Annotated in this window: 31 protein-coding genes and 1 pseudogene; 13 read left to right on the top strand and 19 right to left on the bottom strand. The window is 41.4% G+C overall.

All coding sequences use genetic code 11. The features are described 5' to 3' along the window. Positions 1–46: 46 nt before the first annotated feature. From BXY_RS15210 to BXY_RS15170, 9 genes and pseudogenes are all read right to left on the bottom strand, one after another. On the bottom strand, positions 47–3,196 hold the full coding sequence (locus tag BXY_RS15210) for a glycosyl hydrolase (protein ID WP_015532366.1): 3,150 nt from the start codon (positions 3,194–3,196) through the stop codon (positions 47–49). Between the two features lie 797 nt (positions 3,197–3,993). Further along, the gene (locus BXY_RS15205; RefSeq protein ID WP_134993581.1) at positions 3,994–6,669 is read right to left on the bottom strand and encodes a family 78 glycoside hydrolase catalytic domain; all 2,676 of its coding nucleotides are present in this window, start codon (positions 6,667–6,669) and stop codon (positions 3,994–3,996) included. Positions 6,670–6,678: 9 nt separating this feature from the next. Continuing rightward, positions 6,679–8,085: an SGNH/GDSL hydrolase family protein gene (locus BXY_RS15200; protein WP_134993582.1), complete on the bottom strand. Its 1,407-nt coding sequence runs from the start codon at positions 8,083–8,085 to the stop codon at positions 6,679–6,681. A 45-nt stretch (positions 8,086–8,130) separates the two neighbouring features. Continuing rightward, positions 8,131–11,221: pseudogene (locus BXY_RS15195) on the bottom strand (discoidin domain-containing protein). Positions 11,222–11,268: 47 nt separating this feature from the next. Then, positions 11,269–13,608, bottom strand: a complete 2,340-nt coding sequence (locus BXY_RS15190) for a GH92 family glycosyl hydrolase (protein WP_178286547.1) — start codon at positions 13,606–13,608, stop codon at positions 11,269–11,271. A 15-nt stretch (positions 13,609–13,623) separates the two neighbouring features. Further along, positions 13,624–16,191 (bottom strand): glycoside hydrolase family 38 N-terminal domain-containing protein, encoded by a 2,568-nt coding sequence (locus BXY_RS15185; RefSeq protein ID WP_015532361.1) that lies wholly within the window; start codon positions 16,189–16,191, stop codon positions 13,624–13,626. A gap of 16 nt (positions 16,192–16,207) precedes the next feature. Next, complete coding sequence (locus tag BXY_RS15180; RefSeq protein WP_015532360.1) at positions 16,208–16,435, bottom strand: hypothetical protein; 228 nt, start codon at positions 16,433–16,435, stop codon at positions 16,208–16,210. Positions 16,436–16,512: 77 nt separating this feature from the next. Beyond that, the gene (locus tag BXY_RS15175; RefSeq protein WP_015532359.1) at positions 16,513–17,037 is read right to left on the bottom strand and encodes an RNA polymerase sigma-70 factor; all 525 of its coding nucleotides are present in this window, start codon (positions 17,035–17,037) and stop codon (positions 16,513–16,515) included. Positions 17,038–17,229: 192 nt separating this feature from the next. Beyond that, a complete protein-coding gene (locus BXY_RS15170; protein WP_008020697.1) occupies positions 17,230–18,834 on the bottom strand; it encodes a DUF6377 domain-containing protein in 1,605 nt (534 codons plus the stop codon). A gap of 260 nt (positions 18,835–19,094) precedes the next feature. Here BXY_RS15170 and BXY_RS15165 point away from each other — a divergent pair, with 260 nt between their 5' ends. The 11 genes from BXY_RS15165 to BXY_RS15115 all read left to right on the top strand — a co-directional run bounded on the left by BXY_RS15165 (position 19,095) and on the right by BXY_RS15115 (position 29,791). Beyond that, positions 19,095–19,472, top strand: coding sequence for a hypothetical protein (locus tag BXY_RS15165; protein ID WP_015532358.1), 378 nt, complete (start codon positions 19,095–19,097; stop codon positions 19,470–19,472). 118 nt (positions 19,473–19,590) lie between these two features. Beyond that, positions 19,591–19,941, top strand: a complete 351-nt coding sequence (locus BXY_RS15160; RefSeq protein ID WP_004312114.1) for an NADH-quinone oxidoreductase subunit A — start codon at positions 19,591–19,593, stop codon at positions 19,939–19,941. Further along, the gene (locus BXY_RS15155) at positions 19,932–20,519 is read left to right on the top strand and encodes an NADH-quinone oxidoreductase subunit B (RefSeq protein ID WP_015532357.1); all 588 of its coding nucleotides are present in this window, start codon (positions 19,932–19,934) and stop codon (positions 20,517–20,519) included. Before BXY_RS15160 ends, BXY_RS15155 begins: the two co-directional genes overlap by 10 nt. A 97-nt stretch (positions 20,520–20,616) precedes the next feature. Then, positions 20,617–22,209, top strand: a complete 1,593-nt coding sequence (locus BXY_RS15150; RefSeq protein WP_004312112.1) for an NADH-quinone oxidoreductase subunit D — start codon at positions 20,617–20,619, stop codon at positions 22,207–22,209. Positions 22,210–22,229: 20 nt separating this feature from the next. Then, entirely contained in the window at positions 22,230–23,306 is a 1,077-nt protein-coding gene (nuoH, locus tag BXY_RS15145) for an NADH-quinone oxidoreductase subunit NuoH (protein WP_195436640.1), read from the top strand. Positions 23,307–23,318: 12 nt separating this feature from the next. Next, entirely contained in the window at positions 23,319–23,807 is a 489-nt protein-coding gene (locus BXY_RS15140) for a 4Fe-4S binding protein (protein ID WP_004305338.1), read from the top strand. 2 nt (positions 23,808–23,809) lie between these two features. Continuing rightward, positions 23,810–24,322 (top strand): NADH-quinone oxidoreductase subunit J family protein, encoded by a 513-nt coding sequence (locus tag BXY_RS15135; protein WP_004312110.1) that lies wholly within the window; start codon positions 23,810–23,812, stop codon positions 24,320–24,322. A 37-nt stretch (positions 24,323–24,359) separates the two neighbouring features. Beyond that, positions 24,360–24,668 (top strand): NADH-quinone oxidoreductase subunit NuoK, encoded by a 309-nt coding sequence (gene nuoK, locus BXY_RS15130; RefSeq protein ID WP_004312109.1) that lies wholly within the window; start codon positions 24,360–24,362, stop codon positions 24,666–24,668. A 191-nt stretch (positions 24,669–24,859) separates the two neighbouring features. Next, positions 24,860–26,791 (top strand): NADH-quinone oxidoreductase subunit L, encoded by a 1,932-nt coding sequence (nuoL, locus tag BXY_RS15125; protein ID WP_004312108.1) that lies wholly within the window; start codon positions 24,860–24,862, stop codon positions 26,789–26,791. 38 nt (positions 26,792–26,829) lie between these two features. After that, positions 26,830–28,314 (top strand): complex I subunit 4 family protein, encoded by a 1,485-nt coding sequence (locus BXY_RS15120; RefSeq protein WP_004312107.1) that lies wholly within the window; start codon positions 26,830–26,832, stop codon positions 28,312–28,314. Between the two features lie 37 nt (positions 28,315–28,351). Next, on the top strand, positions 28,352–29,791 hold the full coding sequence (locus BXY_RS15115; protein WP_004312106.1) for an NADH-quinone oxidoreductase subunit N: 1,440 nt from the start codon (positions 28,352–28,354) through the stop codon (positions 29,789–29,791). A gap of 140 nt (positions 29,792–29,931) precedes the next feature. Here BXY_RS15115 and BXY_RS15110 read toward each other — a convergent pair whose 3' ends face one another. From BXY_RS15110 to BXY_RS15100, 3 genes are all read right to left on the bottom strand, one after another. Beyond that, positions 29,932–32,742, bottom strand: a complete 2,811-nt coding sequence (locus tag BXY_RS15110; RefSeq protein ID WP_115485040.1) for a sensor histidine kinase — start codon at positions 32,740–32,742, stop codon at positions 29,932–29,934. A 191-nt stretch (positions 32,743–32,933) separates the two neighbouring features. Next, complete coding sequence (locus tag BXY_RS15105; protein WP_008642107.1) at positions 32,934–34,142, bottom strand: hypothetical protein; 1,209 nt, start codon at positions 34,140–34,142, stop codon at positions 32,934–32,936. A gap of 43 nt (positions 34,143–34,185) precedes the next feature. Further along, a complete protein-coding gene (locus BXY_RS15100; RefSeq protein WP_008642105.1) occupies positions 34,186–36,900 on the bottom strand; it encodes a TonB-dependent receptor in 2,715 nt (904 codons plus the stop codon). Between the two features lie 456 nt (positions 36,901–37,356). Between BXY_RS15100 and BXY_RS15095 the strand changes: the two genes are divergently transcribed. Next, complete coding sequence (locus BXY_RS15095; protein ID WP_008642103.1) at positions 37,357–38,922, top strand: ATP-binding protein; 1,566 nt, start codon at positions 37,357–37,359, stop codon at positions 38,920–38,922. Positions 38,923–38,948: 26 nt separating this feature from the next. Here BXY_RS15095 and BXY_RS15090 read toward each other — a convergent pair whose 3' ends face one another. From BXY_RS15090 to BXY_RS15075, 4 genes are read right to left on the bottom strand one after another with little or no spacing between them, the layout of a single operon-like run. Continuing rightward, positions 38,949–39,845 (bottom strand): AraC family transcriptional regulator, encoded by an 897-nt coding sequence (locus BXY_RS15090; protein ID WP_008642101.1) that lies wholly within the window; start codon positions 39,843–39,845, stop codon positions 38,949–38,951. 34 nt (positions 39,846–39,879) lie between these two features. Beyond that, positions 39,880–41,220 (bottom strand): mechanosensitive ion channel family protein, encoded by a 1,341-nt coding sequence (locus BXY_RS15085; RefSeq protein WP_004315638.1) that lies wholly within the window; start codon positions 41,218–41,220, stop codon positions 39,880–39,882. Between the two features lie 37 nt (positions 41,221–41,257). Then, the gene (locus BXY_RS15080; RefSeq protein WP_008642097.1) at positions 41,258–42,286 is read right to left on the bottom strand and encodes a DUF4435 domain-containing protein; all 1,029 of its coding nucleotides are present in this window, start codon (positions 42,284–42,286) and stop codon (positions 41,258–41,260) included. Positions 42,287–42,308: 22 nt separating this feature from the next. Continuing rightward, the gene (locus BXY_RS15075; protein WP_004315636.1) at positions 42,309–43,172 is read right to left on the bottom strand and encodes an AAA family ATPase; all 864 of its coding nucleotides are present in this window, start codon (positions 43,170–43,172) and stop codon (positions 42,309–42,311) included. 122 nt (positions 43,173–43,294) lie between these two features. On the opposite strand from BXY_RS15075, the gene BXY_RS15070 reads away from it, so the two are divergent. Beyond that, a complete protein-coding gene (locus tag BXY_RS15070) occupies positions 43,295–44,212 on the top strand; it encodes a DMT family transporter (RefSeq protein WP_004315635.1) in 918 nt (305 codons plus the stop codon). Between the two features lie 90 nt (positions 44,213–44,302). Here the strand turns inward: BXY_RS15070 and meaB are convergent, their stop codons facing one another. The 3 genes from meaB to BXY_RS15055 form a co-directional block, all read right to left on the bottom strand. Then, a complete protein-coding gene (gene meaB / locus BXY_RS15065; protein ID WP_004305376.1) occupies positions 44,303–45,394 on the bottom strand; it encodes a methylmalonyl Co-A mutase-associated GTPase MeaB in 1,092 nt (363 codons plus the stop codon). A gap of 11 nt (positions 45,395–45,405) precedes the next feature. Beyond that, positions 45,406–46,473 (bottom strand): DUF1573 domain-containing protein, encoded by a 1,068-nt coding sequence (locus BXY_RS15060; RefSeq protein WP_008642094.1) that lies wholly within the window; start codon positions 46,471–46,473, stop codon positions 45,406–45,408. Positions 46,474–46,698: 225 nt separating this feature from the next. Beyond that, a complete protein-coding gene (locus BXY_RS15055) occupies positions 46,699–52,443 on the bottom strand; it encodes an alpha-2-macroglobulin family protein (protein WP_015532351.1) in 5,745 nt (1,914 codons plus the stop codon). Between the last annotated feature and the right edge of the window lie 249 nt (positions 52,444–52,692).

Raw genomic sequence — 52,692 nt, 5'->3', positions numbered from 1 at the left:
TACATATATCTGCCATAACAATACTCTTTTCCTATTTAACATTATTTTAGTTTACCAATTCATAATCAACGACCTGAATTTCTACAGGTCCAAGTAGGCCTGAAGATTGTAACGGAGAATTTGCTTTCCACGAATTAATAGTTGTCCATGTCGGACGTTGGTCTTCCAAAAGAGACTGGTCGCCAATTAGACGATTTTGCCAATTATTGACAACTGTTATCTCCAGTTTATTCTCACCCTCCTTTAAAAAGTCTGTCACATTCAAACTATATGGATAAGTCCATACACCTCCTACATAGTGTCCATTCAAAGTTACTTTAGCCATTACCATCACACTGCCCAATTCAAGATACAAATTCTTCTGCGGAAGTTCTTTTAATACAAATTCTGTTTCATATACAGCTTTTCCTGAGAAATACTTAATTTTATTATCATTTACATTTGTCCAATCCTTCAAATGAGACCAAATTACCGCTGCCTCCGGTCCACGTTTACCTGCCTCAAATGTGATCTTCCAAGGGGTATCTATCTTATAAACTGTTGTTTTCTGTGGAAAATTATCTTTCTTTCTTGTTACTTTATTATTCTTGCGAAAAACAATAAAAGCACTTTCATTTCCTTCCAACTCAATCGGTAAAGATGTATAACCTTCTTTACTCTTAAAATCCGGTAAATAGCGAATCTCCCCTGTAACAGGATTCCAATGTTCTGGAGAGAAATCCTGAGATACACGAAATTCTCCGTTGAAAATCACTTTCTCATTATGCTGATTGGACACAAAATAAATTTCCGCATCCGGTAGAGTTCGATGTATAAACAGAACTGGCATATCCTTTTCACACATAAAATCAGGACATATATTCAGTGTATCCAACACATCTTGTAAAACAAGTCCCCGTTGGAACACTCTCCCTTTTCCATAATAATCGTTAGCAAACAATTCTGTACCAGTATGTGAAATCTCCTTATCTGCCTCAGGATAATCAGATAGGCTCGGAGAATATTCAGGAGCATCACCATAAACAGCCAAACCATTGCGTACCAATTCGCTAATCTTTCTCAAAACTTCAGGACGCATTGATTTTTGATTTGGCAATACCAATAAACGATACCTCATTCCATCCGGCAAGGTTAAATAACCATCCTTAACGACAGCTCTCGTTAAAAGAACCTCGGCATTAATAAAGTCAAAAGAATATCCCTTTGGTAATTGAGGGTCTATTGAACCTGTCATTTTGGGAGCATCCTCACCGATAAAATAGGCAACATCCGCCACATAAGTACCTTGCTGCAAAAGGAAATTTGATCTCCGCAGATAGTCTGTAAATAAATCCATCTGACTAAACCAAGTATTTTTCCGATTGAAGTCACTTCCAAACCAAGCACTCATACCAGGATTGCGATCCTCATACGGTTGATGAATATACAGATGAAGCAGTGAAGCATTGATACCTTCTGTAAAGAAACGATCTATCCGCGCTTTCATATTAGCCGGATAATTCGTGAAATTAGGTCCTCCACTGGTACAAGACTCCGCCCAAATACGCTTTTTACCGTAAATATGTCCACAAGAGGAAGCACAACGATTCTCAATTAGTCCCAAATCACCAAAGTTCCAAAATTCACCACTAATCTCATCAGATTGACCGCCATATTGCAAGAATTCTCCCGGAAATCCCCAATGCCCATAATTTTCCAACCAAGTTGTGAGTCCATGTTGATGGCAAATATACCTCAAACCACCTACATAATCATATGAAACAGCATCAGCAATCAAACGACGTAAATCCCAAAGAAAACGCGAAGATATATCCTCATTACCTACCACTTTTCCATATAGAGTTGGTAAATAAGGTAACGGATCGTACCCATAAACCTTCTTAAAACGTTCCAGCATATCATCTGCCCAATTTTGGCTACCCGTTTCATAGCTGTCTTGCACTACTATTTTCAGGCTCTTCCGATCAGCTTCGGGGATACGACGGAGGATTTCACCCATATAAGCATCAAAATGTGCACTAACATGCTTTCTACTCATCTTGTCTACTTCAAGCCCAGTAGCTTCAGGTGTGGCAGGTGTATTTGTCACACCTGTCGTTTTCATTTCCAAACAAGAAATAATCCAATCTCCTTCAGGCACATTCCAAGTCAACATTCCGTCTGACGACAGAAAGGCTGTTAAATCTGTCACCTTATCTTCCAGTATCACAAACCCCTCCGAATCATTATACCAATCTTGGTTAGGCCACATATATGAATTCCATTTTGGATCAGGACGCTGATACATTTTTGCCAAAGATTGTTCAGGATACCGTTCTACCACTTTTGCGGAAGAAAGAGAAACAATGGCCTCAATGTCTCCATAAGAATTAATCGGTTTATCCAACAACAAACGAAAATCTGCAGATTGCGTTGCAGGAAGAGAAATAACAACCGGAGCATTTGTAAAAAAGCCAACAGAACGCATTCCATTGGTGCGATCTATCTCAAATTTCCTGATCGTTTTATAAGTATCATCTACTTTAGCTTGCAATTCCGCTTTGGTCCATACATAATTGTTTGTTGTAAAAGTAAAACTACGAATAGGTTGTGGTTCATCAAGATGCATTTCAAAAACTACGGGTTCATATCCTTTCTGTTGCAGTTTCCATTCTTTTTTAAACACATCACTTTGTGTAGGATAAGCTATAACACGGACCAATTGCATCGAATCCGAATATTCAGGTATCGTATATGAAAGTGTTTGCGAACCTTTCACCATCGTATCGGTAGCTGCCAGATAACGCATACTCTGTTCCGGCTTCACCCACGGTCCTCCCGACTGACTCCACCCAGGACTATTAAACATTCCTATTTCCATATCCAGTTCTGTAGCAGTTTTCAGTGCTACATGTACAACCTCCCACCATTCAGGCGTAAATATTTTCACATCTCCATAAGCATTTCCTCCTATATCAATATTTCCTATGTAAACACGAGTAATCCCTGCCTTTTTCATAGCATACAGATCTTTAACCACTCCCTCTTTTGAGATATTATCTGAAATCCAATACCAATAACATCCCACTCGGATACTATCGGGAATTTCCCGAAAGCCTTTTTCAATAGTTACTATGGAAGGTACATTTTTTACATTCGAGCACGCTGATAAAAAGCAAATCAAAACACACGTAATCATTACTAAAACATTTTTCATGATATCATATTTTTCATTAAACTAGAGAAATATTATGGAAATACAAACACCAATCCTAACTTTTTACCTATATCTATTGAACTTTATACTATGAACGCTTGAAATTTTGGAAACCACTAAAATAGATATTTAAAAAGAATCGTATAAAAATCATAATTAAGCCGATAACAATGCAGGGTGGGGGTTGAGTATATCAATAAAGAAATTCAACTTAGGGGGGCTGGAACGTATTTGGTTCTTAATCAAATTCCGTGCTACTTATTTATGTTCAATAACCTTATTCATGGCTATTCCGGGGTACTTTAAGATGCATATAGCTTGGATAATTTATTTGCTATTTCTAATATGCCGATATCCCTTTATCCATCAACCTTTCAATGAGCTTTACTAGCACGGAATTTGAAGAAGAACCGAATCGTCTTCAGAGGCTGGGATTTCTTCTTATTCATTTCCCGGATTAGAAGATTATCTTTGGACAAATTTATAGTTAAAGTATAAATCTGTCCATTACAATAATATAAAGCTGATTAATAGAAAGATAGAAACTAAATTTCGTCATCTGATTTAACTTTATCCAGTGATAACAATTACTTTTATATATCCATATCTTTCAGAAAAGAGTGCCACCATCAATATCCAACCACAAATACACTTTCTTTTTACTATATACAAAGAAATGGTTGCTTTTATTTGATTATAATAAACCACAGGTATAGAATAATCAAATAAAAACAACCATCCAACAAATCTAAGCTTAATCCTTATAACGATATGCTTTCTAAATGGGAGTGATGTATCTACTTCAAATTAAATAGAAATTCATAATGCCCTGCTTCTACATCAACAGTCTGCTTTTTAATACTCACTTTCTTCTTATTCATCTTACATGAGACAGCATTATTGGGGATGCAAATTGTAGCTGTTGTTCCGGCAGGAACTGTCAATTGAAGGTTCAGCTGGTTATCATCTTCCAACTTCCAATTAACAGCAATTGTGCCATAAGGTGATTCTTTCGTTACTTTTGCCCAGGTCACACCATTCGGAATTTGAGGATCGACATAGAAGTGACGATATCCAGGTTCAGCCTCGTCAAGACGTATTCCTCCTACAGCCTGATAAAACCAAGTACCAATTCCATTGTAACAATTGTGCACACGACTTCGTTCTCCGCTCCAATATTCCCAAGTCGCTGTCGCACCACGATCAATCATATACAGATAACCGGGATAATCACGTTTCTTCATCATTTGATAGAAGAAATCCACTTGTTTATTCCGAACAGCCCATTCAGTCAAAATAGGTACTCCAACCAAACCAACAGCAATATGTCCTTTATGCTTTTCTTCGGTCATCATAACGACATTCTCTTTCACTTTATTATACAAAGAATCAGGTACAACACCTACCAACATAGGATAGCACATATCCAATTGTGAGCCGGTAGAATAGATTCCTTCATCCGCACGGTAGAACGTCTGATGAATCAACTTGTTAAGTTTTTCTTTACGAATAGCAAACTCTTCCGCCTCTTCTTTGTTTCCTAATGTTAAGGCTGTCTTATACATGGTGCTCAAGCATTCGCTGATAAAACAGTTACTTACCAAATCCACTGAAGCCTGATTACCTGCATCTACTCCCATGGGTGCCAGCCAATCGCCCAAATACCAGTCACGGTATTTGGTATCGGGCCAACGTTTCAGCAAACCATCTACTGTATATTTATCAACATACTTAAACCACTCTTTCATTTGAGAATAATATTTCTCAATCAAGCGGGGATCATTATAGTTGACATACGTTCTCCAGGGAGCCTGTACAAAGAATCCGCACCAATACGGACCGCCGCCACCGGCACCCGGATTAGGACCAACATGCGGCAAACTTCCTCCTTCACGCATGGAGTCTCCCCATGTTTGTATCCAGTTTTCAAATGTTGGAGCTACATCGTACATCGTTTGCAAAGACATCGTCGACGAGTTTCCATCACCACCATACCCTGCACGTTCCAAATGTGGACAATCTACCATATATCCACTAAAAGTCAAACATTTCATAGTATACTGAATCATATTATGGATATCATTCAAGTCAGCATCCGAACATTCAAAAGTAGCAGTCTGTTTGTAATCTCCATAAATTTGCAGAGATTTCATAGCACCTGTTTCCGGTTCTTGAGGAAGATTGGAGATGCGCACGTATCGGAAAGCGTGATGATTGAATTTATTTCTGAAGTACTCTCCTTGCTTACCACCAGATATATAGATATCACTTTCACCTTGCTTGTCAAATTCACCGTCTTTCGTCAAATTATCACTATACTCCATGATAACCTCATGCCCTGCCGGCAATATAGGCATTTGCATCTCAAACCATCCGGTCTGAACCTTTCCCATATCTACCAGCCATGTATCATCATCTATTTTTTTTACAGAAACAGCCTGCAAGGTCTGATGTATCTTGTTTACCTCACACATTTGAGGAGAAGCAAAATGATCAGGAACATTCACTTTCACAACAGGAGTCCATTTCATTTTGTCTAAAGCCTGTGTTGAGAGATCTCGCGGAAGAATCCTTCCATCTAGCCTCTCACCTCCAAACTGCAAAGCACGCCAAGTACCTGTATCCGAATAACCACTTTCACGTCCGTTCCATGATTCGTCTGTCTTCGTTACCACTTCCCATTTACCGTTTCTCAACACATCCAGTTCTGCCTTTACCAACGGACCTTCATAAGCAGCTCCGAAAGTAGTCGTTTTATACCAACCTTGTCCCAGCCAGATAAGCAGATCATTTTCTCCTTCTCTTAGATAAGGAGTTACATCATAAGTAACAATCAGTGAACGTTTAGATAAATGTGATACAGCAGGTGTAAGGACATCTTTCCCTACCTTTTTCCCATTGACATAAATTTCGTGATACCCCAACGTATTTACATGCAGGAAAGAAGTCTCCCCTTGAGTCAGCTTCACTTTTTTTCGAAGAATAGGAGCACAAATCTTATCACCCTCAATAGAAGCCCCTATATAATCTCCTTGCATCTGTGATTTATTCAAGATACCAACTCCAAAACGAGCAACTGGACTCCATGATGAAACTTGTTTTTTAGCATCCCAAACACGTACCCGCCAATAGCACAAAGAACGGGAAGTTAAAGCCTTACCCTGATAAGGAACCATAACAGAAACATTGGATTTCAATTTCCCGGTATTCCATAAATCAGCCCTATCCTGCGTCAACAGAATACTATCCGAAGCTACCTGTATCTCATAATAAGTCTGCCCGCCTTTCCAGCCGTTTCCCTTCAACTTCCAACTGAAGTGAGGGGTCACATTATCAATTCCTAGAGGATTAATAAGATTTTCACATTTCAACTCTGACAAATAAAAAGCAGTTGTTTTCTGACTTCCATACACTATCACAGACAGCCAACAGAAACAACAAACTAAACATAATAACCGTTTCATACTATTCATTTTCTATTATTACTCAATTCTTGTCAGCCTCACTTTATGAGTGACAGGTTTATTGATTTTATAAATTGTTTCAACAATAGTCTTCATATAATTGCTCCAAACCTCCCGTATTTCGGGATTCATCGCTTTTATATACCAGTCGTAGCTCATCCTAAGGAAACCATCTTTAGGTAAATATTCCTTCAGTTTATCGATAGCCTTTTGATCATCTGCAAACAGTAATCCTTCCTTTTTCAAGAATGAATATTCGGTCCACAAGTATTCTCTGAAGCGTTTCTCCACTTCAAACCGTTCTTCATTCAGATACATGATTTTCGCAGCTTGTTGATATTGGGGAGTATTCGGGTAATCTGCCAAATTCACTCCATTCGCCAACTTTTCGGATGAGAGATTGTCAATAAACTGATTGTCTATAGTTAACCGATACATTCCTTTCTCTAAGTTTGTTACCTGAAAACGTTCCTGATTAAACTCTTCCATAAATGGAACCAACTGCATTGCATCGCGTTGTGACCTTTTATTTCCCCAGCCACTTCTAGAAATTGAATCCAGCGGATAAGGAAGAGCATACGCCAGATAATCAAAAGTCAGATCAGCTCCGTTCTTTTTCAGTTTTGAAATCTTACAGTTCTTATGAGTTATTACAGATGAATGATATGCATCAATAGATACTGATGACACTTCATCCCCAGCCAGTCCCTGTGCTTTCAGAAACAAATAGGCCATAACCATCTGTCCGTCATTATCCGGATGAATTCTATCTATCCTGCAGAATGTAAATGTAGAATCTGCCTCCTGCTCTTTTCTGCTTATCTCACGCATCGGTTGGTTAAAATCAACAAAACCCCAGCCATTCTTTTTAGCCGATGTACGTTGGGCATCTATGATTTTTAAAATGGCGTTGTTCTTATTATGCAATATAAAATTATTAAACCGGGAAGTCTCATCATAAGGAGAACCACCAATCAAAACTTTCTTTATTTTATTTTTAGCCAGTAAGCGTTCTTCTATTTCCCGATAGCTTTCCAATGACTTTGCAATCCGTTGTTCCAACAGTTCTTTTGCATCGTCTTTCATGTAAATATCATAACCGGTATCATTCATACCGAAAGTTAGAGTCACATAAGTTGGTTTCCTGTTGAAAACATCATAGTCCAAACGATCCTTCATATCCCACGCACTCTCTCCACCAATTCCGGCATTCATGATAGTAATCGGTTTATCCGGGAAACGAGTCATGTAATACAACCAGATAAATGAATGATAATGTCCGCCGTGAGTAATGCTGTTTCCTACAAATACGACACGTTCCCCTTCTTCAAACCGGGGTATTGTTGTTTGTGCCTGTAAGTAATCGCAATTTATATAAACTAAAGATAACAACAAAAGTATCCTCATTTTTAGTCTATTAGCCATTTTCTTTATTCTTTTAATCAAACCATAAAGATAACCGTACAACAATCAATCTGCTATATCCAGCTTATTCTTCTCTGCTTTCCCATACTGTTTCACCAATACACTTACGCCTCCTTTCAACAGTTCGGGAGTCGCCTCCATAGTGATAACCTTTTCTTCGCCCGGCATCAACGTCACATAATTATCGGACATAATAATTGGAAGTATTCGTTTTTGCGTAGCCTTATTAACAAGCCTCACCCGATTAGCAAAAGCCACAGTCTCGGAATTGTTCTTTACAGCTATATTCATCTTTCCGTCAGACATCGATTTATCCACCAATCGGCAAGACAAAGCAACTTCCGGAAGTGTGTTCAGCAATGTATAGTCAAGATCTCTCACGCCATTCCGCCAATAGAAGTTTTCAGAGATTAGATTACCTTTGGCATCTGTCAGTTCCAACTTGATAAAATGAAGCGGAGTCAGTTCTTCTATCTCTTTTGGTTTCTCACCGTAGATTTCGAATTCGAACAATGAATATCCAAACTGTGTGGCACGGCTGATGCCTGCCAATTTCACATAACGTGCTGTAACAGGTTTCAATTCAATCTGTTCAGTACCACCTCTTCCATCTTTGTTGGCATAAACGGTTTTCCATTCTTGCGCATCATTCGATACTTGCAGTTCGTATTTCTTAGCACAAGCTGCCTCCCATTTCAAAATAACCTTTTCTATCTTTTCTTCTTTACCAAGATCAATGTATATCCATTGAGGATCACTGTATGCACTTTCCCAACGACTTCCGGCTCCTCCGTCAGTAACCATTGAAGCACTTTTAGAGGCACCTGTTGAAGAAGAAGCTACAGCCTTCTTTCCATAAGCCAGATTGAAAGGGTTAAAGTTCAAAGAAAATGCTTCTGCAATGTTGCTGGCTGCCACATCGACCTGTTTTGTCTGTCCGTATGCAGGCACTTCTTTTCCATTCAAGTTGTAAATTGCAGCTTTAGCTATTGCACCTTTCAAGTCCTTTGCTGTAGTATTTATTACTTTTATATTGTTATTGGAAGCATTCCATTGGATATGTAAAGGTTCACAAGCCTTTTTTGCTCCCCAATAAGCACCTGTAGGATCATAATAATAGTCATAAGTCTGCCATACAAACGAGGGATAAGCCGGATGACTCATCCAGATCAGAAGTCCGGCTGCATCATTCCACATCTTATCGTTCCAAGCCTCATACATACCTTTCATCACTTCGAGATTCAGCATTTGCGCTTTCTCGCAGAACTCTTCCAGTCCGGATGACTCTCCGTACTGTGTGTTCACTGAATTCTTATAATTAACCGGGTTGGCATTAGACGCTTCCTTACCGAAGAAATGTTTGTTCCATACATTATCATCATCATTCTTCAACTGCTCATCGGTAGGCAGAGGCCACCAGTCTTTTTCCGGAATAAACTCTTTGATACTTTCAAATGTCGGGAAAGTGGCTGTTCCTATTTCTGTACGCATACCGTAACCGTGATCAATGCCATAAGGATAAGCCGGTGTATTAAATGCCAGATTACTGCCTGAAGTTTCAAAATGGTGTCTTGGAGGTTGATTTCCCCACCAACCACTTCCGGACAATCCATCCTGATTGGAGCAAGACTTATACATACGGTCATTATTGTCCTCCTTCGCAATCATTTCACGCAGGTAATTATCCAAATCAGGTGCCGGATGCGTTTCATTTGCTCCACACCAAATAGCAATGGAAGGATGGTTTCTAAGGCGTCTGACTTTATCAAGAGCATTCGCTTTAAATGCTTCCGGTTGCGCCACGTCATTGTATGCTACATATAACCAGAAATCATTCCATACCATAATTCCATATTTATCACAATAATCATAAAACTCATCATCAGTAACACAACCGGTCCATAGACGGATCATATTGTAGTTCATTTCCTTATGAAGTCTGATTTTCGTTTCATACTCTTTACCCTGGCAGCGAAGCAGATATTCGCTCATTCCCCAGTTTCCACCTTTTCAGATAGATCTTCTGTCCGTTGATAAAGAATGTAAGAACAGGATATCCCACTACATTATCGACCATTTTATACTCATACTTCTTGATACCGAATGTCATTTCTTTTACATCCGACACTTTTCCATCTACAGAACAAGTCAGCTTACAAGTATAGAGATTGGGATCACCATAACCATTCGGCCACCAAAGTTTCGGATGGTCAACAACCAATTGAGCTACGTCATCTTTGTTAATAGATAGTCTGGCTGTTGTTCCTCCTTCTACCCGAATGTCTTTAGAGAAAGAAATATTCCCCGGCTGAATCACTCCGGATACAACGACTTCTTTTGGGGAAGAAGAAGCATTTCTAATATCTGTTGAGACAGAAAGCTCTGCTTTCTGCAAGGTCGGTAACTCTGAACGCACCCAAGGATCTTCCATCACTACATCTCCCGTTACCACAAGATAAGCATTGCCTGTGATACCAGCCAGACGTCCCGGTACGTATGGCATCCAGTCCCAACCGGCACCAGCCAGATAACTGGGGCTACATGCAACTCCATACGGGTCTTTAGCCTTACGCGTCTTTTTCTGATCGGCATCGGTAATCAGAACAGCTATCACATTCTTACCAGACTTCTTTACCAGATTGGTCACATCAAACTTCGAACGTAACATGTGACCGCTTACATCTTTAGTAGATGTTTTTGTTCCTGATATCTTCTCGCCATTAAAATAGAAATCGGCAAAGCGGTTCGTATTGTCGAAGTGAAGCCATACCCGCTTCCCCTCCGAATAAGAAGACGGGAGTTCGAATTCCGTACGATACCAGAAAGGACGGTTATAAAACGTTTCGTCTACTTTATAAATATTATCGGCATAATTAGGATCAGGAACGATTCCTGCTTCAACATAAGCAGTAAAAACAGTTCCGGGTACAACCCCTTTTACATAATCGGACATTTTAAATTCCGGAGTAGAAATCTGCTCTCCGGTTATGTTCTCTAAATCTGCCTGGGGTTTCACTTCCCAGATAACCCGAGGATTAGAGCTATTCAAAGACATTCTAGTACTCTGCTCGGCGCAGCCTGTCTGAATAAGAACAAATATGACCAATACAATGAAAAGTCCAAGTCTATTTATCATACTATCAAAACTTTAAAGTAACAATTAGTTAAAAAAGATATTATTAATCAGACTCCCCACTCAACATTCGGTTTATCGCCCATAAACAGTTCTAATGTACCTCCAGCTGCAATGTCCGCAAAGTCAAGATAACATTTATTGTATTCCCGACCGTTCAACAAAGCCTTTTGTATATAGACGTTATTTATACTATTATTATGAGCTATCACCGTGAATTTCTTCCCGGTATAATAATTGGGATCAAGACTGAACTCTATTTTATCAAATACCGGACTTGTAATCTCCATACGTGTATTACCCGGACAAGAAGGATGAATACCGGAAGCAGCCAACACATACCATGCCGACATTTGACCGACGTCTTCATTACCAACAATACCTTCTACTTTATTAGCATACGCTTTTTCACAAATATAACGTGTCCACTTCTGGGTATGCCAAGGTACAGCAAGCTGATTAAAGAGGAAAGGAGCAAAATGCACCGGTTCGTTAGCATGATTGTAGTATTCATTCCACAACATATTGGAAGGAGTCTTACTGAAAAAATAAATCAGATCTTCAATTACTTTCTCTTTACCGCCCATCAATTCCACCATTCCCGAAACATCATGAGGCACGAACCAACCTTGTTGATAAGAATTTGCTTCTATACAGCCATACCATTCTTTAAGACGTGCATTCTCTGGCCATGCTACCCATGAGCCATCTGCTTTACGAGGACGGAACCAACCTTTCTCTTGATCAAAAATATGATGATATGCCTGGCCTTTTTCGTAAAAAAGTCTAGCATCCTCGCCTTTTCCCATGGCCTGTGCCATTTGAGATACACACCAGTCTGTGTAAGCATATTCCAAAGTTGTCGAAATACTTAATGGTTCCGGTATATAACCTAATGAATCATTACCAAAATGCCGTGAAGTATTAACGGCATACCGATAAGCTTTCTCTGCATCATACGTACGAATTCCCTTTACATAAGCATCCGCCAAAACAGACAAGGCGGGATTTCCCAACATACAACCGGAATAGGAATTTAGAAATTCCCAACGTTCGTAATATTCACGTCCGCTCTGCTCTGCCATTGAAATCAATGAATTCAATTCATCGCTCACCAGACATGGGTTAATTATAGTCTGCAAAGGAAACTGGCTGCGAAATACATCCCATCCACTAAAAATAGTACGCTTTGTAAAAGCACTGTCCGTTGTATGTATTTTATAATCACCTCCTACATAACGACCATCCACATCAGTATAAATACGAGGATCAATCATTGTATGATACATAGCAGTATAAAAAATAGTTTTTTCATCTTCCGTACCACCAGATATCCGAATACGACTAAGTTCTTTATTCCACAAATCCGTAGCTTCCTTCTTTACCTGCTCTAAATCTTTAGAAGCTATTTCCTGTTTGAAATTATTAGCAGCTCCTTCCATATCAACGAAAGAGATACCCACTTTCATCTCTACAGTCTCCCCTTCTTTTGTAGGAAACTCTGTAAAAAAGCCCAAATGCTTACCTTCCAATTCTTTCTTATCTTTGATGACCGGAGCTTGTGAAACACGAGTCAAATAAGGAATACTAACCACTTCATCACGTTTCCGAACCCAACTTTCAGGAATATCCGCACTCCAGAAACCATAATCTGCCAAAGGTTTACTGAATTGAGCATAATAATAGACAGTATAATCGGCTTTTCCTTCACCATTCCCCCATCCACCACCATCAGGTGTACACTTCATCCAACCTTGAATGGTATGTTCATCTACAACCTTAATATATTGGGAAGTAGATGTTCCTCCCACTCTACGCGCTAAATCAATCTGAATACGAGACCGCTTATTAGAAGGATAAGTAAAACGTAAAATTCCACAATGCGGCGTTGCGCTACTTTCCACTTTTATACGGTAATCAGTCAACTCAACCGAATAATATCCTGCCTTGGCTGTCTCAGTCACTTTGTTATAAACTGAACGATATCCCTTTATACTATCATTATTTTCTTTCCCTGCTACTTTATATAATTCACCTGTTGTAGGCATTACCAAGAAATTTCCTAAATCGCCGAACCAGCCCACACCACTCATCTGTGTAAAGGCAAAGCCTTCAATCGTATTATGTTCATCACTATATCCAGAACCATTATCTCCTCCTGTGATGGTATTTGGACTAACTTGTACCATACCATAAGGAGTGGTAGCTCCCGGAAAAGTTTTACCTAATCCATGATATACACCCGCAGCCCCTACACTGGTACTGGCGCCAATAAACGGATTTACATAATCAGTCGGGATCAAATCTTCCGATACTGTACTGGTGGACGAACATCCCGTCATCCAGCATAAAAAGCAAACAAATAAAAGATTAGCAGTCGCTTTATACATAACAATATAATAAATTTAAATCAAACTCAGAACGAAAGTTCTAACACCGAAACGAGGCATCGAGATCATCATATCCGATTTTCCCGCACATGTTTTTATATTCTTTTTTTCGACACATTTTCCATTTAAATCCACCTCTTCCACACCGGACAATGGCATGTCAAAAGTAACCTTCTGTAATTTCTCGTTCCCTTCCGAATTAAACAGGCGTAATACGATCTTTCCATTTTCCAGATAAACAGCACTTACCTGATAACCGGTATTTTGTAAATTAATAAACGACTTTGATTCCGGTTTTGCCACCGAATAACAAGAAGATAATAAAGGTTCATTCCAACAATCACTGCTGTTTGCTACTGATGCCTTATCCCATTTACCCCGATGAGGCATAATCGCATATTTCATTTTTAAAGGACCGGTAATTTTATAATCAGGTCCCCAAAGTCCCCCACCCGAATATTGAGCTGTCAGCCCGAGCGGAAAGTCTTCTCCATAGGAATAAGAAGTTGTATGATCAGAAAATAAAGCCAATGCATAATCGCCTTTCTGTTCAGCTAAATCGACCCAATTGAGTATAATATTATGTTTGATTTGATCCCAAGAATTGAAAAAAGTATTATCGAGTGTACTTTCACACACATCGAATGGTGCATTCTTATAAATACGAGGAGAACGAAGATCGGCCGGAAACAATACATTCAATTTAAAACGATCATCACAAAAAGCTCTGCGATTACCACTCCAATGATTTTCTTTATACTCACCAATACCTACATTCTTCTTCCAATCAACCGTCAATTCAAAATCAATCCGTTTCACCCCCTTTGAAAGGGTTATTAACTGTGTAAATGGGTGAGAAGCAATCTCTCCCTCTATCTTTACTTTTTTCTCATATATGTTATCCCTCAATATAGTCAATCTGGCTGGAGCTTCTGTTGAGGAACGGAACTTACCCTCTTCATAAAAGAAACCTCTCAACTCTCCTAAAAAATACTCACCTGTTTTACGTGCAAATTCTTTATTCCCCTCTTTTTTAGCAATCAGGCTTTTGATAACTCCTCCCTTCGATAAGTCAAAAACAACCTTATACATGTCATTCTCAATCACGTATTCCTGCTCATTAACCTTCTTACTTTCTGAAACCTTTTCGCTTCCTGCAACGATCTTTTTACCTACTTCTTTCTTTTTTATACAATACGTGGAGTATCCGAAGGGAGGAATCTCTGCTTCAAAAAACAATCTTTTCTTTTCTCCTTCACTTTCTACAAAACAAGCTATCTCTTTACCTTTCCAATCACAAATAACAAAATCTGAATTCTCAGACTCTAAAGAAAGAAGAACACTCACCGGTTCTTTCCTTTCCACTCCTAAAGTGTTAAAAAGACGTACCCATTGCTGGTTAATGTCACCTTGCTGCGAGCCTGACAAATCATCAAAGTTTTGTATGGACGCTTCTATGATTCTATCAGAAATTCGATTCGTATCATCCGTCCATCGTTTAATCTGATCAGCCCATGTACCTTGTCTATTCAATCCGTTATAGGGCACAATCCAAGAATCATGATGCTGTGCCATCATTAAAGTACGCCATGCCTCATCCATATCTGCCTTCAAACAAGTATACCCATTCTTCAGATGAGCCATAACAGACATTTTCTCTGCCATGATAATCCTGTTTTCAGAAGTACGAACTTCCTGCGCTATCTTCTGTAATACTTGGCTACCCCACATCAGGTTTACGCGTATATCTTCCTGTGAGAAATGCCAATCATCATCAGTTTTTCCGATGGAGATATTCTCTATATAATCCCTCCATCTTATATATATAGAATTATTTTTTGTGTTCTTTCCACTTCCGATCCACGGACCGTTTTTCCATCCGGCATCCTGAAAACACATGCCAACCGGATGCTTGATCCCCGCTTCACGACAAGCCGTCAAATATGCTTCTGAATTCCCCCAAGCTGTTGTCTGCCATGTTGAGTTCTTTTCCAGTCGTTCACAAGCGTAACGAGGAACCGTCAAAATAGAAGTCCCGTCTGTCCCTATCCAATTAACCAGTTCGCCGCCATACGCAGCAGTATACCCTCCCCAACAAGTATTAGGGCACTTTAAGACAGCATATTTAAAACCGAATTGTTTAAGAATCTGTGGTAAACAACTCGTAAAACAAGGCTCTTCTACAGAATAAGTAACAAAATCAACTTCCGGAAAATGTGCATTGGTCTTGGTTATACCATATTGAAACTGCCGAATGATGCTCTCTCCTGAAATATTATAGCAATAAGGTTGTGCATAAGTAGGATTCGTAAATTCTACTTGCCGACTTGCCACGAGCTTTTTAAATTGTTGATAAGCTTCAGGAGTTTGTACATAAACAGTATCCCAGGTTTCCGGTTCTATCTCCAAACAAATCCGCCAATCCGGATGCATAGATAGCTGGTCTACTATAAATTGAGTTTTCCACTTCACCGGGTAATGCCCATATATTCCACCATGATACCCATCAACAAAATAAGCTTGTTGTGCACGAACATTACTATAAAAGAAAACTGCTAGTAATATGATATAAAATTGATTCATGGTATTCCAAAACTAGTTATCTTTCGCGCTGTTCCATCTTGCGCATAAATTCATCCAATTTTTGCTGTATCACTTCCTCATTGTCTTTATTTCCGGGGAATGTCCAGTCAATGATTACCAAAAGACTTTGATTATCAACAAAATTCTCTTTCAAAACTTTATCCTTATCCACCTCCATCAAAAAGCTTTCCTTCTCATCAGAAGTAAGTTCACCAGCAAAATATTTATTTAAAGACTCCTTCATTCTTCGTTCCTTTTTTTATCAAAGGACGATTATATCAATAAATACCCCTAAAAAGCATCTACAAATTAGTTAAACGTTTATGCAGCCAAACGCATATTCAACATTACACGCAACTTTTTAAGCGCTATTCCCATCTGACATTCCACTGTATTAACCGAAATCCCCAACCGCTCGGAAATTTCCCGGTATTTCAGCCCCTCCATACGACTCAATAAAAATATAGCACGACACTTTTTAGGCAAACTATTAATTGCTTCCCGGACTAGCTTTTCCATTTCATTTCCCTCATAGATATCCAATACATCAAAGCGATCCAAAGATTGCATTTTCAAATTCAACTCGACTTCGAAAGAAGCTTGTACATTCTCAACGTATTTCTGTTCGAACACTTTATGCTTTAGATAATCCAGACATCTATTTCTTACTAGCCTAAAAAGATAAGCATTTATATTCTCAATATGATCCATAGACTCTCTTTTTTCCCAAAGATCTGCAAAAACATCTTGTGTTATGTTTTCAGCATCCTCTTCCGACATCACAAATTCTTTTGCAAACCGAACTAGTTTGGGATAATAAATAAGATACAATTCTGAAAAACTCATAGTTGTGTGTTTCTTTAAATTAGTATTCAGTTATCAAAAATCTTGTGATGCAAATATAGAGATGAAAAAAGCCTACTTCTTAGTGGAAGTAGGCAGGAAAGTAAACGTTTTACAGTTCAATTATTATATATACATTTAATAATCAATAGTTTACAATAATACTATTTTTTAGTTTTAGTAAACTGAATAGAATCATTTTTGAGACAAAGAACCAAGTTTTTTTACCTCTTCTTCAAAGATATTACTATCAAGAGTGGACATTCTCTTCACTTTACTCTTATAATTATAAATTGTCTGCACAGAATAATGCAAAAATACAGCAATCTGTCCAACATCGGTAATTCCTAACCGTATCAATGCAAATATGCGTAATTCTGTATTCAGTTGGTCCTTTTCCAGTTTATAACGCTCCTCCGGTTTCAACAAAGAATTGAACTTTTCCACAAAGTTAGGATACAAATTAAGGAACGCTTTATCAAAGTTATGATAAAGTTCTTCAAGTTCCTTTTCAAAAGGTCGGGAGGATGACTTATATAAATCATCAATCTGTCCGGTCTTGATTTTCCTGTTCACATTCTTCCTGTACTCATCGAGTTTATTAATATAAACGGCACATTGATTCATAAAATACCCCACATATTTTTCCTTGATCAGATTAGCTTCGTCGAGATTCTTATTCAGCCCGACCAGTTCCTCATTCATAGCTTTAAGATGCCGTTTAGCCCGGGATACAATTTTTGTTTGTTTATATGTAAAATACAGGGTGATAGCAAGAGCTACCACAAACAAGCTAGTCAGAAATATATAGAAACGGAGGTTCTGCTTTTGTTTTTCCAACCGGATCAAGTATGTATTTTCAATAATCGGATGGATGCGGGCAATTACTGTATTCTTAAAACGAGAATTATAAAAGATGGCATCATCCAACGCTACTTTAATATAGTTATAAGCCCTATCTATATCTCCTTTATGATATAAATTAACTGCCAATGTCAATAATGCCTCATTCTCTTTGACAGCCAGTTTTGTATCTGTCATAGCAGCCAGCATTAGAAACTTTTCTTCCAGTGCATAATTCCCAATCAACCGATAAGCCCTGGCAAGCCCCATAGCCATCATAGCATATCCATGAGATGCCGGCTCTTGTTTATCATATATCTCTGTCAAAATCAGAAGAGCCTCTTTGGTACTTCCCTTATCTTGAAGCTTCACAGCTTTTTCTTTTCTATATTCATCCGACTGGTCAAATAAGATGCTCATCACAGTATCCCGATAAGCCTCTTTTTCCGATATATACTCGTTTGAAAACCGTACATCGTCCGTGTATTTAATGAGATTTTCATAATAACGTATACGATTCCAGCAATACAAAGCTTTCAAATGATCGGGTAAATCCGCACATTTTATCGACTTAAAAATATCATTTGCTTGAATAAACAAACCGGATAAAGAATAGACAAAAGCCAACCGGAGCTGCTCTTCCAAAAGATATTCTTTATTACCAATCGTTTTTGCTATATCAATATTCTCATGAATATATTGTTCTGCCGAATCACAGACAAAAGTCTCATATTGATGGATAATCTCTTTATTTAAATTGTATATATCCTCCAACGAATTAAGGCCAACTTTCTTTTTCTTTAATTCTTTTATGGTAGCTTCTTTTTTCTGGGTATATATCAAACGTTCAGAAATCACTTTGTCTAACACCTTCAACAAAGAATCATTCTCACTATCTGCATAGAGGTAAAACAAGGAGTTTAGAAGGAAAAATATAAACCAAAGTGTGCGTTTCATAATCATGTATTCTTTCTTAATCTGCAAAAAAATGTATTTTCTTTGTGTTATTCGCCAAAAAGAGCGTAAATCATTCTTTTTATTGCATCTTTTAACAAATGAAGATGGAGAAATTACCCCATTCTAAATGATATTTGTGAAACCATGCTGACTAAAAAATGAATCTAAAAGATATGGAGTTAAAAAAAGCTTTTTTGCTATACGGACTTTGCAAAAAGTATAAATATTAGTTCTATATTTGCAGCCGTTAAAAGAGAAAGATGAAACAAAGCTTAAAATTCGGACTACTTTTAGTGTTGGTTTTGCTCATCCATTGTGCAACTAATGGAGCAATGGAAGATATGTGCAAAGTTTCCTCCCCGACTTATCGGCAGGAGAAATGCTATGTATCACAAGATCGTCCGATTCAGGATGCTTTGGAACGTCTTTATAATCTTTATACGACGCAAACCTGTGACATGAGTCATACAGATGTCGCACATGTTCCGACAGATAAAAGCATGTTTTTGTTAATCGCTTATTTCTGTGACCATTACAAACATCAAAGTCCGCCTTACCCGGTCTCATCCCATTCTCCTACATATTATTACGATCCTATCTCCTATTATATATATGGGTTGAGAAAGATTGTCATTTAGCCTACAGTACAGTAGACTCTTTTGCTCGTCATTTATTACAGTTGGTTTTATTCTCCATAGGGCGAATAGACTAATTGCTTATTTCTATATAATATTCAATCTAAACAGCTATTGAATTATGAATTTTACATTTTTAGTTGTTGTTTTACTGACAGCGCTTGCTTTTGTCGGTGTAGTAATAGCCCTCTCGCGTGCTATCTCTCCCCGTTCATACAACCTGCAAAAGTTTGAGGCTTATGAATGTGGTATACCGACACGTGGTAAATCATGGATGCAGTTCCGTGTAGGCTACTACTTGTTTGCCATCCTATTCCTTATGTTCGATGTCGAAACAGCTTTTCTGTTTCCGTGGGCGGTAGTTATGCGTGACATGGGACCACAGGGACTTATTAGTGTTCTCTTCTTCTTTATCATTTTAGTTCTGGGTCTTGCTTATGCCTGGAGGAAAGGAGCTTTGGAATGGAAATAACCAAAAAGCCAAAAATAAAATCTATTCCGTATGATGAGTTTATCGACAATGAATCATTGGAAAAGTTGGTCAAGGAACTTAATGCAGGAGGAGCCAATGTTGCCCTCGGAGTACTTGACGACTTTATCAACTGGGGACGCAGCAATTCACTGTGGCCGCTTACCTTTGCAACCAGTTGTTGTGGTATCGAATTTATGGCACTGGGTGCCGCGCGTTATGACATGGCCCGCTTTGGGTTTGAGGTAGCACGTGCCAGCCCGCGTCAGGCTGATATGATTATGGTATGCGGAACAATCACCAATAAAATGGCTCCGGTACTGAAACGACTTTACGACCAGATGCCCGATCCGAAGTATGTGGTTGCCGTAGGCGGATGCGCTGTCAGCGGAGGTCCTTTCAAGAAGTCCTATCACGTAGTGAACGGGGTGGACAAGATTCTTCCGGTAGATGTATATATTCCCGGATGCCCGCCACGTCCTGAAGCATTCTATTATGGCATGATGCAATTGCAACGCAAAGTGAAAATAGAAAAGTTCTTTGGTGGAGTAAACAGAAAAGAGAAGAAACCGGATTATTAAAAAAATGAAGAATGATGAATGATGAATGAAGAATTCGCATGCAACATCCCGGCAGATTTTTCATTCTTAATTTTTCATTCTTAATTTAATTTGATTTATGCAAGAAATACAATTTATAGCTCCTGCAGCGTTACACGACGAGATGCTGCGCTTGCGAAATGAAAAACAGATGGACTTTCTCGAAAGCCTCACCGGTATGGACTGGGGAGTAGCCGATGAGAAAGACGCTCCGGAAAAACTCCGCGGTTTAGGCGTAGTCTACCATCTGGAATCTACCATTACAGGCGAACGGATAGCACTAAAAACAGCGACAACCAACCGCGAGCTACCGGAAATTCCGTCTGTCAGCGACATCTGGAAGATAGCCGACTTCTACGAACGTGAAGTTTTTGATTTTTATGGCATCACCTTTGTCGGTCATCCTGATATGCGTCGGCTCTACCTGCGTAACGATTGGATCGGTTATCCAATGCGTAAAGATAACGATCCGGAAAAGGATAACCCACTGTGCATGACCAATGAAGAGACGTTTGATACGACTCAAGAAATAGAACTGAACCCGGACGGAACCATCAAGAACAAAGAAACGAAACTGTTCGGCGAAGAAGAATATGTAGTCAACATCGGTCCGCAGCACCCTGCTACTCATGGTGTAATGCGCTTCCGTGTTTCTCTGGAAGGTGAAATCATTCGTAAGATTGATGCGAACTGTGGTTATATCCATCGGGGAATCGAAAAAATGAATGAAAGCCTCACTTACCCTCAAACATTGGCTTTGACAGACCGTCTGGACTATTTGGGCGCGCATCAGAACCGCCATGCATTGTGTATGTGTATTGAAAAAGCCATGGGTATTGAGGTCAGTGAACGCGTACAGTACATCCGTACCATAATGGACGAGTTGCAACGTATCGATTCTCACTTGCTGTTCTACTCTTGTCTTGCTATGGACTTAGGAGCGTTGACAGCATTTTTTTATGGATTCCGTGACCGCGAGAAGATTCTCGATATTTTTGAAGAAACTTGTGGCGGACGTCTGATTATGAACTACAATACGATTGGCGGTGTACAGGCTGATCTTCATCCTAACTTCGTCAAACGAGTAAAAGAGTTCATTCCATATATGAGAGGAATTATCCACGAATATCACGATATATTCACGGGTAACATCATCGCACAGAGCCGTATGAAAGGCGTCGGTGTGTTAAGCCGTGAAGATGCCATCTCTTTCGGTTGTACCGGAGGTACAGGCCGTGCATCCGGATGGGCGTGTGACGTACGTAAACGAATGCCATACGGTGTATATGACAAAGTCGATTTCAAAGAAATCGTTTATACGGAAGGTGACTGCTTTGCCCGTTACCTGGTGCGTATGGATGAGATCATGGAAAGTCTGAACATCATTGAGCAATTAATAGACAATATTCCCGAGGGACCTTATCAGGAGAAGATGAAACCTATCATCCGTGTTCCGGAAGGCAGCTACTATGCAGCAGTAGAAGGAAGTCGTGGTGAATTTGGTGTCTTCCTGGAAAGTCAGGGTGACAAAACGCCTTACCGCCTGCACTACCGTGCTACGGGATTGCCGCTTGTTGCTGCAATTGACACCATTTGTCGGGGCACAAAGATTGCCGACTTAATTGCTATTGGCGGAACAATAGATTATGTCGTTCCGGATATTGACAGATAATACTTAATTATTAAAAATATATGTTCGACTTTAGTATAGTAACAAACTGGATACATGAGCTACTGCTCTCCATTATGCCGGAGGGATTAGCCATCTTTATAGAATGTGTAGCTGTCGGCGTGTGCCTCGTAGCACTGTATGCCATCCTGGCTATCATATTGATCTACATGGAGCGTAAGGTCTGCGGTTTTTTCCAGTGTCGTCTTGGACCGAACCGTGTTGGTAAATGGGGTTCTATCCAAGTGGTCTGCGACGTGCTCAAAATGCTGACCAAAGAAATCTTCATGCCGAAGGATGCCGACCATTTCCTTTACAATCTTGCTCCATTCATGGTGATTATCGCTTCATTCCTGACTTTCGCTTGTATTCCTTTTAATAAAGGTGCGGCGATTCTGGACTTTAATGTGGGCGTGTTCTTCCTGTTGGCAGCTTCCAGCATTGGAGTTGTCGGTATCTTGCTGGCCGGTTGGGGTAGTAACAACAAATTCTCTTTGATCGGTGCCATGCGAAGCGGTGCACAGATTATCAGTTATGAACTTTCTGTTGGTATGAGTATCATGACAATGGTAGTGCTGACGGGAACCATGCAATTTTCTGAAATCGTAGAAGGACAAGCTGATGGTTGGTTCATCTTCAAGGGACATATTCCTGCGGTCATTGCTTTCATCATCTATCTGATTGCCGGAAATGCAGAATGTAACCGTGGCCCGTTCGACCTTCCCGAAGCGGAAAGTGAGCTGACAGCCGGATATCATACTGAATACTCCGGTATGGGTTTCGGTTTCTTCTATCTGGCAGAATACTTGAATCTGTTTATCGTAGCCAGTGTTGCCGCCACCATCTTCCTGGGAGGATGGATGCCGCTGCACATTGTTGGTTTGGATGGATTTAACACTGTAATGGATTATATTCCGGGCTTTATCTGGTTCTTCGCCAAAGCATTCTTTGTGGTATTCCTTCTGATGTGGATCAAATGGACTTTCCCACGCTTGCGTATCGACCAGATCTTGAATCTGGAATGGAAATACCTGGTTCCAATTTCTATGGTAAATCTATTATTAATGGCATGCTGCGTAGCTTTCGGCTTCCACTTTTGATAAATGAAAATTATGGAATATAAAGATAAAAAATATACGTACTTAGGTGGTCTGGTGCATGGCATCAGTACACTGGCAACGGGTATGAAAACCAGCATCAAGGTATACTTCCGTAAGAAAGTGACCGAGCAATATCCCGAAAACCGGAAAGAGCTGAAAATGTTCGACCGTTTTCGTGGTACGCTGAATATGCCCCACAATGAGAATAATGAACATCGCTGTGTAGCTTGCGGATTGTGTCAAATGGCCTGTCCGAACGATACAATCAAAGTGACCAGCGAAACCGTCGAAACAGAAGATGGAAAGAAGAAGAAAATTCTGGCAACCTATGAATATGATTTGGGTGCCTGTATGTTCTGCCAGCTCTGTGTCAATGCTTGTCCGCACGATGCCATCACGTTCGACCAGAACTTCGAACATGCAGTCTTCGACCGGACGAAACTTGTCCTGAAGTTGAACCACGACGGTAGTAAAGTAATAGAAAAGAAAAAAGAAGTTTAGATATGGGATCAACACTTGAAACAGTAGTATTCTACTTTTTGGCAGCATTTATTATTGCTATGTCCATCATGACGGTGACTACCCAACGTATCGTACGCTCGGCCACCTACCTGCTCTTCGTGCTCTTCGGCACGGCCGGCATCTATTTTTTGCTGGGTTACACCTTTCTGGGTTCCGTTCAGATTATGGTTTATGCCGGTGGTATCGTCGTTCTTTATGTATTCTCCATCCTATTGACCAGTGGAGAAGGCGACCGGGCCGAGAAAGCAAAACGAAGTAAAGTCTTAGCCGGACTCTTCACTATGATTGCCGGTTTGGCCATTATCCTGTTTATCACACTGAAGCACGATTTCATGCAGACAGCTAATTTGGCCCCGCAAGAAATTAGCATTCATGCTATCGGGAACGCTTTATTAAGTAGTGACAAATACGGTTATGTATTGCCTTTCGAAGCTGTCAGCATATTATTGCTGGCGTGTATCATCGGTGGCATCATGATTGCACGTAAGAGATAGGAATTTTAAGTATTAACTATCAAAATAGAGTTCGAATATGATACACATGGAATATTACCTGGTAGTTTCTACCATCATGATGTTTGCAGGAATCTATGGATTCTTTACCCGCCGAAATACACTGGCTATCCTGATTTCTGTAGAGTTAATGCTGAATGCTACGGACATCAACTTCGCCGTATTCAATCGTTTCCTTTTTCCGGGGGGAATGGAGGGTTATTTCTTTGCACTCTTTTCCATCGCCATCTCGGCTGCGGAAACTGCAATAGCTATCGCCATCATGATTAACATTTATCGTAATCTTCGAAGCATTCAGGTGCGCAACCTGGACGAGTTGAAGTGGTGATTTGTTTCATTCCCAGGAACAAGGTGTTTCATCCCTTGAAACACTTCGTTTCACACCGAGAAACAAAGTGTTTCTCACCGAGGAACAACTAGTTTCACACCGGGAAACCAAACAGAAGGTCCGAGTATAGTGATTATCAGCTATAAGACCAAAAATTATTAATAATAACTCAAGTAATTAAATAAAACTGTATGGAACTAACAATTCTAATACTCCTTCTTCCTTTCTTCTCCTTTCTCATATTGGGAATCGGAGGTAAATGGATGTCCCACCGGACAGCGGGTACAATCGGTACGCTGATACTGGGAGCAGTAGCAGTACTATCCTACGTTACAGCTATCCAATATTTCTCCGCTCCACGACTGGAAGACGGAACATTCGCCACACTGATGCCTTACAACTTCACGTGGCTTCCTTTTACAGAGACTTTACACTTCGATTTGGGCATCTTGCTCGATCCTATATCGGTAATGATGTTGATCGTCATCTCTACAGTGTCACTGATGGTACATATCTACTCTTTCGGTTACATGAAAGGAGAAGTCGGTTTTCAACGCTATTACGCTTTCCTATCCCTGTTTACCATGTCTATGCTGGGATTGGTCGTTGCAACCAACATCTTCCAGATGTACCTTTTTTGGGAGCTGGTGGGGGTAAGTTCTTACCTGCTAATCGGTTTTTATTATACAAAACCGGCTGCCATTGCTGCTTCCAAGAAAGCGTTTATTGTTACTCGCTTTGCTGACTTGGGCTTCCTGATCGGTATCCTGATTTACGGATATTACGGTGGTACATTCGGCTTCACTCCGGATACAGTATCCTTGATAAGCGGTGGAGCTTCTATGCTTCCGTTGGCTCTCGGACTGATGTTTGTCGGTGGTGCCGGTAAAAGTGCCATGTTCCCGTTGCATATCTGGTTGCCGGATGCAATGGAAGGTCCTACTCCGGTCAGCGCATTGATTCATGCGGCTACCATGGTAGTTGCCGGTGTATATCTGGTGGCACGTATGTTCCCACTTTTCATTACATACGCACCGAATACGCTGCACATGGTTGCTTGGGTAGGTGCATTTACAGCATTCTACGCAGCAAGTGTGGCTTGCGTACAATCAGACATCAAACGTGTACTGGCTTTCTCTACCATTTCACAGATTGGCTTCATGATGGTAGCTCTGGGTGTTTGTACTTCCATGAATCCGCACGAAGGAGGTTTGGGCTACATGGCTTCCATGTTCCACCTTTTCACACATGCCATGTTTAAGGCATTACTCTTCCTCGGTGCAGGTAGCATTATCCATGCCGTACATTCTAATGAAATGTCCGCTATGGGAGGTTTACGCAAATATATGCCGATCACTCACTGGACATTCCTGATTGCTTGTCTGGCTATTGCCGGTATTCCTCCGTTCTCGGGCTTCTTCTCGAAGGATGAAATTCTGGCTGCTTGTTTCCAATACAGCCCTGTAATGGGATGGGTGATGACAGTCATCGCTGCAATGACAGCTTTCTATATGTTCCGCCTTTACTACGGTATTTTTTGGGGGAGCGAGCCGCCCCGGGCAGGTTCCCATTCGGAACATAACACGCCGCACGGAAACTTGGAAGCGGCACCTTGCCGCCCACATGAGAGTCCGTTGGCTATGACTTTCCCGCTGATGTTCCTGGCAGTTGTAACTTGTGGAGCAGGATTTATTCCTTTCGGACACTTCATCAGTTCGAATGGTGAATCTTATTCTATCCATCTCGATCCGTCAGTAGCTATTACGAGCGTTGTTATTGCGATTATTTCGATTGCAATCGCTACATGGATGTACAAGAATGCCAAACAGCCTGTTGCTGATTCGTTGGCAAAACGATTCAAAGGTCTGCACAAGGCAGCCTATAATCGCTTCTATATTGATGATATCTACCAGTTTATTACGCATAAGATTATCTTCCGCTGCATCTCTACTCCTATCGCATGGTTCGACCGTCATGTAGTGGATGGATTCTTTGACTTCCTGGCATGGGCCACCAATACAACAAGCGACGAGATTCGTGGTTTGCAGAGCGGTCAGGTACAACAATATGCGTATGTGTTCCTTTGCGGTGCATTGGCACTTATCCTACTGCTGATTCTCTAAATAGTAAATAGTAAATCTTTAAATAGTAAATCATAAAGATGAATTTCTTATCCATATTCGTACTTATCCCCTTATTGATGCTGGCCGGACTTTGGGCAGCACGAGGAATCAAAGCCATCCGGGGGGTTATGGTTACTGGCGCATCGGCACTTCTGATTGCCTCCGTCGTACTTACATTCCTGTATCTGGGAGAGCGTAGCGCCGGAAATACGGCAGAAATGCTTTTCCGTGCAGATACGCTTTGGTATGCCCCGCTTCACATATCTTATTCAGTAGGTGTTGACGGAATTTCGGTAGCCATGTTGTTATTGTCTGCTGTCATCGTATTCACCGGTACATTCGCTTCCTGGCGCCTACAACCGCTGACGAAAGAATATTTCCTCTGGTTCACCCTGTTGTCTATGGGAGTATTCGGATTCTTTATATCCGTCGATTTGTTCACCATGTTCATGTTCTATGAAATTGCGTTGATACCGATGTACCTGCTGATTGGTGTATGGGGATCAGGACGTAAAGAATATGCAGCCATGAAACTGACCCTTATGTTGATGGGCGGTTCCGCTTTCCTATTGATCGGTATTCTCGGAATCTATTTCGGCTCGGGAGCAACCACCATGAACCTTCTCGAAATTGCACAGTTGCACAACATACCTTTTGCACAGCAATGCATCTGGTTCCCGCTGACTTTCCTCGGCTTCGGTGTATTGGGCGCCCTTTTCCCGTTCCACACATGGAGTCCTGACGGTCACGCTTCTGCCCCGACTGCCGTATCCATGCTTCATGCCGGAGTATTGATGAAACTGGGAGGTTACGGATGTTTCCGTATCGCCATGTATCTGATGCCGGAAGCAGCCAACGAACTTTCCTGGATATTCCTGATACTGACAGGTATCTCTGTAGTCTACGGAGCCTTCTCCGCTTGCGTACAGACCGACTTGAAATATATCAATGCTTATTCATCCGTATCTCACTGCGGACTGGTTCTTTTCGCCATTCTGATGCTAAACCAGACAGCAGCAACAGGAGCAATCCTTCAAATGCTTTCACACGGATTAATGACAGCCTTGTTCTTTGCTCTGATCGGTATGATATATGGACGTACACACACACGTGACGTTCGCGAACTTGCCGGTTTAATGAAAATTATGCCGTTCCTTAGTGTATGTTATGTGATTGCCGGTCTTGCCAACCTCGGTCTGCCGGGATTAAGCGGTTTCATTGCTGAAATGACCATCTTCGTCGGCTCTTTCCAGAACAACGACGTATTTCACCGCACACTGACCATCATCGCCTGCTCTTCGATTGTGATTACCGCAGTCTACATCCTGCGCCTGGTAGGTAAGATTCTATACGGAACCTGCACCAACAAACATCACCTCGAACTGACCGACGCAACTTGGGACGAACGTGTAGCCGTTATCTGCCTCATCGTTTGCGTTGCCGGACTAGGTATGGCTCCTTTCTGGGTTAGCCACATGATTGGTGAAAGCGTATTACCGGTTGTCTCACAACTAATCCCCTAACTCATAAATCATAATTCTTAATTCATAAATAAACAAGATGGATTATTCACAATTTCTAAATATGCGAGAAGAGCTGTCGCTCATAGCTGTCTTACTGCTGCTATTTCTAGCTGACCTCTTCATGAGTCCGGATGCACACAAAAATAGTGGGAAAGCACGCCTGAACACCATGTTGCCCGTTATTCTGATGGCTATCCATACGGCTATCAACTTGATTCCGGGAACTGCTACCGATGCATTCGGTGGTATGTATCACTATGTACCGATGCACACAGTTGTTAAATCGATCCTGAATGTCGGTACACTGATTGTTTTCCTGATGGCGCACGAGTGGATGAAAAGAGAAGACACTTCATTCAAACAAGGAGAATTCTATGTGCTTACACTCTCTACCTTGTTTGGTATGTATCTCATGATTTCCGCCGGACATTTCCTGATGTTCTTCATCGGTCTTGAAACAGCTTCTATTCCGATGGCAGCATTGATTGCCTTCGATAAATACCGTCACAACTCTGCCGAAGCAGGTGCCAAATACATTCTGACAGCTCTTTTCTCCAGTGCATTGCTGTTGTTTGGTCTGTCCATGATCTATGGTTCTGCCGGGACTCTTTATTTCGATGACCTCCCTGCCCATATCGACGGAAATCCGTTACAGATCATGGCATTTATATTCTTCTTCACAGGAATGGCATTCAAGTTATCACTGGTTCCATTCCACTTATGGACAGCAGACGTTTACGAAGGCGCTCCGAGTACAGTTACCGCTTATTTGAGTGTTATATCAAAAGGATCGGCAGCATTTGTATTATTGGCCGTCCTTATCAAAGTATTCGCTCCAATGATTAATGACTGGCAGGAAGTACTTTATTGGGTAACCATCGCTTCTATCACTATTGCCAATATATTTGCTGTCCGTCAGCAAAACCTGAAACGTTTGATGGCGTTCTCCAGTATTTCGCAAGCGGGATATATTATGTTAGGCGTTATCGGAGGCACAGCACAAGGCATGACGGCATTGGTATATTATGTATTAGTGTACGCTGCCGCCAACCTCGGAGTATTTGCCGTTATCACTATCGTGGCATTACGCAGTCAGAAATTCACGCTCGAAGATTACGCAGGACTTTATAAAACGAATCCCAAAATCGCTCTCTTGATGACTCTGTCTCTGTTCTCATTGGCAGGCATCCCTCCGTTTGCCGGATTCTTCTCTAAGTTCTTTATCTTCATGGCTGCTTTCGATGCAGGTTTCCACTTGCTGGTATTCATCGCATTGGTAAATACAGTGATTTCGTTGTATTACTATCTATTGATTGTAAAAGCAATGTATATCACTCCTTCCGACAACCCAATTCCTACTTTCCGCAGCGACCGCTGCACAAAATGGGGACTGGCACTTTGCACGCTGGGTATCATCGGACTGGGTATTGCAAGTATTGTATATCAATCTATCGATAAACTGTCGTTCGGAATTTAAACGGACTACACCTTTTCACCAAAGAAACGGTCTTGGTTTCATGTCAGTATCAATCGACATCAAAACCAAGACTGTTTCTTCTATATAAAAGCCGCTTTTATTAATGAGGAAGGAAGATATTCACCTGCCTTATTACCACTCTACCGGGCACAGTTCATCTCTTCCGTCACGATCACTCCGGGAATAGTAAACCAAAACCTTGATCCTTTTCCTTTTTCAGAATCAACGCCAATCCGCCCACCTAATTGTTCAACGATGCTCTGACAAATAGAAAGTCCCAATCCTGTACCGTGTACAAAAGAATTAAGCTTCACAAAACGCTCAAAGATATGTGGCAACTGCTCTTTTTCAATACCGATTCCCGTATCTTCGACATAAAACTCCAATTCTCCGTCTTTTAGTTTATACCCCACATGAATACTTCCTTCAGAGGTAAACTTCATTGCATTGTTAACAAAGTTAGAGATCACCTGATGTATACGGTTACGGTCACTAATGACATGACAAACCGGAAGATGATCATCAAACACCAGTTCCACCTCTTCTTTCGCTTTCATCCCCATAGAGCGGACAATATCCTCACATAACAGATTTACATCTACATCTCCGTTAGTAAACTCAAATGTACCCGCTTCAATCTTTGACAAATCGAGTATATCTGAAATTAATTGCAACAAAAGTTCATTATTCTCACGTACAATCTTAATATACTCCTGACGTTCTGCCAGCTCTTCAGTTTCTACCAGCAAATCGGAGAAACCGACAATGGCATTCAGCGGCGTACGGATTTCATGACTCATATTGGCAAGGAAAGCACTTTTCAAACGATCCATCATCTCTGCTTTATCACGTGCCTGAATCAATTCGGCTTCAGTCTCCTTCAATTCTGTAATGTCATAATTGATACCGATGATTTCTATTTCATTTTCTTCCGGTTTATAATTGGTGACCATTACATTACTGCTGACCCAATTCCATTCGTTCTTCGTTCCGGGACGACGAATACGCATCTCCCCTTGGAAATGCCTCCTTTTTCCGTCTCTGACTCCATCATAAAAATCAAGGAAACGCTTACGGTCTTCGGGATGCATTTGGCTATAAACTGCTACCACCTCACTCAAAGGAATATCTTCCTCCTCACCTAAATTCTTATACCACTGTTTTATAGCATAACCTTTGCGGTTCAAGAGATTCAATTTAGCATATCCTACTTTTGCATAATCGGATATCATCAAGAAGAAATTCTCAAAATCACGAATACGGTTCATTGCATCAATACGCTCCGTATTGTCAATGCTTATTAAAATATATCCGCTGAAGTTGCCCTCATTATCATATAGTTTACTAACCTTCGAATATAGTTCTATCACATTAGAACGGCTTGTCTCATAATATCCTCCTGCTTGCTCAAAAGAATAATTAAGTCTGAAATCCACCAGATCTTCATTCCGCACACGATCACGAATCCCCTGCGGCACATTCGGATTCTCAAAGAAATTAACCCCTATCACATCCGATTTATTCACTACACCGAATATTTCTAAATCCTTATTATTCAAATCTATCAAATAGCCGTCCTTATCGTAGATCTCTACTCCTGCCGGAATATTAGCAAAGATATTCTTAAAGAGTTTTTCACTACGATCCAATGCCCGGTTAGCTTGTACCGATCCCGTAGAATCGAGGAATAGACCGACTATTTCGTCCTTTCCGGGAGAATAAATCACCCAATGCGTATACCGTTCCGTTCGAGGGAAATATTCATCTTTCTCTCTATAAGAATTACTATCCAGTATTTCTTCCAGAAAATTAAGTTTTTGGAGATAGTCAGGATGCTTTTCAGATGCCAAAGAACCAATATACGACTCCAAAGGAAGCCCGAAAAAGGTTGAACTGACCTCATTCGCATCCGTCACCCGATAATCGCAAGGTTTATTATTCTCGTCACGGATAATGGACATACGTATATATCCCATCGGCATAAAATGAAACAGATTATTTAGGAAAGTCTGTTCACGGATTACCTTGTCCTTAGTTTTACGCAACTCGATACAGATATTTATAATATTTCCCAATGAGGAGAACCATTGAAAATCTTCATTACTCCAGTCATGGTAAGTCTCAACCAAATCAATCCCCATATATCCCCAAACGCGGTCGCCTGTCATCAAAGGAGTCACCATTAACGATTTGATTCCCTGAACTACAAGAATCTGATATTCATCAGGAGCCTCTTCTAATAACTGCTCCAGTGTATTTAAAATAATCGGCTTGCCCGATAATATCTGTTCACTCCACCATTTTGACTCACTGGCAGGCATGTCCTGCAGATTGTCTATCTCTGCCGATACCCCTTCAGAAACAACTTCGTAGATACAACTATGATGGGCATAAATTTCGTCGTATTCAAAAATATAAACACGTCCTTTTCCATTATAAAGATTCAGAATATCTCTCAAAATATCTGCGATACAAGATTCTACTGCCTCATCACGTAGGAAACGAAGCAACGATTGCGAAACAAAATTCTGACGACAAAGCAAATCATTCACACGCCTTAATGCATCCCTTTGATCTTCTTCCTTGGGAGCCTCAACGCGCTGGATTATTCCGAAAGCCTTATCACCTCCATCAACACCTGTACCCTTCTCACGAAAAGCCAGACGAGTATGCAACCAGACCTCGCCATATTTTGAATGAATAGGGAAAGTTTGTTCATAAAAGTCCTTATGGATAGAAGAATTTGCCCGGAACTCCTGGGCAATCTGCTTGCGATAATCTTCACGTATCAGGTTCAGAAAATCCGAAGTAGAGATGGTGTCGCCGTCCAATCCCAAAAGATCAGAAAGATAATCGGAACATAAATAATATCCTGCCGTTAAATCTACTTCCCACCACCCGATTTGTGCAAGAGAAGCCATTTTTCTGTATCGCTCGTTGTCTGTTTGCATATTTTGTATCATTGTAAAACAATAGGTTGACAAATATACAAAAAAGGTAATCACTCATACCATAAAGGAGCAAATAAAAAAGCTAAAAGAAGATTACGAAAATAAATAAATAGAATATGGGAGAATCTGTTTGCTACAAATTCTCCCACACCTCCTATTGAAAAATACGGACTCCGCTAACCTATATCTTATTATAATGAGGAAATATTATATCCAGTCCAAGTAAACAGGGATGCATCTGCACCAGTATTCGTAGTCGGCTCGGTAAATGTATTCAATGTACCGTTCAGCTTATTCTTAAAACTCAATGTATGGGTGATGCTGATGCTGGAAGCTGCACTTCCTGCCCCTTTACTGTCATTCATATCAATCAAATCGATTGTACCGCCGGAACCTTTGACAAGGGCATTGGTGATCGTAGCTTTTGCTCCACGACGGATTTTAATCACGTCTTGCATACGGTCTGCATTATCCGTTGTATTGGCAGCATTATTTACGATTGTCATATTTTCAACCGCAAAGTCTGACTGACGTAAATGATCCGGATAAATGCCATCCAAGTTACCATCTGCTTCAATGCCGCGCGGATCTGCTTCCGTACTAGTATAACCGCTTTCCCAAACACCATAGCAGTTTTTCAATTTACCGGAATATCCTTGAGTGAAGTCGAACATATCATCATCCGGGTTCACAGCCAACAGGTTGGTTACATTCACCGTACCGCCAAAGAATTCGATGGCATCATCCGCGCTCTCAAGAATGTAGATATTCTCGATCTTGGTACCGTTTCCAACACCGTTCAGTGTCAATCCGTTGTGCTCGATATCAGCAGTAGAGCGGGCACCGGCATAGCAGATTTTCACATAAGTCAGTGAACCGGAATTGTCATTATCAACATTACCACCGTATTTATAGTTGTTGTCGATTTCCGTCAGACCTGTATCACTCTTATTGGCGTTCGAACCGGAAATCGGAGCTTTACCATTGATAATGATTCCTCCCCAATAGCCGGATGTAGGGGTTGTTGAATTGGCAGTGAAAACAATCGGTTTATCAGCTGTACCGTCAGCATAAAGTTTACCGCCTTGTGCTACCAGCAGATAACTGCTGAAACCTTCGCGAGCCTTAATTGTTGTTCCGGCAGGGATATTCAGACGGCCTCCATTTTCAATGACTACCGTTCCGTTCAGAATATATTCCTTAGCTTCCAGTGTCTGTTCTCCGGTCAGCGTGCCGGACAGGATATTTTCGCCCACAACAATAGAGCTACCGGTCCCACCGTTGTTTCCACCATCTCCGTTACCATCACCGTCTCCGTCACTATCACTGCTACATGCAGTTAATGTAAGTGTTGTTGCCATAACGGCAAACGTCATAAAGTTCACAAACAATCTTTTCATTTTGCTTTCATTATTAGTTAATAATCTTATTTCATCACCCGGCTTAGAATGTACACGACACTCCCAGGCTTATATTTATTCCTTTCTTATAATCATTCAATATCACCTTTTCCCCGTTTTCGTTCGCTTTGCGGCTTAACTTATAAGAGGGATTCAGCAGGTTGCGGGCTTTCAGGTTAAGCGAAAGATGCTTGTTCAGTTTGGCTTGGGACACAAAATCCAGTGTCAGTACTCCCTGCTCCATTATATCCTGATAGCCCTGTGTGCCAATGGTATATATCTTATCACTCACATAATTAAGTACCAATGTATTGACAAAACTGCGTTCTCCTTTCGTGAAGTTATGCGAGAGGTCGAAATTGACAATCCACGGTGCGGCTCCTTCCAGTTGCGAACCGGTGGTAACCGTTGCCAAAGGCATTTTTGCATTCGTGTAGATATAAGAGCCATTCAATCCCAAAGAGAGTTTATTCATTCCGTGCGCAGCATTACTCACCGGACGGACAAACAGATTCTTACGTATTTCTATCTCCACTCCTGCCACGGTTGCCTTATCCGCTATATTCTCATAAGAAAGATAACCTCCGGCGCTTGCCACTTCAATACGGGATATCGGATTCTTAATCAATTTATAGAAAGCCGTAAGAGAAATCAACTCGGTCGGAGTGGGATTAAAGTCCCACTTCAGATCAAGGTTATAATTATCCGAAGGTTTCAGATTGGGGTTACCCTGACTGTTGAAGTTCACGCCGACATAACGGTAAGGAGATATTTCCTTTGCCTGCGGAAGCGTATATGTTTTACTAGCTCCCAGACGAAACGAGTTTTTATCATTCAGATTGTATTTGAGATTCAAGCTGGGCAGGAAATAATCTTTTTGGATGGTATTGTTTCCTTTAGAGCCTCCACGATTCACATTGTAATCCACTTCAATATCTACCTTGTCGTATTTCAGTCCCAGATTCACAATCCAACGGGGAGTAAACTGGTAGGTAGCCTCGGCATAAGCGGAATGAATATTCTTTTTTACGATATATTCATCTAAGTTCTTTTGTATCTTGAACCAGTCGGAAGCAAAGTTTTCCTGATTATAATAATCGTCAAGCGAGAAGTCGTCTAAAGAAGGGATGGCAGAAACATGTCCTACGGTCAGGTTATATTCCGTGGCTTTGAAGTTATCATCTACGAATCGGCCTGTATATCCGAAACGGACATTCGAAATCTCTTCTATATTATCTTTCAGACGATAGACCAAGCCTGCTTTTACATTCAAGTCGTCTTCATCTAAAGTTGAGAAATAGCGCTGTTGTGAGTTGCCCCTTAGCAACGTATAGCCGTCTTCCGCTTTAGTCAGGTTATTGATTCGACGATCTGGTTCATAGCCTTTCACCATATTATAGGAAGCACCTGCATCAAGACTTAATGATTTGGTCAATCCCCAGTTAGTCATTAGTTGGTTAACGATCAGCATATTGTCATTCGTTTGTTGGCGACGGGTGAATCCAAGGTTTTCATAGTCGTCACTAAAAATCGAGTTCTTGCCGTTGTAATCGCCCACCGACTGGGTATTGGCATGAATCATCATCAAATTATAACTGATGTGATGACGGTTCTGCATATCGAAATCCACATTGGCAAGTGCCAGTTGACTGATATTCTCCGCATACTTCTTTCCATTCATATCTTTGTAGACCGTACCGCTGGTAGTTGTATTACGTATGATTTCATCCGTATACTGATAGTCCGTCGTATGTCCGGCGGTCAGGAAGAAAGAAAACGGATTTTTGTCTTTTCCGACATAGAATCGTTTACCTCCGGAAATACTGTAACTCCGGTTGATTTGAAGATGTTGAGCGGAAGGGTCTAACTTATTTCTGAAGTTCCATGAGTTTTCATCGGCATGTTCGGTACGATTGGCAAAGCCCATGAAGTTCACTCCATCCTGTTTCAGAAAATCGGCTGCTACCGTTTGTGTATTCAAGCCACCGGAAATGCCGAATCCCAGATGACCGCTACCAATTAGTTCTTTGGATACAATATCAATGGTTGCCCCTCCGACATCGCTGCTGCCCCCCGCGTTGAATGCTTTCTTTACACCTACAGACTGAATAATGTCCGTACCGAAGAAATCAAGAGAGATATTCTTATATTCCGGGTCTTCGGAAGGAAGAGCAAATCCATTAAAAGTAGTTGCATTGTACCGGTCTCCCAATCCACGGACAAAGACATTTTTCACTCCGTCTTGTTTAGACACTCCGGCAACTTTCGTCACAGCACCTTCTGCATCCGAAACACCTTTGCGGGAAAGCTCCCTGACACCAACAGATTGTACGGCAATGACTGCTTTTTGCTGTTCGAGCAACAGCATATTCTCATTTTCCCTATTCTTCTTAGCTACAACCACCACATCGGCAAGTTCCTGTGCATCGGTTTCCAACTCCAGATTCAGTATCACCAGTTTTCCATTCTCCACACGCACTTTACGGCGCACTTCCGTTTTGTAACCTACATATTTAATCTCAATATCATACATACCTTCCAGAACGCCCATGCTGTTCAATTCGAAATTACCCTCCATATCGGTCACTGCTCCGGCTTGAGTTCCGAGCAAACGTATCGTAGCTCCTATCAAAGGTTCCTTGGATAGTTTGTCTTTCACAGCTCCTTTAATCTTGATATTGACAGCCAATGCAGGAAGTACACACAACAGGCAAAAGAAGGCCGCCACTGAAAATCGGATAAGAAATAGTTTTTTCATCTAACTTTGCTCTACGTTTTAATTACGTCGGCAAAGATAGAGGGTGAGCATTACAACCGTAAGACGAAAAAAATACAATCTATTGAAAGAGTCATTGCAAGATGATGACAAGATGTTACAAACGTATTATCAATCAGTTACGCTATTAGTTTAACTTGTTTATAAGCAAATTTAAGACCGGAACTTCACTCTTTTATCTCTCATTATGCATAAAATTAATCGGCTGACAGTTGTGAGAAGGTGAAAATTTTGGCTGATAGTGTATTTCCACCCGCTTGTCGTCAAAGATATGTTTCACCGCTTTTCAATGCATTACGCAAAGAAACACCGATAGCTCCTTTCCCACTAAGTATATATCCAACGTTGGACTTTCTTAAAAAAAGAACAGGCATAATTGACTTGAAACTAAATATCATTATCTTTGTGAATGTTTCACGCTAAAAACAGATATGCGTCATGGAAGAGAATTTCAGAAGATATCCGATAGGAATACAGAACTTTGAAGATTTACGCAATAATGATTGTGTCTATGTTGATAAAACAGAATTGATTTATCGTTTGACTCATACAAATAAAGTCTATTTTCTAAGTCGTCCCCGACGCTTTGGGAAAAGTTTGCTGGTTTCTACACTAGAAGCTTATTTCCTGGGAAAAAAAGAACTGTTTCAAGGCTTGGCTATGGAGACTCTGGAAAAGGATTGGACGGTCTACCCGGTACTACACTTTGATTTTAGTGTGAGTAAATATATAACCGCTGATATGCTGTCAGCCGTTATTAACCGCCAATTGCTTTTATGGGAGAAAATTTATCAACGGGAAGAAGGAGAAACGACTTTCAGTTTACGTTTTGAAGGAATTATTCGTCGTGCTTACAAACAGACGGGTAAACAGGTGGTGGTATTAATAGATGAGTATGACTCACCAATGCTGGACAGCAATCATAATGATGAAGTTCAAAAGGAAATACGTAATATCATGCGGGATTTCTTTAGTCCACTGAAAGCCCAGGGACAGTATCTTCGCTTCTTATTATTGACAGGTATCAGCAAATTCAGCCAAATGAGTATCTTCAGCGAGTTGAATAACTTGCAGAATATCAGCATGAGGGATGATTACAGTGCTATCTGTGGCATCACCGAACAAGAACTGCGCACGCAATTGCAAATTGATATTGAACAAATGGCCCAAGCCAACAAGGAAACATACGAGGAAGCCTGTGTACATTTGAAACAACAATATGACGGTTATCATTTCAGTAAGAATTGTGTAGACATTTATAACCCATTTAGTCTATTCAATGCATTTGCGCAAAAGAGTTATGAGAATTTTTGGTTTTCGACCGGTACTCCCACTTTCCTGATAGATATTCTGCAAGAAAGCGATTTTGATATCCGGGAACTGGATAACACGACCGCCACCGCCGAACAGTTTGATGCACCTAGCAATAGAATCACCGATCCTCTTCCGGTGCTCTACCAAAGCGGTTATCTCACAATTAAGGGATATGATCCGGATTTCCAACTGTATACACTGGCTTATCCCAACAAAGAAGTAAGAAAAGGATTTATCGAATCGCTGATGCCCGCTTATGTGCATCTGCCTGCACGAGAGAATACATTTTATGTAGTGTCCTTTATTAAAGACTTGCGTATCGGTCATTTAGAGGAATGTCTGGAAAGACTGAAATCTTTCTTTGCGTCTATCCCGAATAAACTGAACAACAAGGAAGAGAAACATTACCAAACTATCTTTTATCTGTTTTTCCGGCTGATGGGACAGTATATAGATGTGGAAGTGGATACAGCCATTGGAAGAGCAGACGCGGTTGTGAAACTTCAAGATACCATCTATGTTTTTGAATTTAAAGTAGATGGTACACCCGAAGAAGCATTAACGCAGATTAACAGCAAAAAGTATGCTATTCCGTATCAGGCGGATCACAGGAAAATAGTTAAAGTAGGTGTAAACTTTGACAGTGCCACACGAACGATTGGTGAATGGAAGATAGAACTCGGGAGTTAATCACCGAGTTCATAAAAGAGAATGCGCTAAATCAATTTCTTTTTCTTCCGGTAGTTCTCACGAAACTCTTTAGGCGAACAACTCTTTTTCTTCTTGAAGATCCGGTTGAAATTGGAAAGGTTATTAAAACCGCACTCATAACAAATCTCAGCGATAGACATCGTAGAATCTACCAGCAACCGGGAAGCAAAGCCCAGCCGAATATCAATGATATAATCAGAAAGATTCTTGCCTGTACGCAGTTTGAAAAAGCGGCTGAATGACACATCCGTCATCCCAACCATATCAGCCAACTGCCCCAGACGTATTTCTTCCTGATAATGTGTATTGATGTACTCCTGCACTTTCTGCACACGCCGGCTGTCCGAATGAATATCTATCTTGGCAAAAGACGAACTGGACAAGGTACGCGCTTCTTCTTCAAAGAGAGAAAGTTCATACAGGATTGTCATAAACTTAATGACCGCATAAAATCCTTGCTTCTCGGAAGCAAGCGTATCCAGCAACGGATATATTTTGAGTATGGCAGACATCGGGAAACAAAGCCCTTTTTGTGCTTTATCCAGTATCCGGCGGATAGAGTCGAACTGATTCTTATTGATAAAGCTCTTGAAGAAAAGATCGGAAGAAAACTGAATCGTAATCTCCCGTATCTCTTTCGAATGGCAGTCGTTCTGTTCCCAGACGTGTTCCAAATCTTTTCCTGTTATCAATACCAAATCATAATCACCTATCACTTCGGAAGAGTCTCCTACAATCCGCCTTACTCCGGCTGCCTTTTCGGTGAAGTTCAATTCAAACTCGGAGTGGTTGTGTATAGGATAAGTGAATTCCGTTTTATAACGTTCCGCAATGTAAAAGCAATCCTTATCTGACAAAGGAGTGATTTCACGGATAATCTGGTTGGATAACGGTGTAGTCATAGTAATTACAATTTATAAGCGTTTTATCGTTTGATTAGTTTTCTATCTTTACCCCTATCTGATGCAGGTCTGCCCCCGACGGGTTTTGGAAGACACGCAAGTCGAATTCGGGAATAATGGCAAGCACATGATCGAAAACATCTGCCTGTATGCCTTCGTAGGCAACCCATACTTTATTGGCAGAAAAGAAATAAAGTTCCAACGGGATACCGGTTTCGGTAGGCTGAAGCTGACGTACCATGCAGGTCAGGTCTTGGTTGACAGTAGGCAGATTCTTCAGATAGTTAGTCAGATAGGCACGGAAAACTCCCAGGTTTGTTTGCCGGCGTCCATTCACTAACACAGAGTTGTCGATATGATGTTCCTTATTATATTCTTCCACTACCTTTTCCGTTTCATCCACATAGTCTTTCAACAGTTGTATCTTCCGGTATTTTGCCAACATCTCCGGTGTACAGAAATGCACACTGGTCATGTCTATATTGATGGAACGTTTCACACGACGTCCGCCGGATTCCTGCATTCCCTGCCAGTTTTGGAAAGAATCACTAATCAATAGATAAGGAGGAATGGTGGTGATGGTATTATCGAAGTTACGTATTTTTACGGTATTCAATGTTACTTCTATCACCGTACCGTCCGCACCGTATTTCGGCATCGTGATCCAATCGCCCACCTTCAGCATATTATTGGCGGAAAGCTGGATGCCGGAGACAAATCCCATGATACTGTCCTTGAAAACCAACATCAGAACCGCAGCGGAAGCTCCCAATCCGGTCAGCAACACCACCGGACTTTGCTTTATCAAAATACTGATAATGATGATAGCTCCTATAAAGAAGAGAATGACTTGCGCTGTCTGCAAAAGCCCCTTCAAAGGTTTGTCTTTATATTGTTCACGCGCGCTATATACCAGATACACAGCCGTAAACAAAGCACTGACGAAGCGAAGAAAGACTGCAAGGATATAAATCATGCAAAGTCTTCGAAGAAAATCAAGCAAAGCAGAGTCTGCATGTTCGGGGAAGGCAATAGGAATAGATATATAAATCAATATAGGCGCCACCATCCTGCTGATGTTCACCATTACTTTATCATTAAATACAATATCATCCCAAGTAGCTTTTGTCTGTCTCACCAATTTAGCCACGGTACGCAGAATAATCTTGCGGCAAATCAGATTAGCCAATAATGCTATTCCAATAATAAACAATAAAATGATAAAGTTATCAATCTTATCAGCCATAGCTTCATCCACTCCCATCGAGAGCAAAGCATGATTCACCTCTTGCATCACTACATTACCTGCTTCTTCCGGTTGCCCGTTTGCTAATGCCACACTCACTGTATCAACCACTTCTTTTACTTCTTTCATAAGCAATCGTCTCTCTCTTTTTTAGTTTTTCTTTTATTTATGATCTCTGTTTCTTTTCTTCTTTATTCTTTCCTTCTTCCAAATATTCACTGATATCCTGCCGTAGCCAATCATAATGGAAGAGTCTTTTGTAGGCTACATTCTTCTTGAGCATGATTTCTACGTTCACCTGGCTGTTCTGATAACAAGTCAGTTCGTTTCTGAACTGTTCATTGTGTTCGGCCAGCCGCTTGATTTCCTGTTCCCGTTCACGACGCAATACGGTGCAGACCGGAATCAGTAGTTTCATTACCACATTATCCATCACATGGTGTCCCTGCATATACAAGTAAGTAGTTTCCGGCACCAAGCCCAGCTCTTTAAATTCAGTCCGCAATCCACTCACCTGATTAATGTTATGGGGAAATTTCCTTTTCAACTCTGCCAACTTCTGATTAACCCGTTGTTGAAGGGATTCCAAGCTCTTTTCCGGATGCCGGAGATTAATCTCGCGCAAAGAAGTATAAGTATGGAAATCGTACATGGGGAAAGTGTAAGTATCCCGTTGGCGATAGAACCATACGTTCCAGAGGAAAAGCGGATATACTATTTCAGAGTACTTCTTCAGGTAGAAGTTGAAATCTAAAATGGAACGGTCATTCAACGTAGCCTGCACACATACTTCGTGAAGGCTTTCGGCAAAACAATGATAGTTTTCAATAGCATAGGTATAAGTCTGAAAAATATACCTGTTCCGATTGATTTTACGGGAAGTATTGGTAGCTCCCTGCAACAGGAAATCATAGTCACTGTCCACACAGGCAATCAGACTTCTCCCCAATTCGGCTGTATTCAGCGTGTTCATGAGTACCATCTTTTTTCCTTTTGCCAGGGAGGTGGCCGAAGGAAGCATCACTTGGAAATAGTGTTCGTCGTCTTCAAACTCTTCAAGCAATGTGCGCCAGAAAGCGATGTCGTCATAGCTTTCTACGTAAGCGATGATACGTCGGCGGGCTTTCTTCGGATAAAGCTTATGGGCGGCATTGAAATAAGAAGAAGTCAGATTATCTCGTAGTGAAGTTGCCATTTGTTCAATTACAGGTTACGAATTACAAATTACAGTTGGGAGAATCCTTGTCGAGCTTGTGCCCTACGGTGGTAGATATATCACTTACTTCTGTCACGGCATCCAGCCAGCCTTCCATAATGACGGCAGGCGAATGGGTAGTCAGGATAATCTGCACATTCGGATTCAGTTCACGTATCATAGCAATCAGTTTCTGCTGCCATTCTATATGAAGGGAGGCTTCCGGCTCATCCATAAACAATACACAATGGCTGTTGTCCTGCACGAGTACGGTCAGCAGGATAACCAGCATTTGCTTTTCACCGGACGACAGTTTATAAGGGAATAATAGTTCGCCATCCTGATAGAAAGCGATATCGTTCCGTTTCCGGTCTATCTTTTTGCGTGTATAGCTGAACAGTTCGTCAATCATATCCTGAAAACGACGTTTGGCTACAGATAATGTAGCTGCTTTACGACGCTCTTCTTCATCAGTGCTGGAAAGCATTTCAATCATCTTATTACCAATGTTGACCTGATAATCGAGGTAACGGCGTTGCAAGAGATAGAGTTGCCAGTCCAGTTCAGACTTTACATTCTTGTCGGCCATGCGGGCTGTGAAGTCACCCATAATCAGGGGACGGTCGTAGCTTCGGATGACGTCATAAGGAATATAGGTTGCCTGGGGATTGTCGAAAAAGAGACGCACTCCGTTCTTCTCGTCACTTTTCATTTCACCGGAAAGTTCTTCGAGGTATCCCACCGAACGGTTCAGAATGGTAGTCTTCCCCACTCCGTTGATGCCGGAGAGGATGTTCACATCGGGACGCAAATCCCATCCTATATTAAAGCGTTCCCATAGTCCGTGTATCTCGATACGACGGATATAATTGGCTTGTTGTTCCATAATATTCAAGTTTAATCAAGGCAAATATAAACAAATCATACGATAAAAGACTACCTTTGCAACCGTTTTCTCTATTTGATTGTTAATGATATCAGAGATATGGTAAAATAAATAGTATCAACATGGACAAAAGTAAGAACCTGTATGGTCATTTGTTTGCGCTTACAGCAAACGTTATGTGGGGATTAATGTCTCCCATCGGTAAGTCGGCTCTTCAAGAGTTTTCTCCAATTTCTGTCACTACATTCCGCATGGTGGGGGCAGCAGCCGCTTTCTGGATCCTTTCCATGTTTTGCAAACAGGAACATGTGAATCATCAAGATATGCTGAAAATCTTCTTTGCTTCACTGTTTGCGCTAGTATTCAATCAAGGAGTGTTTATCTTCGGACTTTCTATGACTTCTCCTATTGATGCTTCTATCGTAACTACCACTCTACCGATTGTAACAATGGTTGTAGCGGCCATTTACTTGAAAGAACCTATTACCAATAAGAAAGTACTGGGAATTTTTATAGGTGCTATGGGAGCGCTCATTCTCATTATGAGTAGCCAGGCAGGAAGCAACGGAAATGGAAGCCTGATTGGCGACTTGCTTTGTCTCGTTGCGCAAATCAGTTTTTCCATATACCTGACTGTATTCAAAGGATTGTCTCAACGATATTCGGCAGTAACGATTAATAAATGGATGTTCATATATGCTTCAATGTGTTACATTCCGTTCTCCTATTATGATATTTCTACGATTCAATGGACTTCTGTTTCCACTGTCGCCATTCTACAGGTACTTTATGTCGTATTAGGAGGTAGCTTCCTCGCGTATCTCTGCATTATGACTGCACAGAGGCTGCTCCGTCCTACGGTAGTCAGTATGTACAATTATATGCAACCGATCGTGGCTACGATTGCGGCAATCGCGATGGGTATCGGAAGTTTCGGCTGGGAGAAAGGAATCGCTATCGCGCTCGTATTCCTGGGAGTATATATTGTGACTCAAAGTAAATCAAGAGCTGATCTTGAAAAAGCAGAAAAGCCTCATTAATAGTACAAGCGGGTAGAAAGACTGACGTTTCCTACCCGCTTATGCTAAATGTATTCTTTAAGAATCAGAATCTTATTATCATTTAAAGTCTTATTTCAAATCCTCAAAATAAGTATCGAGCAAGCTTCTTGCAGCTATAAACGAAGTCAGGTTGCCTTTCAATACCTGCTGTTCTTTTTCTAAGAGCATTGTTTCAATCTTCGGATTATGATAAAAGCTGTCACGAAGTTGTTCATTGATGCTTTCATACATCCAATATTTACTTTGCTCGTTGCGGCGATATTCAAAATAGCCGTTTTCTTTCACGAAGTCAATGTATTCGTAAATCATATCCCAGACCTCCTTCACTCCCAGGTTATAAAAACCGGAGTAAGTCAATACTTTGGGAATCCATCCGGATTCAGGCGCAGGAAACAGATGCAATGCATTACGGAATTGAGTGGCAGCCAACTTGGCACGTTCCAGATTATCTCCATCGGCCTTATTGATAACGATACCATCCGCCATCTCCATAATACCACGCTTAATCCCTTGCAGTTCATCGCCCGTACCGGACAACTGAATCAACAGGAAGAAATCAACCATCGAGTGAACAGCCGTTTCGCTCTGTCCCACTCCTACGGTCTCCACAAAAATCTTATCGAATCCGGCAGCTTCACAAAGAATAATCGTCTCACGTGTTTTGCGTGCCACTCCTCCCAAAGAACCGGCTGACGGACTAGGGCGGATAAACGATTTAGGATGCACGGAAAGCTGCTCCATACGCGTTTTATCCCCTAAGATACTGCCTTTACTACGCTCACTACTAGGGTCGATGGCCAATACCGCCAGTTTGCCCCCCTTTTCGAGCACGTGCAGACCGAATACATCTATGGATGTACTCTTTCCCGCACCGGGAACGCCGCTGATACCAATCCGGATCGAATTACCGGAAAATGGCAGACACTTCTCTATGATTTCCTGTGAGACAGCCTGATGTTCAGGCTTTACGCTTTCAACCAATGTCACAGCCTGACTCAATATGGTGACATCACCTTTTACGATACCTTCTACAAACTCTGCTACTGAAAGTTGGCGTTTCTTAGGTTTCCGCTTTAAGTAGGGATTCACAGATGAGGGTTGCTCAATGCCTTTATTGACAACAAGCCCCTTATATTCTTCACTATTTTCAGGATGTTCCATAATCATAGGATTTAGCGTTTGATATTGATTTCAACTTTCGGGCGTAACGGATCATTTGTTATCATCAGGATACGTAAATGATGCTTCTTATTACCTACGTCACGCTTACGAATAGTTACTTTGAGCTTCGTCATTCCATCCGGAGGAAGGACCGTCTTCTTCAGGCTCACTCCTACCGACGAATTGAATACCTGCAACTTACTGATGACTAACGGAGTCTTTCCGGAATTGGCTATCAATATATCATGGCTTACCTTATTCTTCTTTATCAACGGGATACTAAGATCAATATCCGTTTCCGAAATGTGCATGGCAGGAGCGTTCAAAGAATCTTTTTCCGTCATACGAGAGAAGTCGGGAAGAAGAATGGCCGAAACCGGTATTTCATTATCTTCGCTCACCTTATCACCGGAGAAACGGGAAAGGTAGACAGAAGCCTGTGTCAATCCGTAATCTTTTAGCTGGCTCGCATCCAGCGTCAGTTTGATAGTTCCCTTCTTGCCTTTCAACAAGACTTTGGGTTCCGCTTCCATTTTCAGATAAGGAGGCAGATGCATCAATACCGGTTCGTAAGGACGATCCGAAAGATTGGCGATATCAAAGGTCAATGAAGGCTGCTGTCCGCGATAGACATCGGGGAAAGCAAACTCATCACGATCTAAACGAATATTTCCAATTGTATAAGGAAGTAGCTTTGTATAATCTTTTATTTCCTGCACTACTTCACCGGTAAACTTCAGATAGACCAGGCTCGGACTGGCATTGCTATATATTCCTATCGACTTTTCAAAATGTCCTAACGCTTTTGCGTCAAAAGAAGCTTTTACTACTCCTTTTCCTCCCGGGGCAATCGGTTCTTTGGTCCAGTCGGCCACGGCACAGGCACAAGAGGTTGTGACGTTGGTCAGTACCAATGGCTGGTTTCCCGTGTTAGTGATGGTATATTCCACTGTCACCGGACGTTTCCACTCAATTTGTCCGAAGTTATGTGTCTCTTTATTTGAAGAGATACGAGGTTGGGCAACGGCTGCCAAAGCGACAGTAAGTAAAGATAATATAGATAGTAAACTACGTTTCATGCGATATTTTTTATTTTGGTGCACAAATGTAGGGGTTTTAGATGAGTTTTTCACCACAGATTACACAGATTAACACAGATTGACGAAAGAGGATAATTCTCCCCATCAAGAGGTATCAAATAGATTCAGGCACGGATTACGCCTATTTTACGGTTTCAGTTTATCTAATGAACCGTAAAATCGGCATAATCCGTGCCCGAATATTTCTCTTACAAATGTCCTGCGTTACTCTTTAACAGCTACCGTCATCGAAGCAGAATGTGAAGCATATTCTGGTGCGTATGCACATTGCATGGTTGCCAGACCTGTTTCGTAAGTTCCTGCACGGCTGACACGGTAACTATATTCCAATACATATACTCCTTTTCCTAAATGATCGAAGAAGAAATTGGTCGATGCATCTTTGATGTCTACGTAATAGCCCAGTCCGTTGTTCCAACGATAGCCGGAAATGCTGCCGATCGGTTCGAAGCAAGCTCCCCGCTGATCTTTCAACTGCACAAAGTCCATCGGACGGTCTACACGGATGCTCAAACGGGAAACGACTTTATCACCTACCTGAAGAACAGTTTTCGCTGTTATAGGCTGCAATTGAGGGACATTATTTACCATACGTTCCACATACAATTGTTTCTCTACATTCAACTCACCACCCTGTTGTTTCACATCACTGATGGGGGATTCAAATTCTGCATATACAGCTCCCCAGGCGATACCCGGATTTCTCTTTTCCACTTCAATCTTACGGGCATCCACCACGCTCTTCTGTGTGAAAGAACGTTTGATATATCCCAATCCGGGAACAGTTGTTTTACTCGGAGCAACCGTTTCCAGCACTTCATTAGCAATTACAATCCGTACATCTCCCTGATTGTCGAGCAAGTTAACACCTTTCATCAGCAATGCAAATACCGCGTCGGCAGTAGCTACCGGAGAGTTCCATTGTTGTGTTTGCTTTTGCTTCAACAGCCAAAGTTTCATTTCTTCCACGGTATCGCTGTTACCGCCTATCGCCTCCAATGCTTCCATCACATCTACGTGAGCCTGCATCTGCATTCCGCCCCATGTATACGGATTCTCGTTGAAAGCAAAGAACATTCCCTGTTCATCCGTCTTGGTCAGGAATTCTTTCAGAGAAGCGACAAATTCCTGTGCTTCTTTCTTGCGTCCGGCTTTATCCAGTACAATAGCGGCAATCGCTTTCGTATCCATCGAAGGAGAAGTAAGCAGTTCTCCTACTTTAGAAAGATAATAGGTATAAGCAGCTTTATTGGCAGCAGGCACCTGCTCTCCGGAAATAGCGATGAGATACAAATATTGCAGAATACTACCCGAAACACCGGTAAATTTCACTCCTTCTTTCTGTGCTTTCAAGATTTCCTTATATTCGTCTAAAGCTGATTGATGAAGGTAAGTGAAAGCATTTTGTTGCAAGGAGAGAGCTGGACCTGTTAATTTCTCACCTGTCAACATAGCCAGACGGGCATTCAGTTCGGCGATATAGGTAGTAATATATCGGCTGCCGGTCATTCCTTTATACCAAGACCATGCACCGTTTGCGTTCTGCAACTCCTGTAATCGGGTCAAAGCCGCTATATTATTGCTACGGATATTATTCAAATCAAACAAAGTGGCGATACGTTCTTTCTGTTGCTCTTCCGTTTGCGCTTCGAGCACCCAGGGAGATTCGGACAGAATAATATTCTTCACTTCCTGATTCTTTTGCAGATTGCTCAAGAAGGTTTCTTTCGTACCTCCCTGCAATTTCCAACTTTCAAACACTGCTTTGATCTTCGGCTGACTGTTCATAATGAACGAAGCCAAGGTATTTGCATAATATGCCGTAGCCCAGGAGATCGCATTATTGCTTGTAGGAAGACTCAAAGAAGGCAATGCCTGAATAGCATACCAGGCCGGATTTCCTGTAAACTCGACAGTCAGTTTACGGTCGGTTGCCGTTTTACTTTGTTGGTTGAACAGGCGGTCGAGTGAGAAAGTACGGGTTTCTTCTCCACGTACAGGCATTGGAAGTGTCTCTACCAAATGTTCTTTATTGCTAAGCACCGGAAGCAACTGTTGTTCTCCATCGCTGAAAGTACCGCTGTCGGCTATCATCCGGCATCCCAATATTTCGTATTTATCACTGACGGTAAACTGGAAGCTCACGCCAATCGTCTTTCCGGCAACAAGGCTGAATTTCTGTTTTTGTGTACTGATTACTTTCTCCGTCATCGGATCGAAAAGAATCAGAGTTACTGTTCCGGCTTGCGACTTACCAGTCATATTAGAGATAGAAGCTGTAAGAGAAGTCTTATCTCCCACACGTACAAAGCGGGGAAGATTAGGAGTCAGCATAAATTCCTTACTCGTGGTAGCTTCACCGTCCAATGTTCCCATCAGCATCCCTTTCGTATGAGAATATCCACGGAAGTTCCAACGCGTCAGACTTTCGGGCATCGTGAAAGAGAACGAGATTTCTCCCTGTTCATTGGTACGAAGTTGCGGATAGAAGAAGGCCGTTTCTGCAAGATTTGTACGCAGGTCGGCAGGAGCTTCAGGGAGTGTTTCGTTTCCGGACGTTTCATCAAGTTTACCAAGTGTTCCCGTTTGACCCCATCCTGACTCAAATTCCACATCTTCAGAAGCATCGGAGACTAAAGCCGGTACATATTTCACTTCCACCGCATTGCTCCGGCTTGTAACACTTCCTGTCATCGACACCTTTCTCTGAACCGCCAGACCTCTAACCACCACTCCATCAGCCAAAGACTCCGACAATGCATATACATTTCCTACACCGGAAGACATCACGAAATAATCATACGCCAATCCCGGCACTTTAAGACTTTTCGTATTCCACCAGTAATTAAATGAATTATTTCCTGAATATCCGCTCATCCAATTAGAATACGGAACAATCTGACTATAGAAGATTTGGAAATTCTGCTGACGGTTCCATATCTTATCCAGTGAAGCATCATACATCGTTGCCAGCATCTCCGCATTGGCGGCTTGTCCTTGCGGCGTTTTAATCGTCAGTTTCCATTCTTCCTTCTGTCCGGGACGCAACTTATCGCGGAATACTTCCCACTTCATAGTCAATGTCTTATCCGGTACACGTCTGGTCAGCCGGGCATGTTCCTGATAAACCTGTCCATCTCTTACCATACAGAAATTCACAAACACACCGTCACCATAACTCTCCTGATATGGATATTCGAAGCGAACAATCGTATCAGACAAGTTCAACGTCTTACTTTCCAGCAGTTTATCACCGGAGAATACATTCATCATCACATAAGCATCCTTTTTCGACGTACCGAAGCAGAATACAGCCGGATGAGTCGCATCAAATTCCATATTTTCTCCATAGAACCAAACTGTCGTTTCTACAGGCGGACGTTTGTCCTCAATGGAAAAAAGAATCGTGTTAGTATCAGCAGTCACTTCCTTGCCCTGATTATCTTTCACCGATGCTTTCAGTACATAAGGGCCCGAAGGAAGATCCTTCCAATCGAGCGTTATTTCTTCGTTAGAAGTAAAAGTTCCCGTTGCAATCGATTTCTCTTCCAGTTGTTTGAAATCCTGGTCTTTGGCAGGATACAAGTAATAATTTCCTTTCACTTCCACAGGTTGTCCATTCAGGTTTTGCACGTTAAACATCGTGTCGAATGGTTTATCCTTACAAGTCTTATCATGCAATTCCACCTGCAAAACCAACGAACGATTTCCGGCCGAAATGACATCCGTAGAAGATTGTGTTTCACCCGCCACATTGGTAACAGTAGCTTCAATGGAATAGCGATAATATACTTTATCATCATTCTTATAAGAGTCACTTTCCTGCAGGCGGACCGGTATCGTAAATTCTCCGTTCTCATTGGCCGTCACTTCACCGGAAGCAATCTGTACCGATTCCGCAAACCGCCAAAGGCTGTATGTAGAACGCATCACTTTATATTTTACCGGAAGATCCTGAAGCAATACACCGCTATAAGATTCTATCTTGCCTTTCACCTGCACTTCATCTCCCAACTTGTAACTTCCCTGTTGCTTTTCAAAAGTGATGTCAAATGTCGGACGTTTATAATCTTCCACACGGATACTTGTACGGCCTCTTCCTGCCTTCAACGAGAACATTCCGTTCAGGCAAGCTGAAGGCAACGCGAAATCAGTGGCAAACGAACCGAACTCATTGGTGCGTACCGACTTCTGCCCTACTTCCTGATTATTCGCATCCAATAAAGTCACCATATATTCCTTGTTCGGGAGCACATCCGCCGTATCTGATTTTTGAGAATAGGCAATCCCTTTCACATACACCGTTTGTCCGGGACGATACAAAGAACGGTCAGTCAATAAAGTCATATTTTCCGCCACTTTATCTTCGTCACCGTAGTATCCGTAACTTCCTGCATAGATACCTTGCTTCGGCATCGCTGTATCCGTGCCCTTGGAGGCTCTCAAATAGCGGTATTCAGATTTCCAGGGAAATACCACCTTACCATCTTTGTCCGTCGTAAACTCTTGCAAAACTTTTTCATCGTTACTATACATCGTAACTTTCGCATTCGAAATAGGATGTCCCGTCTGTCCGTCCAACGTCACCACTTGATATTGTTTTTCCGGCAGACGACAAGTCAACACCTTGAAACGTGTTACGTCAAACTTGCTTTCACTGTCTCTCTTTGCACGAATATCCGGTATGATACGCATTATGTAAGCTCCAAGTTCGGGAGCTTTGAACGTAAACACCGTGTCCTGTGTCCGGTAATCTTCCGGACGAATTACAGAGTAATGTTGTTCTTTTATCAGTTTCTTCGCCTGATAAATCCGGACGGTAAAACCATCCAGATTCTTATGTGAGGCTCTTAGTTCTATCTCTTCGTTCGGGAAAGCCTGATCTGCTGCATAGACATTCAAATAAGGAGCCAATATCTCTTCCCGAAGATTTTTCAGAGCATTGATTCTGTCATACCCCGGATAAAGACGAATCGCCTCATCACAAAGTTGCAATGCATTAACCTGCTGTTGCTTTTCAATAGCATAACGGGCTTGTGCCAGGTACACTTCAGCACATATCGGTTCCGAAGCATATTTACTTTTCAATGTATTCAATGCTTTCAGGTAAGTGTCATCCGTCAATACCGAAGCCTCTCCCTTTACTTGGAGAGGTCGGATATACCGTTCCGCTCCCCGTCTCCAGTCCAAATAGTTAAGTGCGGTCAACACATAACCTTCTTTCAATCCGGCTGCTTTATAAGCAGAAAGCATATTTCCGTAAATAGCTATTATATCCTGCTTCACCGGATTTACGGCGTTCGTTTCAGTATACCCGCTACCTAGTTTTTCCACTTGCAACAGAGCATCAATTCCACGGGAAGCCAATAGATGATAGAGGTCATGGTGATAATATTCACTCGTTTTCCCCAATTCTACGAAAGGGATATAGTCGCGTGAAGAAGTTTTGAGCAGTAACACAGAGTCAGCCAAGGCTTCTTTCACATTTGTCCGCACTTTCTCTACAAACATATTGGCGGTCCACTCGCGTATATCCGCAGAAGGCGTTTGGCCTACGATTTCCGTCCGTTGGCGAAGTTGCCATTGATTGTTGGCAGCATAATTTGCATAAATTCCGGCTATCAGAGAATGCAAAATAGCACGGTCCATTGGTTGGTCGGTTTGTTTCACCCACTGTTCCAGTCCTTTCAGACCGGCATAAAGACTATCCGGATTCAACATTTCCCGGTATTTCATCCGCCACGCGTATGCTTTGAGCATCTGCGGAGAGTTTTTCTCTTTTTCCCCTTTCTGATAAATCTCATCAGTCAGTTTTATCACTGTCTTAGGCAAGCTCTTTTTCTCTGCTTGCTCCACTTCTTTCCATAATTTGTCGAAAGTCTGTGCCTGCACCGCCGGAATCACTCCCAACCATAGTAGCACCATCATACAAATCTGCTTTACTTTCATAATCTTTCTAGTTTAAGTTCGCTATAAGTCTCACTCTATAAATAACAAAGTAAAGAAATAAAGTTTAAAGATTTGTACTTTTTAGCTTAAAAAAAACTTTTATCAAGCTACCAACCTTATACTGTATCGTATAGACGTTAGCTCATTAGCTGATTCACTTTAGAATAAAAAAATATTATTCGGTTTGTTATTTAATTGAATAGTTCATTTTTGCACTGTTTTCACCACAGAGGACACGGAGGGCACAGA

This window comes from Bacteroides xylanisolvens XB1A, from assembly GCF_000210075.1.
In the GTDB taxonomy this organism is placed as follows: Bacteria; Bacteroidota; Bacteroidia; order Bacteroidales; family Bacteroidaceae; genus Bacteroides; species Bacteroides xylanisolvens.
This window is presented reverse-complemented; position numbering and strand designations above follow the sequence as displayed.

Bases quoted from the DNA above. Each gene is read 5' to 3' on its own strand.
- BXY_RS15160 (WP_004312114.1), top strand. From the start codon at position 19,591: ATGAATTTTACATTTTTAGTTGTTGTTTTACTGACAGCGCTTGCTTTT.
- BXY_RS15135 (WP_004312110.1), top strand. From the start codon at position 23,810: ATGGGATCAACACTTGAAACAGTAGTATTCTACTTTTTGGCAGCATTT.
- BXY_RS15080 (WP_008642097.1), bottom strand. From the start codon at position 42,286: ATGGCAACTTCACTACGAGATAATCTGACTTCTTCTTATTTCAATGCC.
- BXY_RS15105 (WP_008642107.1), bottom strand. From the start codon at position 34,142: ATGAAAAGATTGTTTGTGAACTTTATGACGTTTGCCGTTATGGCAACA.
- BXY_RS15140 (WP_004305338.1), top strand. From the start codon at position 23,319: ATGGAATATAAAGATAAAAAATATACGTACTTAGGTGGTCTGGTGCAT.
- BXY_RS15060 (WP_008642094.1), bottom strand. From the start codon at position 46,473: ATGAAACGTAGTTTACTATCTATATTATCTTTACTTACTGTCGCTTTG.
- BXY_RS15205 (WP_134993581.1), bottom strand. From the start codon at position 6,669: ATGAATAGTATGAAACGGTTATTATGTTTAGTTTGTTGTTTCTGTTGG.
- nuoH (WP_195436640.1), top strand. From the start codon at position 22,230: ATGTTCGACTTTAGTATAGTAACAAACTGGATACATGAGCTACTGCTC.
- meaB (WP_004305376.1), bottom strand. From the start codon at position 45,394: ATGGAACATCCTGAAAATAGTGAAGAATATAAGGGGCTTGTTGTCAAT.
- BXY_RS15085 (WP_004315638.1), bottom strand. From the start codon at position 41,220: ATGAAAGAAGTAAAAGAAGTGGTTGATACAGTGAGTGTGGCATTAGCA.
- BXY_RS15150 (WP_004312112.1), top strand. From the start codon at position 20,617: ATGCAAGAAATACAATTTATAGCTCCTGCAGCGTTACACGACGAGATG.
- BXY_RS15175 (WP_015532359.1), bottom strand. From the start codon at position 17,037: ATGAGTTTTTCAGAATTGTATCTTATTTATTATCCCAAACTAGTTCGG.
- BXY_RS15095 (WP_008642103.1), top strand. From the start codon at position 37,357: ATGGAAGAGAATTTCAGAAGATATCCGATAGGAATACAGAACTTTGAA.
- BXY_RS15180 (WP_015532360.1), bottom strand. From the start codon at position 16,435: ATGAAGGAGTCTTTAAATAAATATTTTGCTGGTGAACTTACTTCTGAT.
- BXY_RS15190 (WP_178286547.1), bottom strand. From the start codon at position 13,608: ATGTATAAAGCGACTGCTAATCTTTTATTTGTTTGCTTTTTATGCTGG.
- BXY_RS15090 (WP_008642101.1), bottom strand. From the start codon at position 39,845: ATGACTACACCGTTATCCAACCAGATTATCCGTGAAATCACTCCTTTG.
- nuoL (WP_004312108.1), top strand. From the start codon at position 24,860: ATGGAACTAACAATTCTAATACTCCTTCTTCCTTTCTTCTCCTTTCTC.
- BXY_RS15165 (WP_015532358.1), top strand. From the start codon at position 19,095: ATGAAACAAAGCTTAAAATTCGGACTACTTTTAGTGTTGGTTTTGCTC.
- nuoK (WP_004312109.1), top strand. From the start codon at position 24,360: ATGATACACATGGAATATTACCTGGTAGTTTCTACCATCATGATGTTT.
- BXY_RS15155 (WP_015532357.1), top strand. From the start codon at position 19,932: ATGGAAATAACCAAAAAGCCAAAAATAAAATCTATTCCGTATGATGAG.
- BXY_RS15200 (WP_134993582.1), bottom strand. From the start codon at position 8,085: ATGGCTAATAGACTAAAAATGAGGATACTTTTGTTGTTATCTTTAGTT.
- BXY_RS15170 (WP_008020697.1), bottom strand. From the start codon at position 18,834: ATGAAACGCACACTTTGGTTTATATTTTTCCTTCTAAACTCCTTGTTT.
- BXY_RS15115 (WP_004312106.1), top strand. From the start codon at position 28,352: ATGGATTATTCACAATTTCTAAATATGCGAGAAGAGCTGTCGCTCATA.
- BXY_RS15120 (WP_004312107.1), top strand. From the start codon at position 26,830: ATGAATTTCTTATCCATATTCGTACTTATCCCCTTATTGATGCTGGCC.
- BXY_RS15100 (WP_008642105.1), bottom strand. From the start codon at position 36,900: ATGAAAAAACTATTTCTTATCCGATTTTCAGTGGCGGCCTTCTTTTGC.
- BXY_RS15075 (WP_004315636.1), bottom strand. From the start codon at position 43,172: ATGGAACAACAAGCCAATTATATCCGTCGTATCGAGATACACGGACTA.
- BXY_RS15055 (WP_015532351.1), bottom strand. From the start codon at position 52,443: ATGAAAGTAAAGCAGATTTGTATGATGGTGCTACTATGGTTGGGAGTG.
- BXY_RS15210 (WP_015532366.1), bottom strand. From the start codon at position 3,196: ATGAAAAATGTTTTAGTAATGATTACGTGTGTTTTGATTTGCTTTTTA.
- BXY_RS15185 (WP_015532361.1), bottom strand. From the start codon at position 16,191: ATGAATCAATTTTATATCATATTACTAGCAGTTTTCTTTTATAGTAAT.
- BXY_RS15110 (WP_115485040.1), bottom strand. From the start codon at position 32,742: ATGCAAACAGACAACGAGCGATACAGAAAAATGGCTTCTCTTGCACAA.
- BXY_RS15070 (WP_004315635.1), top strand. From the start codon at position 43,295: ATGGACAAAAGTAAGAACCTGTATGGTCATTTGTTTGCGCTTACAGCA.